The organism is Planktothrix serta PCC 8927, from assembly GCF_900010725.2.
In the GTDB taxonomy this organism is placed as follows: domain Bacteria; phylum Cyanobacteriota; class Cyanobacteriia; order Cyanobacteriales; family Microcoleaceae; genus Planktothrix; species Planktothrix serta.
Map to the genome: position 1 here is coordinate 80,001 of NZ_LR734870.1, position 52,697 is coordinate 132,697.

The 52,697-nt window shown below is 38.6% G+C and carries 45 protein-coding genes and 1 tRNA gene (1 of these 46 only partly in view); 19 read left to right on the forward strand and 27 right to left on the reverse strand.

What is annotated here, in order from left to right; all coding sequences use genetic code 11:
* Positions 1-30, reverse strand: partial view of a nucleoside triphosphate pyrophosphohydrolase family protein gene (locus tag PL8927_RS13035; RefSeq protein WP_083622108.1) — the 5' end (the start) only. Its footprint begins 1,725 nt before the window's first position; 30 of the gene's 1,755 nt are visible here — the first part of the coding sequence; it begins with the start codon at positions 28-30; its stop codon lies beyond the left edge, outside the window.
* Positions 27-1,967: a serine/threonine-protein kinase gene (locus PL8927_RS13040; protein ID WP_083622110.1), complete on the reverse strand. Its 1,941-nt coding sequence runs from the start codon at positions 1,965-1,967 to the stop codon at positions 27-29. Before PL8927_RS13040 ends, PL8927_RS13035 begins: the two co-directional genes overlap by 4 nt.
* A gap of 109 nt (positions 1,968-2,076) precedes the next feature.
* Here PL8927_RS13040 and PL8927_RS13045 point away from each other — a divergent pair, with 109 nt between their 5' ends.
* The 3 genes from PL8927_RS13045 (at position 2,077) to PL8927_RS13055 (ending at position 3,517) form a co-directional block, all read left to right on the forward strand.
* Positions 2,077-2,388 carry a hypothetical protein gene (locus PL8927_RS13045; RefSeq protein ID WP_083622113.1) on the forward strand — a complete coding sequence of 104 codons (312 nt, stop codon included), beginning with the start codon at positions 2,077-2,079 and terminating at the stop codon, positions 2,386-2,388.
* 122 nt (positions 2,389-2,510) lie between these two features.
* Positions 2,511-3,011, forward strand: coding sequence for a 2Fe-2S iron-sulfur cluster-binding protein (locus tag PL8927_RS13050; RefSeq protein ID WP_083622116.1), 501 nt, complete (start codon positions 2,511-2,513; stop codon positions 3,009-3,011).
* A gap of 23 nt (positions 3,012-3,034) precedes the next feature.
* Positions 3,035-3,517 (forward strand): globin family protein, encoded by a 483-nt coding sequence (locus PL8927_RS13055; protein WP_083622119.1) that lies wholly within the window; start codon positions 3,035-3,037, stop codon positions 3,515-3,517.
* 16 nt (positions 3,518-3,533) lie between these two features.
* Here the strand turns inward: PL8927_RS13055 and PL8927_RS13060 are convergent, their stop codons facing one another.
* The 5 genes from PL8927_RS13060 to PL8927_RS13080 all read right to left on the reverse strand — a co-directional run bounded on the left by PL8927_RS13060 (position 3,534) and on the right by PL8927_RS13080 (position 7,073).
* Entirely contained in the window at positions 3,534-4,694 is a 1,161-nt protein-coding gene (locus PL8927_RS13060; RefSeq protein WP_083622122.1) for a pentapeptide repeat-containing protein, read from the reverse strand.
* A 45-nt stretch (positions 4,695-4,739) separates the two neighbouring features.
* Complete coding sequence (locus tag PL8927_RS13065) at positions 4,740-5,402, reverse strand: V4R domain-containing protein (RefSeq protein WP_083622124.1); 663 nt, start codon at positions 5,400-5,402, stop codon at positions 4,740-4,742.
* Positions 5,403-5,502: 100 nt separating this feature from the next.
* Positions 5,503-5,985 carry a globin family protein gene (locus tag PL8927_RS13070; RefSeq protein WP_083622126.1) on the reverse strand — a complete coding sequence of 161 codons (483 nt, stop codon included), beginning with the start codon at positions 5,983-5,985 and terminating at the stop codon, positions 5,503-5,505.
* A gap of 123 nt (positions 5,986-6,108) precedes the next feature.
* Positions 6,109-6,375 carry a hypothetical protein gene (locus tag PL8927_RS13075; protein ID WP_083622129.1) on the reverse strand — a complete coding sequence of 89 codons (267 nt, stop codon included), beginning with the start codon at positions 6,373-6,375 and terminating at the stop codon, positions 6,109-6,111.
* A complete protein-coding gene (locus PL8927_RS13080; RefSeq protein ID WP_083622132.1) occupies positions 6,372-7,073 on the reverse strand; it encodes a V4R domain-containing protein in 702 nt (233 codons plus the stop codon). Before PL8927_RS13080 ends, PL8927_RS13075 begins: the two co-directional genes overlap by 4 nt.
* Before the next feature lie 650 nt (positions 7,074-7,723).
* Here PL8927_RS13080 and PL8927_RS13085 point away from each other — a divergent pair.
* Positions 7,724-9,556, forward strand: coding sequence for a caspase family protein (locus PL8927_RS13085; RefSeq protein ID WP_231506002.1), 1,833 nt, complete (start codon positions 7,724-7,726; stop codon positions 9,554-9,556).
* 133 nt (positions 9,557-9,689) lie between these two features.
* On the opposite strand, the gene msrA is transcribed toward PL8927_RS13085, so the two are convergent.
* A complete protein-coding gene (msrA, locus tag PL8927_RS13090) occupies positions 9,690-10,346 on the reverse strand; it encodes a peptide-methionine (S)-S-oxide reductase MsrA (protein ID WP_083622136.1) in 657 nt (218 codons plus the stop codon).
* Positions 10,347-10,433: 87 nt separating this feature from the next.
* On the reverse strand, positions 10,434-11,990 hold the full coding sequence (locus PL8927_RS13095; RefSeq protein ID WP_083622138.1) for a hypothetical protein: 1,557 nt from the start codon (positions 11,988-11,990) through the stop codon (positions 10,434-10,436).
* A gap of 142 nt (positions 11,991-12,132) precedes the next feature.
* Here PL8927_RS13095 and PL8927_RS13100 point away from each other — a divergent pair, with 142 nt between their 5' ends.
* The 3 genes from PL8927_RS13100 (at position 12,133) to PL8927_RS13110 (ending at position 15,543) form a co-directional block, all read left to right on the forward strand.
* Positions 12,133-13,017, forward strand: a complete 885-nt coding sequence (locus tag PL8927_RS13100; protein ID WP_083622140.1) for a fructosamine kinase family protein — start codon at positions 12,133-12,135, stop codon at positions 13,015-13,017.
* A gap of 154 nt (positions 13,018-13,171) precedes the next feature.
* A complete protein-coding gene (locus PL8927_RS13105; RefSeq protein WP_231506004.1) occupies positions 13,172-13,684 on the forward strand; it encodes a response regulator in 513 nt (170 codons plus the stop codon).
* 56 nt (positions 13,685-13,740) lie between these two features.
* Positions 13,741-15,543 carry a two-component system response regulator gene (locus PL8927_RS13110; RefSeq protein ID WP_083622144.1) on the forward strand — a complete coding sequence of 601 codons (1,803 nt, stop codon included), beginning with the start codon at positions 13,741-13,743 and terminating at the stop codon, positions 15,541-15,543.
* 35 nt (positions 15,544-15,578) lie between these two features.
* On the opposite strand, the gene PL8927_RS13115 is transcribed toward PL8927_RS13110, so the two are convergent.
* A complete protein-coding gene (locus PL8927_RS13115; RefSeq protein WP_083622147.1) occupies positions 15,579-15,812 on the reverse strand; it encodes a hypothetical protein in 234 nt (77 codons plus the stop codon).
* A gap of 345 nt (positions 15,813-16,157) precedes the next feature.
* Between PL8927_RS13115 and fraC the strand changes: the two genes are divergently transcribed.
* From fraC to PL8927_RS13150, 7 genes are all read left to right on the forward strand, one after another.
* Entirely contained in the window at positions 16,158-16,664 is a 507-nt protein-coding gene (gene fraC, locus PL8927_RS13120) for a filament integrity protein FraC (RefSeq protein WP_331281820.1), read from the forward strand.
* Between the two features lie 22 nt (positions 16,665-16,686).
* The gene (locus PL8927_RS13125; RefSeq protein ID WP_083622151.1) at positions 16,687-17,268 is read left to right on the forward strand and encodes a DUF5357 family protein; all 582 of its coding nucleotides are present in this window, start codon (positions 16,687-16,689) and stop codon (positions 17,266-17,268) included.
* A gap of 55 nt (positions 17,269-17,323) precedes the next feature.
* Positions 17,324-18,097, forward strand: a complete 774-nt coding sequence (locus PL8927_RS13130) for an ABC transporter permease (protein WP_083622154.1) — start codon at positions 17,324-17,326, stop codon at positions 18,095-18,097.
* 128 nt (positions 18,098-18,225) lie between these two features.
* Positions 18,226-19,050 (forward strand): ATP-dependent sacrificial sulfur transferase LarE, encoded by an 825-nt coding sequence (larE, locus tag PL8927_RS13135; RefSeq protein ID WP_197047411.1) that lies wholly within the window; start codon positions 18,226-18,228, stop codon positions 19,048-19,050.
* A 191-nt stretch (positions 19,051-19,241) separates the two neighbouring features.
* Positions 19,242-20,015 carry a cysteine hydrolase family protein gene (locus tag PL8927_RS13140; RefSeq protein WP_083622159.1) on the forward strand — a complete coding sequence of 258 codons (774 nt, stop codon included), beginning with the start codon at positions 19,242-19,244 and terminating at the stop codon, positions 20,013-20,015.
* Between the two features lie 82 nt (positions 20,016-20,097).
* Positions 20,098-20,544 carry a cupin domain-containing protein gene (locus PL8927_RS13145; RefSeq protein WP_231506003.1) on the forward strand — a complete coding sequence of 149 codons (447 nt, stop codon included), beginning with the start codon at positions 20,098-20,100 and terminating at the stop codon, positions 20,542-20,544.
* A gap of 136 nt (positions 20,545-20,680) precedes the next feature.
* Positions 20,681-22,336, forward strand: coding sequence for a CocE/NonD family hydrolase (locus PL8927_RS13150; protein WP_083622162.1), 1,656 nt, complete (start codon positions 20,681-20,683; stop codon positions 22,334-22,336).
* 257 nt (positions 22,337-22,593) lie between these two features.
* Here PL8927_RS13150 and PL8927_RS13155 read toward each other — a convergent pair whose 3' ends face one another.
* From PL8927_RS13155 to PL8927_RS13165, 3 genes are all read right to left on the reverse strand, one after another.
* Positions 22,594-24,843, reverse strand: coding sequence for a CHASE2 domain-containing protein (locus PL8927_RS13155; protein ID WP_083622164.1), 2,250 nt, complete (start codon positions 24,841-24,843; stop codon positions 22,594-22,596).
* A 31-nt stretch (positions 24,844-24,874) separates the two neighbouring features.
* The gene (locus tag PL8927_RS13160; protein ID WP_197047404.1) at positions 24,875-25,678 is read right to left on the reverse strand and encodes a DUF928 domain-containing protein; all 804 of its coding nucleotides are present in this window, start codon (positions 25,676-25,678) and stop codon (positions 24,875-24,877) included.
* Positions 25,679-25,851: 173 nt separating this feature from the next.
* A complete protein-coding gene (locus PL8927_RS13165) occupies positions 25,852-28,515 on the reverse strand; it encodes a CHAT domain-containing tetratricopeptide repeat protein (protein WP_197047405.1) in 2,664 nt (887 codons plus the stop codon).
* 207 nt (positions 28,516-28,722) lie between these two features.
* Here PL8927_RS13165 and PL8927_RS13170 point away from each other — a divergent pair, with 207 nt between their 5' ends.
* Complete coding sequence (locus PL8927_RS13170) at positions 28,723-29,496, forward strand: hypothetical protein (protein WP_156093188.1); 774 nt, start codon at positions 28,723-28,725, stop codon at positions 29,494-29,496.
* Here PL8927_RS13170 and PL8927_RS13175 read toward each other — a convergent pair.
* From PL8927_RS13175 to PL8927_RS13210, 8 genes are all read right to left on the reverse strand, one after another.
* Positions 29,493-30,050 carry a Uma2 family endonuclease gene (locus tag PL8927_RS13175; protein WP_083622172.1) on the reverse strand — a complete coding sequence of 186 codons (558 nt, stop codon included), beginning with the start codon at positions 30,048-30,050 and terminating at the stop codon, positions 29,493-29,495. The two genes, PL8927_RS13170 and PL8927_RS13175, sit on opposite strands and share 4 nt — an antisense overlap.
* Positions 30,051-30,132: 82 nt before the next feature.
* The gene (locus PL8927_RS13180) at positions 30,133-32,217 is read right to left on the reverse strand and encodes a M3 family metallopeptidase (protein ID WP_197047406.1); all 2,085 of its coding nucleotides are present in this window, start codon (positions 32,215-32,217) and stop codon (positions 30,133-30,135) included.
* A 142-nt stretch (positions 32,218-32,359) separates the two neighbouring features.
* Complete coding sequence (locus PL8927_RS13185) at positions 32,360-34,321, reverse strand: RNA-binding domain-containing protein (protein ID WP_083622176.1); 1,962 nt, start codon at positions 34,319-34,321, stop codon at positions 32,360-32,362.
* A 48-nt stretch (positions 34,322-34,369) separates the two neighbouring features.
* Positions 34,370-34,771, reverse strand: a complete 402-nt coding sequence (gene vapC / locus PL8927_RS13190) for a type II toxin-antitoxin system tRNA(fMet)-specific endonuclease VapC (RefSeq protein WP_083622179.1) — start codon at positions 34,769-34,771, stop codon at positions 34,370-34,372.
* Positions 34,768-35,022, reverse strand: coding sequence for a hypothetical protein (locus tag PL8927_RS13195; protein ID WP_083622181.1), 255 nt, complete (start codon positions 35,020-35,022; stop codon positions 34,768-34,770). Before PL8927_RS13195 ends, vapC begins: the two co-directional genes overlap by 4 nt.
* A 112-nt stretch (positions 35,023-35,134) precedes the next feature.
* Positions 35,135-35,207 (reverse strand) — tRNA-Ala (locus tag PL8927_RS13200).
* Between the two features lie 55 nt (positions 35,208-35,262).
* Positions 35,263-35,991 (reverse strand): HAD family hydrolase, encoded by a 729-nt coding sequence (locus PL8927_RS13205; protein WP_083622227.1) that lies wholly within the window; start codon positions 35,989-35,991, stop codon positions 35,263-35,265.
* Between the two features lie 184 nt (positions 35,992-36,175).
* A complete protein-coding gene (locus tag PL8927_RS13210) occupies positions 36,176-38,158 on the reverse strand; it encodes an amylo-alpha-1,6-glucosidase (protein WP_083622184.1) in 1,983 nt (660 codons plus the stop codon).
* Between the two features lie 381 nt (positions 38,159-38,539).
* Here PL8927_RS13210 and PL8927_RS13215 point away from each other — a divergent pair, with 381 nt between their 5' ends.
* Positions 38,540-40,027 (forward strand): polysaccharide deacetylase family protein, encoded by a 1,488-nt coding sequence (locus PL8927_RS13215; RefSeq protein WP_083622187.1) that lies wholly within the window; start codon positions 38,540-38,542, stop codon positions 40,025-40,027.
* A gap of 68 nt (positions 40,028-40,095) precedes the next feature.
* Here PL8927_RS13215 and PL8927_RS13220 read toward each other — a convergent pair whose 3' ends face one another.
* The 5 genes from PL8927_RS13220 to PL8927_RS13240 form a co-directional block, all read right to left on the reverse strand.
* Positions 40,096-41,247: a cupin-like domain-containing protein gene (locus PL8927_RS13220; RefSeq protein ID WP_083622189.1), complete on the reverse strand. Its 1,152-nt coding sequence runs from the start codon at positions 41,245-41,247 to the stop codon at positions 40,096-40,098.
* 86 nt (positions 41,248-41,333) lie between these two features.
* Positions 41,334-42,215: a sugar kinase gene (locus tag PL8927_RS13225; protein WP_083622191.1), complete on the reverse strand. Its 882-nt coding sequence runs from the start codon at positions 42,213-42,215 to the stop codon at positions 41,334-41,336.
* Positions 42,208-43,941, reverse strand: coding sequence for a putative bifunctional diguanylate cyclase/phosphodiesterase (locus PL8927_RS13230; protein WP_197047407.1), 1,734 nt, complete (start codon positions 43,939-43,941; stop codon positions 42,208-42,210). The genes PL8927_RS13225 and PL8927_RS13230 overlap by 8 nt, the downstream gene beginning before the upstream one ends.
* 206 nt (positions 43,942-44,147) lie before the next feature.
* Complete coding sequence (locus PL8927_RS13235; protein WP_083622196.1) at positions 44,148-45,329, reverse strand: hybrid sensor histidine kinase/response regulator; 1,182 nt, start codon at positions 45,327-45,329, stop codon at positions 44,148-44,150.
* Positions 45,314-49,633: an AAA family ATPase gene (locus tag PL8927_RS13240; protein ID WP_197047408.1), complete on the reverse strand. Its 4,320-nt coding sequence runs from the start codon at positions 49,631-49,633 to the stop codon at positions 45,314-45,316. Before PL8927_RS13240 ends, PL8927_RS13235 begins: the two co-directional genes overlap by 16 nt.
* A gap of 197 nt (positions 49,634-49,830) precedes the next feature.
* Here PL8927_RS13240 and rsmI point away from each other — a divergent pair, with 197 nt between their 5' ends.
* From rsmI to PL8927_RS13255, 3 genes are all read left to right on the forward strand, one after another.
* A complete protein-coding gene (rsmI, locus tag PL8927_RS13245; protein WP_083622200.1) occupies positions 49,831-50,676 on the forward strand; it encodes a 16S rRNA (cytidine(1402)-2'-O)-methyltransferase in 846 nt (281 codons plus the stop codon).
* Positions 50,677-50,784: 108 nt separating this feature from the next.
* Positions 50,785-52,041, forward strand: coding sequence for a serine hydrolase (locus tag PL8927_RS13250; protein WP_083622202.1), 1,257 nt, complete (start codon positions 50,785-50,787; stop codon positions 52,039-52,041).
* A 45-nt stretch (positions 52,042-52,086) separates the two neighbouring features.
* Complete coding sequence (locus PL8927_RS13255) at positions 52,087-52,275, forward strand: hypothetical protein (RefSeq protein ID WP_197047409.1); 189 nt, start codon at positions 52,087-52,089, stop codon at positions 52,273-52,275.
* Positions 52,276-52,290: 15 nt separating this feature from the next.
* On the opposite strand, the gene PL8927_RS13260 is transcribed toward PL8927_RS13255, so the two are convergent.
* Entirely contained in the window at positions 52,291-52,551 is a 261-nt protein-coding gene (locus PL8927_RS13260) for a type II toxin-antitoxin system ParD family antitoxin (protein ID WP_083622229.1), read from the reverse strand.
* Between the last annotated feature and the right edge of the window lie 146 nt (positions 52,552-52,697).

Genomic DNA, 52,697 nt, shown 5'->3' on the forward strand with positions numbered 1-52,697 from the left:
AATTGATGGGGTTAAGGGATTGTTATTCATAAGTCTTGCTCAAAATTAATAGATTTTACAAAATGTAAATAACCTTGTTGATCGGGATGAGTGACAATGGCTAAACCTGTTTCTCCCCAAGGGGTCATGGCTTGAGGAGAAACAGGGCCAAGATAATTCCCTAAAAAATTCCCTTCTAAATTAAAAAAGGTGTATTTTCCCTGTTGATCCGCTATAACATATCCCCAGGGGGTCGCGCAAGCGAGGGTGGGTGGAGAACTTAAAGGAATCCGAATCACACTGAGAGGTTTTAAACGTAATAGGACAAGCTGGGGTTGATCATCTAGTCCTATACCTAATAAAGTATAGGGTTGGGGAGTCGAAAGCAGTTGTTTTAAAGGAATTGATAATTTAAGATTTCCAATGGGTATTCCTCGGCGAGTATAGACCCTGAGCATATTAAAATTTTGTTGCTTAAAGTTTAACCAAATTACGAGTAAATGTCGGCGATCTAAAAATAGAATTTCTGGAACTTGAGGAACAGAAAATGATAATCTTTTGATCGGTTTGATACAAGTAGAACCAAATTTTTCTGTTAAGGAATAAAATCGTAATTGTCCTGAAAATGCTAAAGCCATATAGCGACTTTCAGGTTCAATTGCTATTCTATACAGTAAATCTTGAGATGATGCTAGTTTTAAAGTCGTTAAATTATTATCTTTTACCTCCGAGTTATCATAGATAATTGATTTTTTATGATTATTTTTTAGAGATTTAATCGTACTCAAGTTTAACAAAAATTTAGGATTTCTTTGAAAAGGAGTGAAGTGATGGATTCGATTTTGAGTCAGAATGCAACAGCCATTTCCCATCGGAAGAATTGCTAGAATCGGTTCAGAAAATTTAATTTCATCTTCAGAAAAAATATCAATTTGCTGAACTGATAGAGAGGAATCTTGGGGAGTAGACCAAATTTCTAAACTTTGACCAAAGGCTGTATAAAGATAAGGAAAATTGGCAATACAACTTAGGGGAAATCTGGAATGCTGAACCGAGGGTAAAGAAATCGTATGATCAAGTAATAAAGGAGCACTAGGAGGATTAGCTTCCGATAATGGGGAAGGATTTTCTGGGGGAGAATCAGGGATTTTCCAAACAATAATAGAGTCAGCAAGACTTTGAATTTGGGGATTAACCCGGACTTGTTTCAATGCTTCTATCATCTCGGTTGCGGTGCTGTAGCGACGAGCCGGGAGTTTTTCTAAAGCTTTTTGAATTACGGTTTGTAAGACTTCTGGAATTTCTGGGGGGATTTGCAACCGTTGATTTAAGTGCGCCCACATCAACTCCCCCGGTAAACCATGAAAGGGGCGATCGCCGACTAAAAGCTCAAATAATACAATCCCAACGGCATAAATATCGGATCGGGGCGAATAAAGACCATAAAACCGTTCTGGAGCCATATAAGCGGGAGATCCCCCGGTAAAGGTGGAGGGTTTACTGTCCGCTTTAAATTTTCCAGCCAGGGGAAGACGGCGAGCAATCCCAAAGTCTGATAATTTTGAATGCCATCCTTGGGATTGTAGGGTAAGTAGGATATTTTCAGGTTTAATGTCACAATGAATAATACCCCGTTGATGAATGTAGTGTAAACCTTCTAAAACCCCAATAATCAGGTTTAACGCTTCTTGTAACCGCAGAGAATCCTGTTGGTCGAGAAGATGACGAACTGTTCCCCCTTCACAATAGTCCATCACCAAATAGCGTCCTGTCTGGATATGTTCAAGACCTAGACAGGCGGCAATGTGGGGATGTTGCAGACTAATAATAAACCAAAGTTCCTGTAAAAACTGGTGAGTGGGTGCGCGTTGATGACTCAGTTCCTTCAAAGCCACCAGTTGTCCCGTGCGACGATCACTGGCACAGTAAACTTTACCAAACTGGCCTTGTCCTACTAACCCCAAAATTCGGTATCGAGAAGCCTGCATGGTGTATTTTAGACCACCTCATTAACGGTATTTCCGATAGTATTAAAGTATACCTAAAATCTAGGCATTACTGACAAATCATTAAGTTACCCAGCGATGACGAGCGCTTATGTTTTCTTCTGTTGAATCGGAATCCACCAAACTACAGCAGGGGCCAGCCCCTACTAAAATCATACAGTCTCAAAACCAGTATCGAACCTGTCGGATCAAAGTGCCGGACTTAGAGAAACCTGTTCCTGCACTTTGTGTTGATCAGGAATACTACAGCTTTTTTAAGGCGGTAGAAGCTGCTGATAAAACCTTAGAAATTGTAGCTAAACTGGGAAATGGGGGGGACGGCACCGCCATTACAAAAACCTCAAAAGGCTATGCAATTTGGGTCAAAGAACCTGATGCTGAACTGTATCGTTCTAAAGCCTAAATTCGGGATTATGATTGAATTTGGAGGAGTTAACGCCCCTGTTATACTGAATTGAGTGGTTTAGTTGTGCAATCTACATTATTTCTGCGACCTGACTTATCTAATTTAATTTTCACGCTCTAATGGCTAAAATACTTCGACTAGAACCAATTGCCGAAGAAATGGCAGTTAAGACTAATTCTAATTTGCTTTCGGCATTAATGACTAAGGAACTTCACGTTCTGAAAGAATGTGGGGGGCGGGGAATGTGTGCAACCTGCCATGTTTTTATTAAAGAGGGCATGGATGGTTTATCTAAAGTTAGCCGTCGTGAACAAAGAACTCTGGAAGTAATCACAACAGCCAAACCCAATTCCCGTTTAGCTTGTCAAGCTCACGTGATTGGGGAAGGAATTGTTGTTGAATTACCTTCTGGGATGTATATTGATGCCATCGAAGATATAGAATCGTTAGTTGGGCGACGAGCAGAACAGGAACTTCTGCATCCGATTACAGGGGAAGTTGTGGTTGAAGCTGGAAAATTGATTACTCGATCAATTCTGACTCAGTTGAAAGAAACTCGTTTACAAGTGGGCGAATATCTAGCTCGAACTCGTAACGCTAAAGATGACGGGAATCAGTAATCAGTTAGACCCTAGTAATGCTTATGTTGACTCAGTTACAACGTTTGAGTGTTGAAGTCGATGGCCGTTATGCAACACCAGAAGAATTAGACTTTTTAAGGTCTTATTTGGAAACGTTTAAATATCGCGTCAGCGCCTATCAAAAAATCAAAAAGAATGAATCTGTTATTATTGATCAAATTCAAGACAAACTCCTACAACAGAACCCGGAAATTTTCATTCAGGGTTCTGTTGATTTCACCTCAAAATGGCGTTTAGATACCATCCGAGTTTTACGATATTCAGCCCTGGCTTTATTAATAGATGATCCTGATTACTTACGAGAACGCTTGTTAGTTTGGTTTGCGACTATTTTACAAGCGTTTAAAGTCCAAAATTTAACTCAATTAACTTACCAAGGGATGTCTGATGTTATAGAAAGCTATTTAACGCCAGAAGAAAATGATTTATTTTTACCTCTAATTAAACTGGATTTAGCCATTTTGTGTAAAAAAAGATTTTCCTAAACTTCCCCTGATCTAATCATGTATAAACTTTTCCATTGGGTAAGATAGCACCCTGTAACTGTGCACCCTTAATTTCAGCATTCGCTAAAATAGCCCCTTTTAAATTAGCACCTCTTAAATCAGCCTTGCTCAAATTAGCTCCCATTAAATTCGCTTCGCTTAAATTTACATTACCCAGATGAGTATTTCTTAAATCAGCATTAATCAGACAAGCTTTGCTTAAGTTAGCAGAACTTAAGTTACTAGAACTTAAGTTCGCATCCATGAGTAATGCTCCCGCTAAATTAGCTTCGCTTAAATAAGCCCCAGCTAAATTAATTCCCGTTAATAATTTTTGTCTTAAATCAATTCCACCTAAGTCAGCACCACTTAAATTAATCCCACTTAAATGAGCACCATTTAAACACACATTCCTAAGATAGGTTTTGCTCAAATTAGCTTTACTGAGATTGGCGCGGCTCAAGTTCGCCTCATTCAGATCCGCTTCTAATAAACTAGCGGAATTGAGAAAAGCATCTGTTAAATCAGCGTGTCTTAAATTCGCTTTTAACATTTGAGCTTTACTCAAATCAGCACCTATCAAATTAGCACCACTTAAATTAGCGCGGACAATTGTAGCTTGACTCAAATCTGCTCCTGATAAGTCTACATCTTTCAAATTCGCTTGAGTTAAATCCGCGTTTTTTAAGATGGCTTGACGGAGATTCGCTTTAATTAAATAAGCTTTGATCAAACAGGCTTGAGTCAAAACAGCTTCTAGGAGAATTGCAGAACTAAAATCAGCACTTTTGAGATTACCATGATTAAGATCAGCCTCTTGCAAATTTGCCCAATTTAGGTGAGCCCCTTCCAGATTAACCCGACTCAGATTAGCCCCAGTTAAAATTGTGCCACTCAGACTGGCTCCACTCAGATTAGCCCCGGTTAAATTGGCTCCGGTTAAATTGGCTTTACTTAGATTAACGACACTGAGATGGGCTTCGCTTAAGTCAGCATTACTTAAATCTGCACCAATGAGATGAGGTCGATTTTGAGGTTCTCGAATATTAGCTAAACCCAGAGTTGGTACCGTATTGGGTCGATAAGAATTGGTACTCAGAATAATGCCTCGTAGACTGACGCCTTTAAAATCCCGTTCTCCGTCTGCATATCGACTCAGTAGTTCAATAGCGTCCATGGGTTTAACCTAAAATAACTCGCTTACCAACGGGAAACTTTTCAATCACGCTGTTTCACAGAGTTCCTTCAGAATAGTTTCATGATCTTTTCCTTGATCAACTAAAGCTTCCACCGATTGTAAACGATTACTCAAACCGAGAATAAATTGATTACAATCTGCACCCATCGATTCACAGGTAGTTTGAACACAATGGAGTTCTCGCCCTGTTAATCGACTAAAGAAAGAACTAAAAACACCCGCTTCCAAAAAACAAACAGGTCGGTTCCAGGGAGGAGCCACACTGGCAAAGGGGGAATTTTTTGTAATTATAATTAGGAATCCAGCGTTAACATACTGGGCATCAAAATCAAATGTTCCCCAACCATGAGTTTTCCAACATTGCTGTAAACACTGGATGAATTCGATCATTTCCATCTGAGCGACAGCTTTGTCATAATATTCACTGATTTCTTCACAAAAACGGATATAAAAATTCTTTCCCCACCAACGACCGCAATTGAATAAGACTAAGCGGCTGGCTTGACCCGTTTCTTGTTCTAACCCCGCATAAATTGCCTGAAGCAGGGTTGAGGGAAGACCCAGTAGACGCCCACCCAGGCGATTTTCTAGCAAACCTAATTCTAGATCCCCCTTCACATAAGCATTATAGGCGAAATAGTTGCCTGGAAGTTGGGGTTTAGTGAGTAAATTGGTAATTTCAATCATAATTTTAGACAGGTTGTATTGACGGTTGATAGTGAACCGTTAATGGTTGATGAACAGACAGGTAAGTTTTAAACAAGGGCTGCGTAAAAAGCACTAATTATTACCGTGTACTCTTCTGTGTTCCAGGTTCTAGTAAATGAGTTTTGACCTGTTCCAAGAAGGGTTGTAAGAAAATCAATGCTTTGGGCGAGAGTAATTCGTTTAAACGAGTATTGAGCAATTGATAAACTTGAGTATCAATTGCTTGGCTATTGTGGGCTTGAACTAAACCCAATAACCAATCAATGACTCGTTCTTGAAGGTATTTGGAATCATTCAATAACATCGCCATCGCACTATGGCGAAAAATCAGAATCCATTGTTGTAGAATTTGTTCTAAGCGTTCTTGTTTTTCTTGAGGAAATTGGGTTTGGATTTGATCGGCAATCGGTTGAAATATAACAACTTCCCGATCCCGAAGAAATTCATAAATTTTCAATCGTTGGGCTAAAGTTTCTGCATAGCTTTTAAAACCCAGCAATTCTTCCGTTTGAAGATAACGATTTTCCGCTTGAACTAATAATTCATTTAATTCGGCTTGCATAGAAATTCAAGATGTGCATGAAACAGTAATCAGTAATCAGTAATCGGTAATCAGTAATCAGTAATCAGTAATCAGATTACTGGTAGAGACACGCTATAGCAAGTCTTTACACTGATTACTGATTTAAAATAAACCCATTAAATCATCGATAGTGACATCGAGTTCATTCGAGTCGTCAGACGCAGAAGAATCAGAAATAACAGGCATAACTCCGACTTGGGGAACTCCTTCCCAATCAATCCTTTGAAAAAAATCGGCGACGGATAGAGTTAAATTCATCTTTGATGGAGCCGGATCACCACTTTGCACCCGTGAGGGTGTACCCAACCAATTAAGGTTACTAAAAAAGTCTTGAACAGACTCATTCAGCCAAGCTTTTTGATTGTTCATCGCAACACAACTCCATCTTGTAATTTCCGTTGAATATCTCTGGCTGTTGCACCTTCATTTAACCAGAAACCCGCAGCATCAATCCGATCAGGGTTTCCTAATAGAAATTTACAATAGGTTTCTCCCATCGAATAACATTGCAGTTCAATACAACTTAGACTTTTCTTGACCAAATTGCTAAAAAATCCGGCAAATAATCCCGCATAAATATGACAAACGGGTTTTCCTACATCTCCGAGACTTCGAGCAACAGCCGAGTCAAATAAGTTAATAAAGATACAACCGTGTTTGCGATCGCTCATGTCTACTTCCCAACGTCCCCAACCTTGGGAGGTAAACGGCCACCACCAGGTTTCTAATAAAAACATCAGGTTAGACTGTCGAATACTTTGACCAAACTCGGCTTCATACCACTGTTGGAAAAATGCGGCATCCTTAACGCCCCATTCTTTGCCAATGGTGTACATAATCACAGATGAGGCATTGCCAACTTCTTCTTCTAATCCCTCAACTAAACCAATAATAAAATCTTCACTGGTAAAGATATTACGCATTTGATTCCAGTCTGTCACCGTACCCATTGATGAGTCAAAGCTGAAAAAATCTTGAAATCGATAATGATTATGGGCTTTAGGATTGGTTCGTTTTAGTTTAGATTGATGCTGAATAAGATCTGGGGTGGCGGTGGTTAAGACCATCTGCTGCATACTCCTTTGTAATCAACAAGGTTTAAAATCGACTTCAAATTTCTAAGGAAGGACTGACATTAAGTATGTTTCAGACCTATAGATGTTCACCGGGAATTGAATCTGCCTGTTTGGTTCAGTCCACCCAGGTTGTCGGCAAGTGTAACGGATGCACCTCTGTATCTAATTTAACTCGATTTTTTGCGGTGGAACATCAGATTTTTTTTATAGCTTCGGGATAGGGGATGAAAACAGGTTTGGCGTTTAGGGTGAAGTGGGTCAGGGGATAAAAAAAATATGGGGAAATAATTAGGTATCAACGGACTTCTAGCCCACCCGGAGTTCCAAACTCAAGGGCATTGGAGTCAGGGGAAGTCCCTAACGCAATAATAGATGGGTTTTATCAGGTTTTGAGCGCGATCGCTCTTCTATCAAGGGATTTTTACCAGAGTAAGAATATGTTATCGTTTTTACAGGTTTATCGAAAATGGGAGCCAGAAGACCCGCACCATAAGGAACGTTGGTGTCGGGAGGATGTCAAGGGGCATAAGTGTTCACCAACCCCGCCAGCAAGAGCTAGGAAGTGGATTGAGTCTGGAAAAGCAGTTAAACTTGTGTCCCAGATGGTGGGCAATTTTATGTTCAACTAACAGTTGAGCCGAGTGAATACACAACCCAAAATGATGAAACATCACGTTTGTATTGCCGTTGGCATTAATCAATATCAATATCTGCAACCCTTAAACTATGCCCAAAAGGATGCAGAAGCTATCTATAAATTTTGGGTAGATGATGCTGGATTTCCTCAAGACAAGAGTTTATTGATCACCGATAACTCACCCCAGGTGTCGAGGATGTCCACCTATCCCAGCCAAGAAAATATTTTAGATTGGGTTGAATCCTTCTGCAAAGAGCAATTGAGCCATGAGGATGTCCTCTGGTTTTTCTTTAGTGGCTATGGGTTTAGTAAAGAGGGACAGGACTACTTACTGCCCATTGATGGTAACCCAGCGCAGTTAGAAACAACGGGGATTCCCATTCAAAAGTTGTTTGATAATCTTAAGGCTGCTCCAACGGATAAAATTTTAGTATTGTTGGATATTAACCGAAGTCAAGGATCGCACGCTGGGGAAAGTGTGGGAACTCAAACGGTCGAACTCGCCCGCCAGTTGCAAATTCCGACGATTTTATCTTGTCAGCCCGATGAGTTATCACGCGAAACGTCGGCTCTGCGGCAAGGATTCTTTACCTCGGCGTTATTGGAAGGGTTAAAGGCTGGAGAAACTTCAACCTTAGACCAATTAATCCAGTTTTTAGAGGTACGTTTACCGGAATTAACCGAACAACATATCAGACCCAAACAAAATCCAGTATGCGCTGTGTATCCAGCCAATAAACGACTACAGGCACTTTTACCTGAAAATCGTCAGGTAGCAAGTGTTAGTTCTTCTAATGGTATGAGGGAAATGAATATGGCGACTGTAGAACCCTACCAGAATGGTAATGTTCCTGTATCTGAAGATCCTCTGAAAGTGTCTACATCCTTAAATCGAGGGAATGGAGATCTGGGAACGCAGACGAATGAACCTGCTCCGAAAGAGGATTTGTCTTCAAATTCTGCAACTTCTGTACCGCAGACGAACCCCGAATCTCCTGCACATTCAACAGAGGATACTATGACAGATAGTTCATTTTTACAACGGTTAATTCTTTGGAGTGGAGCAACGGCTCTGGTGCTCCTATTGGGTGTTTTTCTGACCAATAAACCTATATTTATCGGTCAAAAAACGGCTAAGTCTTCTATAGAAACTGCAACGGTTGTTCCGGCTTCAAAACCGACATCAGCACCCGTCACGACAGAAACAGCACCCCCACCTCAAACTCCTCCTACTGCTGATCAGTTATTAATTCAATCAAAACTACTTTTAAAAGATACTTCGGCTTCGGGTTTTAGTAGAGCGATTTTTGTAGCCCGACAAATTCCTGATGGTGATCAGAAGTTTAAGGAAGCCCAAGCTGATATCGAACAATGGAGTCAAACGATTCTGGATATAGCCGAAGGACGTGCTCAAAGTCAAAATTTACAAGGCGCGGTTGATGCTCTTAAGTTGCTCCCTGATGCTAATCCGGCGATTTATAAACAGGGGCAACAACAGCTTGAACAGTGGAATGCTCAGTTAGATCTACTGAACAATAATCAAGGAATTCTAAGCCAAGCTAAAGCTTTAATTAAGCCCGATCAAGCTTCCTCTTATAGTAATGCGATCGCCCAAGCTGAACAAATTCCTGCGGATCAACCGGGATATTCAGAAGCTCAAAAATTAATTAATCAATGGGGAAATGAAATCTGGGAAATTGCTCAATCTCGTGCTCAGAAAAAACAATATACTAATGCCATTGAAGCGGCTGAATTAGTACCCCAAAATGCCTCTGCTTACCCCGCAGCCCAAAAAGCGATTCCAGACTGGAAAACAAAAGCCAAACAGAAGAAATAATCAGTAGGGAATAGGGAATAGGGAATGCAGTAAATCACCATTACCTATTACCTATTTCCTCAACAGTCAACCGTCGTAGGGGCGGGGTTCTCCCGCCCGTAGCCGTCAACAGTTAACAGTCAACCGTCAACCGTCAACAGCCAACACTCGATTCTGGAAGTTTTACCTGAGTTCCACCTAAACCACAATAACCATTAGGATTTTTGGCTAAATATTGTTGATGGTAACTTTCAGCGTAATAAAATTCGGGTGCTTCCAGAATTTCTGTTGTGATTGTGCCAAGACCTGCTTGTTTAAGGGCAGTTTCATAGGCATCCCGTGAGGCTTCAGCTAATTCACGTTGTTTATCGGTATAAGTATAAATTCCTGAACGGTATTGTGTCCCCACATCGTTACCCTGACGCATTCCCTGAGTCGGGTTATGGCTTTCCCAAAAAACTTTAAGCAATTGTTCATAACTGATGATTTTGGGATCATAGACGACTCGCACCACTTCGTTATGTCCCGTTAACCCGCTACAAACTTCTTCATAGGTGGGGTTAGGGGTAATTCCGGCTGCATAACCAACGGCGGTACTAAAGACCCCTTCCTGTTGCCAAAACCGACGTTCTGCACCCCAAAAACAACCCATACCCAATATCACCATTTCTAAGCCTGCGGGAAAGGGCGGTTTGAGGGGATTGCCGTTAACATAATGTTTATCGGGTACAGGCATCGCTTCCGTCCGTCCAGGTAAGGCATCGGAGGGGGAAGGCATTTTCAGCTTTTTACCGAGTCCAAAGATGTACATGATTGAATAGATTTGTGAAGGATAGCTTTACACTCCTTAATATTAACGTTTTTATCGGGAGGGTTGCTAACCGAGAAACCGGATTTTTCAAGATTGATGATTAATTTTTTGATGAATCGCGTTAATAATTTGTTCTTCCTCCGGGGTGATAACTTTATCTAAATCAGCAATTTTCTGATATTTAGCTAAAAGTGCCAGGGCAAAATCTGGATTAATTTGTTCGAGTAAACTGTTTAAATCCGGTGGAGAATTAAGGTTTTTAGAAATGACTTCTAAAGAATTTAAACTCAGAGGAGCATTTTGTAATTGGGGGAGAATTTTTTCTAAAGTTTGATCAGGATTTCGAGCTAAAATAATATGAATTAAAATTTGATCCATAATCGCTTCTTGAGCGATCGCAGTTTCTAAATATTTTTCACTTTCAAACTGGACTGTTTCTAAACTTACACCCTTTTTATCTTGATATAAATTGGATTCATAAAAGCGACAAGCTGCATATCCCAAAGCATAAAGTATTGCAGCATTGGTACTGACACTAATGATAGTCCCAGCGAAAGGCACATCTTCTAATAAACTTAATCCTAATTTTATGGCTGAATTACTCCCTAATGCTAAACTAAAAATCGCTAAAGCTTCATCTTTTCTGATCGGTTCATAAAGATCTAGATCATAAGCATAAGCAATTTGATAAATCATTTCAAATTCTAAGGTTGTATTGTTAGAAAAATCGGCTCCCATTAGAGTAGCGAGTCTTTCAGATACAAGTTTTGACGCTATTTCAGAACTTCCCAAAGCCAGAACTTTTGAAACCATAATTCGATGGCTAATTTGGCTAGAAGATTCATGAGGATATTGAGCTTTTAGCTGTTTAACTTCTGTTTCTACTTTCTCTAAATCAATTTTTTCAATAATTTCTAATATTTTATCTACATTTAGAGTTTTAATTAAGGATTTAAGCAAAGGATTATTACTCATAAAATCCAAAATACCCGGTGTAGGGGTAGTTTTTGAAGTTGGATTTTTTACTGATTTTTTAAGATTAAAAATATTCTCAACATTAAAAATATTTTTAACGGCAACTTTCCCCCCTTGCATAACGGTATTGCTAATATTTTCAACACTACCCTTAATATTAACCGCAGTTTCAATCACAGATTGTCCGGCGTGAGTCGTGGTATTACTAACGGTTTCAGTTACAGTATTTTTAACTTGTTCCGTAGCGTCTGAAATAGAATTAAATAATAGCTCAAAACCCATAAATTTTGAGGTTATAGATTCGGTTGAATTCTGAGATTTTGAAGAATTAGGGTTATTTTCTGATAACTGATGAATGGAATTTAGATCGATTTCTTCTTGCCAATCTGGAAAATCATCACCGATTCTTTTATTATAAATAATAACTTGTGTAATAGAATCTGAAATAATGTGATTTAGAAGAGAAGTACAGAGCCATTCTACTAAAACTGTTTGAGGAATAATTTTTTCTGCTTCAAACATTAATTTGAGACAGTTTTTACTTAATGTAGCTTTAACAGTAATCCTTTTGGGTTCTAAATGACGATTGAGTAAAATAGCGATCGCTTTGGGATTTCCCTGTTTAGCGAGTTCTAGTAAATTGGGTTTGCTGGTTTCTGTTTCCGTCATGGTGATGTTAATACTAAGGGATAGAAAAAACAATTTTAAGTTTAAGTTAACAGTTTATAATTTTAAAATCCACCGTATATTTACGGATTTTTTTAAAGTTTGATACAATAAGTTAGAAAAATATTAAAGTGTTTAAAGCATGATGTGGGATCAAATTGCGGAACAGATTAGTCAAGCCACAGGAGAACGGTTTCAAATTAGCGATCGCCGTTCCGTTAGCGGCGGCTGTATTAATCAAGGATATCAGATTAGTAATGGTTCACGCCATTATTTTATTAAACTTAATCAAGCTTCTGAATTTGCCATGTTTGAAGCCGAAGCTTTAGGGGTTGAACAAATGTGGGAAACCCAAACTATTCGAGTTCCTAAACCGATTTGTTGGGGAACTGTTGGCAATTCCGCTTATTTAGTATTAGAATGGCTAGAGTTAGGAGGAAAAAATCATCCTTCAGCCTGGGAAGAAATGGGACAAAAATTAGCGTTACTGCATCAGTGGACACCTGCGCCAAATTACCCTGGTTATCAGAAATTTGGATGGGAAATTAATAATACAATTGGCTCTACCCTTCAAATTAATACTTGGAAAAATAGTTGGGCTGAATTTTGGCAAGAACATCGAATTGGCTATCAATTAAAACTGGCTCAACGGCGGGGAGGCAATTTTGAACAAGGAGAAAAATTATTGAATAAAATTCCCGATATTTTAGGAGATTATCATCCCAAACCTTCTCTTGTTCATGGAGATTTATGGGGAGGAAATGCTTCCGTTACGTCTGAGGGAAAACCTGTTATTTTTGATCCAGCTACTTATTTTGGAGATCGAGAAGTTGATCTCGCAATGACTGAATTATTTGGCGGTTTTCCAGCCGCCTTTTATCAAGGTTATGATCAAATTTTTCCGTTAGAGTCAGGTTATGAACGGCGGAAAATATTATACAATCTCTACCATATTTTAAATCATTTTAACCTCTTTGGAGGGGGTTATGGAACCCAAGCGAATCAGATGATTCGGGAGATTTTACGCTAAACTGTGGGTATACAATCTGTTCAACAAAAACAAAGCCCCTATATCCAGTTAATTCAATGATTTAAACAGGATTTTCTCAAGGAAAATTTTATGGGAAGTTAAACAATATCAACAGCAATTAAAACAATGGGCAAATTTTGAACTACGGGAGGCAATTCAGGGTCAAGAAGCTCTTGAAGTTTGGCAAGCTTGGGAACTGCACCTGATTGGGATGGGTATGCGAATACCTGTGATTAATGGTTATGAAGCTACAAAACAGATTAAATCGACTACAAAAGGTCAAGCAACTGTGATTATTGCTTTAACAGCTAGTACCTTAGAAGAGGAACGAGCCGTTGCTTTATCATCAGGATGTGATGATTTTGTGCGAAAACCGTTTCGTGAGCAAATCATTTTAGAAAAGATTGCTCAACATCTGGGAGTAAGCTATGTGTATGAACCCGAAGTGCTAACTGCTTCTACCGTATCAGAAGCCGTCCTAACGGAACTGAACTCTACGGTTTTAGCACAACTGTCTTTAGAATGGTTAACTCAAGTGCATCATGCTGCTAAAGCCGTAAATGCCAAGCAACTCTTGAAATTGATTGACCAACTCCCCCCAATCAAACCCCTATTGTCAATGCTTTGCGAACTAAAATCAATCGATTTGCATTTGAAGAAATTGTAGAAATGACCGCAAAAGCATTAACTCATGATACTGATTACTGATTTCTGTATTGTCTAATGAATGACGTTCAATTTGATAGCCCAATTGCTAATATTTTGATTGTTGATGATACACCTGATAATTTATATCTGTTGTCAGCGATGTTAACAGAACAGGGGTATGATGTCCGATGCGTAATTAATGGTTCTTCGGCTATTATGGGAGCAATTGCTGACCCACCGGATTTAATTTTGTTAGATATTCGGATGCCACAAATGAGTGGATATGATGTTTGTACACAGTTGAAAGCCTCAGAACGTACCCGTGATATTCCTGTCATTTTTTTAAGTGCCTTAAATGAAGTTTTTGATAAAATTCAAGCTTTTGAAGTCGGAGGCGTAGACTATATTACCAAACCCTTTGAAATTCGAGAAGTTCTAGCCCGAATTAAAAATCAACTGAATTTAAAAGCTGCAAAATCTGAAATTCAAAAGCTAAATACAGAATTAGAAGAACGAGTTCAAGAACGCACAAAAGAACTAGGTCGAGCCAATTTGAGATTGCTACACATGGCTTCCCATGATGCACTCACAGGTTTACCGAATCGAGTGTTTTTTATGGAACGATTGATGGCAGTTTTGGCTTATACTCATACCCATCCTAAGTCTCAGTTTGGGGTCTTATTTCTCGATTGTGATGACTTTAAAATAGTCAATGATTCTTTGGGTCATTTAGCCGGAGACCAATTATTAAAGGCTGTGGCGCGACGATTATCCGCTTGTATTCATCCAAATTATACGTTAGCTCGATTTGAAGGAGATGAGTTTACCGTCCTATTAGAACAGATTGAATCGATTGATGAAGCCACGTTATTAGCTCAAGCGATTCAACACGCTTTAAGTCAGCCATTTTTACTCTATCAACATGAAGTTTTTATTAATACCAGTATAGGCATTGTTTTAGGAACCGTAGAATATCAACAGCCCGAACATTTACTGCGAGATGCAGATACAGCCATGTATCAAGCTAAAGCATCAGGAAAAGCCCGTTATGAAGTCTTTAATCGGGAAATGCACACTCGCGCTTTAACTCGTTTAAAGTTAGAAAATGACCTAAGACGTGCGATTGACCGTCAAGAATTTATTGTTTATTATCAACCTATTATTTGCTTGTCAACGGGTCAAATTAGCAGTTTAGAAGCTTTAGTTCGTTGGAAACATCCCCAACAGGGTTTAGTTCGACCCGATCATTTTATTCCCGTTGCTGAAGCAACAGGTTTAATTATTCCCCTGGGATTATGGGTTTTAGAAAAGTCCTGCAATCAACTGAAGTTTTGGCAACAACAAGCGATACAACGAGGAGAAATATTTGACATCACAATCAGCGTTAATTTATCCGTTAAACAATTTTCTCAACCTGGTTTAATTGAACAAATTGATCGGGTTCTCGAAAGTTTAGAATTGGATAGTAAAAATTTAAAATTAGAAATTACAGAAAGTGCGATTATGGATAATCCCGATTTAGCATCGGAGATATTTCAACAACTTAAAGCCCGTAAAATTCAGTTAAGCTTAGATGACTTTGGTACTGGATATTCTTCCTTAAGTTATTTACACCGCTTTCCTTTAGATATCCTGAAAATTGATCGATCTTTTATTAGCAATTTGGATTCTATGGAAAAAAATTTAGAAGTTGTTCAAGCCATTCTCAACCTCGCCCATCATTTAGGCATGAGTGTGGTAGCTGAAGGCATTGAAACCCAGGAACAATTATCCTTACTGCGGCTTTTAGGCTGTGAATTGGGTCAAGGTTACTTATTCGCTCAACCTTTAGACCCACAAGCTACAGAAACGCTGTTTTTATCTCATCCCCAATGGTAATCCTAAAGAAAAAAATTTTCCTCTCAAATTTTTTATTAAGGTAAAAATTGCCAAGCTTGGGTGACTAATTCACTCAACCAAAGCCGTTGTTCTCCATTGAGAACACTATCATCAGCCAAAACCTCAGCTTTGAGATCTTCTAAAGATTGTTGACGCGATCGCGCAATTTTAATTACACCTGCGAGAGCCGTCGCTACTAACTCATCGCTAACAGGTTGCTGCCGCAGGGCAATCATTTCTTGAGGACTGGAGGGAATTGGATAGTTCATGGTGTGAGGGGGAGGGTTAAACAAAGGACACAGAGCAGAGTTAAAGTCAGAAGTAGATTCTACAGGTTGGGAAGTGCCAATTAAAACAAAAATAACAAGTTTCTACAAATTATAAACTTTTTGAAAAAATTTTTAGCATAAACAGGGGGGAGACTGCGCCCTGATCCGATCAGGGATCAGCTACGTTACACTAATTAATCAATAGATTTAATCTAAATTTATGCAACCTCCTGTCAGTTCAGGTTTTCAATGGGAATTTTCTATTGTTGAGGAAAGGGAACCTGCTTCAGAGACTTTATCTCATTCTCTCCCTGTTCCCTATTACCTGTTCCCTCCTATAACAGTATGCCAATTATAATCGCCTTGAGAGTCATTTTATTAAGAATCCTACGGCTTTTATTCTCAATCATGATTGAAGCCTGGATTTTCAAGAAAAGCTTTAATATCTCCCCAAAATTGAGCGTACAATATGCGATGGCTCTCAATTTATTGGCGAATTCCTGTGAATGGATTGTCTTTTTAAATGCGGAAACTGTGTTTCCAGCAGAAGCCCGAAAAGAATTAATTTATTATTTGCTAGTAGAACAAATTCAGGAAACCTCCCCTTCGATTTTTTTATTAACGGCTTTTAATTTTACTTTATTACTCTTTATTAAATGGATGGGATTTGAAACCTTAAAAATTTTATTAAGTAAAGATATCCCTAAAATTACCCAAGTCTTTCAAGGTATTCCCGAAGGTAATCTTCAAATGACTAAAAAATATAAAGATTTTAGAGTTATCTTAATTGCCCACACCTTAAGTTATTCCCTGTTTTTAGGATTAGTATTTACCTTATTAATATTAGAATAATTTCCTAAATCTATATTTTATTATGAATAAACTCATTAATATTCTCAATGTTTTTAAACCTTCTAAACCCCTGGATTGGAGAACCTTTCTCCTCATCAGTCTGACAATTTGGATCGCCTCTATTTTCGGAACGACTGATGAAAATGTCAGAAATGATTTAGCTATTCTAAGCTGGTTAGCGTTAACGATTGGGGTGGGGTTGAGAACCAGTCAACCCCCTTTTATTTTTGGGGGGATTCCTTTAAGTCCTTGGACAACTTCATTGTTACTGTGTTTGATGATTTATCAAAAAACAGAAATCACTAGACCTTATTTTGCCTTAAAATCCTGGCCCCTATTAGCAGTTTGTTTACTCTTTATTTTGGAATTTATTCGGGATAAATTTAAAATCCAGTCTCCCCCGCCTTTAGTCCGTATGGAGTTTATCATTATTTTACTAATACACATTAATATTTACTGTTTTATAGAATTTGCTGTCCGCGTAGAGAATTGGTTAGAAAGAGTTCCCGAAGTTATTCCCAGACGCGAGATTTTTAAACCGGATTCTGCTAAAATTGATCAGGAGTTTCAATCCTATTTCGTTAGAGGAATTGATCGAGGATGAGACTATTTATTATCTTTATTCCCTATTCCCTCCTATCAAACTGTGGAGATAAAAGATGAATTTAAAGCGCATTGTTGCGATCGCCAGTAACGTTTTTTTAGAAGTTGTCCGCGATCGCATTCTTTATATTATTGGGGTTTTTGCTCTGCTTTTGGTGGCTTCCGTCCGTTTACTTCCCGAAATATCAGCCGGGTTAGAAAATAAAATTATTCTCGATTTTGGCATGGCGATGATCAGTTTTCTTAGCTTACTAATTACCGTTTTTGTTAGTGCCAATCTCGTCAATAAAGAAATTGAAAAACGCACCGTTTATCAGTTAGTTTCTAAACCCGTAAGTCGATCTGAACTGATTATTGGTAAACATTTGGGAATCTCAGCGTTTATTGCCGTTTTAGTCCTAGTGATGGCACTATTGTATTTTGGAATCCTCAGTTTTAACAAAATTTCCTACCCCTTTACCAGTCTAAGTGTCGCTGTTTTATTTCTATGGCTACAATTATCTTTAATTGCGGCGGTGGGGATTTTATTAGGAGTATTTACCAGTTCGCTTCTCGCCAGTTTATTAACCTTTGGTGTTTATGTGATGGGAAGTTTAAGCCGTGACTTATTAGCATTAGGAAAATATAGCGAAAACCCCGCCATAGAACAATTTATGAGAGGGTTATATGTAATTTTACCCGATTTAGCCCGACTAGATTTAAAAAATGAAGCCATTTATGGTTACTTACCCGCTCCCCCCTTATTAATCATGAACGTGGCTTATGCTATCCTTTATATGATTCTCTTATTGTCCCTATCCATTACAATTTTTTGGCGACGAGAATTTTAGTTATAGGGGGGAACAGGGAACAGGGAATAGGGAAAAAGTACCTTTTTAAGGGTTTGAGGTTTTGTTGATATCCTAACCTATCCTTCAATTACTATCAGGAATAAAAAATAGCGTTGATGTACACCATGATAATTACAGAAAAATTACCACAACTCCAAGCCCTATTTCAACAAATGGATCGGGCATTAATTGCTTATTCGGGAGGAGTAGATAGCACTCTTGTTGCTAAAATTGCTTATGATATTTTGGGCGATCGCGCTTTAGCAATAACAGCCGTTTCTCCTTCCTTATTACTCGAAGATTTAGCAGAAGCTCGAATTCAAGCCGCAGAAATTGGCATTCAACATCGAGAAATTGAAACTCAAGAAATGGAGAATCCGAATTATACATCAAACCCAGTTAATCGCTGCTATTTTTGTAAAAGTGAACTCCATGACACCTTAAAACCCTTAGCTCAAAAATGGGGTTATTCTTATATTGTCGATGGGGTAAATGCCGATGATTTACGAGATTATCGCCCCGGAATTCAAGCCGCCAAAGAACGAGGTGTCCGTTCCCCCTTAGCCGAAGTAGGTGTTAGCAAAACTGAAGTCCGAGAACTTTCTAAATATTTAGGGTTAATGGCCTGGGATAAACCCGCTCAACCCTGCTTAAGTTCGCGCTTTCCCTATACTGAAGAAATTACCATTGCTAAATTACAACGGGTGGGTAGAGCCGAAGTTTATTTAAGAAAATTAGGCTGGAAAAATTTACGAGTTCGCTCAGAAGCAGATACCGCCCGCATCGAATTACCCCCCGAACAAATCAAAGAATTTGTATCTCAAACAGAACTTTCCCAATTAGTTCAAGCTTTTCAACAATTTGGGTTTGTTTATGTTACTTTAGATTTAGAGGGATATCGAAGCGGAAAATTAAATCAAGTCCTACCTTCGGAATTATTAGTCCGTCCCTAAACCTAAAAAATATCCCTACCATTAACTATGGCAGGGGCGAGGACAGTCAGACGCTATTGGTTTTTATTGTGTAGGAATTTAAGCTAACTGTAGCTTAGGGTTGTGACAATTTTCCGAGTGTCCATCCTCAAAAAATAGGATAATAATCTGCGATCGCTTAAAATCGGGTTAAAGTTTAATCGAAGCGAACAATGAATTTTTCCTCCTGGCATCCTTTGGGTGTGGCCCCGAATGCGTGGAATGTGAATCAAACCGACGCCGATATTACCCGCCCACCCCTGGAACCTCGGCCCATTACGATAACCACCGAGACAAAAACCCTGCGTTTGGACTTAGCAAAAACCGCTATTATTGTTATCGATCTGCAAAATGATTTTTGTCATCCCGACGGTTGGTTAGCTCATATTGGCGTGGATATCACCCCGGCGCAACAACCGATTTCCCCTTTAAATAGATTACTGCCTCGGTTGCGTTCAGTGCAGGTTCCTGTGATTTGGTTGAACTGGGGAAACCGTCCCGACTTACTCAATATTAGTGCGGGTTTGCGTCACGTTTACAACCCCACGGGAGAAGATATTGGGTTAGGCGACCCTTTACCTAAAAATGGTTCCTCTGTTTTAATGGCAGGAAGTTGGGGGGCGGCAATTGTGGATGAATTAGACCAACAACCCCAAGATATTTATATTAATAAATATCGGATGAGTGGGTTTTGGGATACTCCTTTAGATAGTATTTTAAGAAACTTAGGAAAAACCACTTTATTATTTGCTGGAGTTAATGCCGACCAATGTGTAATGGCGACTCTACAGGATGCCAATTTTCTAGGCTATGATTGTATTTTAGTTAAAGATTGTACGGCAACCACATCCCCAGATTATTGCTGGTTAGCAACGGTTTACAATGTTAAACAATGCTTTGGGTTTGTTTGTGATTCTCAAGCTATTTTAGAGGGCATTCATTCATAACTATTCCCTATTCCCTATTCCCTGTTCCCTGTTCCCTTTTGCTTAAGAATTTTGAACACAACTCAAATAGGATTGATATATTATGATTGAGCGCTGTATGATTCCAGTCGTCAAATCTCCTAGAGATTATCAAGCTTATCGTATTAGCCCTCAAGATACAAATCGATTAGCCATTATTTTCGATCCCGATGCCGCTAATACCTCTTTAACGGTTTGTGTAGAAATTTTTGAAGTTGGGGGAAAAACTCCTCCCAACCGTCATCAATTAGCGGTAGAAATGTTTTTTGTGATTAAAGGGGAAGGAGTGGCAATTTGTGATGGAAAAACGGTTGAAATTAAGGCTGGATATAGTATTTTAGTTCCGCCAACAGGAACTCATATTATTAAAAATACAGGTTCAACTCGCTTATATGCTTTATGTATTATGGTTCCTAATGAAAATTTTGTAGAATTAATTCGCAGTGGTACCCCGGTAGAATTGGATGAAGAAGACTTAAACGTCTTAAGTCGGAGGGATGTGTTTGTTTAGGGTTAAATCATTTTGACTTCTGATGATTTTTTAAGATTAGTTAAGATAGGGTTACTGATGGAAACAAAAAAAGTACATTATACTCAAGGGATTATTTGTTAATAGCAACTTTTAACCGATTAAGCTTGATTTTCTAATGATTATTAAAGAAACAGCCTCTCTAATTACCCGTGATGGAATTCGACTTGATGCGGATATTTATCGACCCCAGACCGAGGAAAAATTACCCGTTTTATTAATGCGACAACCTTATGGGAGAGCGATCGCCTCTACCGTTGTTTACGCTCATCCTAAATGGTATGCTCAACAGGGGTATATTGTAGTAATTCAAGATGTTAGGGGACGAGGAACTTCAGAAGGAGAATTCCAACTTTTTATTCATGAAATAGAAGATGGGTTAGATACAATTAATTGGGTTGCTAATCTTCCTTATAGTAATGGTCAGGTGGGAATGTATGGCTTTTCCTATCAAGGAATGACCCAAATTTATGCGGCTTCTACCCGTCCAAAGGCATTAAAAACCGTATGTCCGGCGATGATGAGTCATGATTTATATCGAGATTGGGCCTATGAAGGGGGAGCTTTTTGTTTATATGCTAACTTAGGATGGGCGATACAAATTTCAGCAGAAACAGCCCGATTAAAAGAAGATGAAACCGCTTATAATTCTCTTTATCAAGCCTCTCGAAACTTACCCTTTTTTGATCCCATTCCTGCTAGTCCAGAAGTATTAAAAAAACACGATCCAGATTCATTTTATCACGAATGGTTAGCCCAGGATCAACCCGATGAATATTGGCAAAATCTATCTCCAAAATTAGATAATTTAGATTTACCTATGCTGCATATTGGGGGATGGTTTGATATTTATTTAAAAGGAACAATTCATTTCTATCAAGAAATGGTAAACCGCAGTCAACACCCCCAACATTTAATTATTGGCCCTTGGGCACATCTTCCCTGGGGTAGAAAAGTCGGGACACTCAATTATGGGTTAACCGCATCAACGTTTATTGATACCTTGCAAATTCAATGGTTTGATACCTTTTTAAAAGGTAAAGAAAATCCCATTTTTAATCAAAACCGGGTTGATTTATTTGAAATGGGAAGCCAAAACTGGCGAGAATTTAAACAATGGCCGTCATCCTCATCCCAGGTTTATTATTTATCAACCAATGGACTCGCTAATTTACGAGAAGATGCCGGAATATTAACCCCAAATTGTCCTAATAATTCTCAAGAAGATGTCTTTGTTCATGACCCTTGGCGTCCGGTTCCAGCACTCGGAGGTCATGCCATGTATCCAACGGGTTCTTTTGACCGTTCTACCTTAGACTGTCGCAGTGATATTGTTACCTATACCTCTGAAACGTTGAGTCAAGATTTGCATTTAGCAGGAGATTTAACCGTAGAACTTTATTGTACAGCAGACACACCCAGTTTTGATTTATGTGCGGTTTTATCGGAAGTTAAACCCGATGGCAGTGTCTATAATTTTAGTCAAGGCTACCAACGAATTAATTTAACTAAATCTAACATAAATCCTATTTTAAGTCAAGAAGAAAATATAAATTGCTATCAAATTAAAATGCAACCCACTTGTATTAAAATTCTTCAAGGGCATTGTTTACGTTTAAGCATAAGTGCGGCTTGTTTTCCTGCTTATCCAGTTAACCCCGGACTCGAAAAACCTATTAATCAAACCCGTTTAATGGATCATCAAATTATCACATTAAATATTAACTCTGGGGGTGATTTCCCCTCAAAAGTTATATTATCAACTCCAGATTAACTGTAGGGTGTGTAAGCTCCGCGCACGCACCAACTGTCAACTATCAACTGTCAACTATCAACTGTCAACTATCAACTGTCAACTATCAACTATAGCAATCCTAAATGATTTGTGAAAAAGTTTTGTAGGGGTTTGGTTTCCAAACCCAGGCGCAAAGAGGGTTTGGAAACCAAACCCCTACGATAAAATATTACAACCTATTTAGGAATGCTATATCAACTATCAACTATCAACTATCAACTATCAACTATCAACTATCAACTGTCAACTGTCAACACCTTAATATTTTGATAAAGTTGATTCAGATATTGCTCAACCTCTGGAGGTTTAGCTGTAAAGCTAATATAAAAGGTTCCAGATTCAGCCGTTTTTTCTAGGACTTTTGCATAAATATCATCACTCCATTGTTCTGATTCTAATTTCATATTAATCTTTAAATTTGCTAACACCCCAGGAATAATATCATTATTGGCTTCTGTAACAATTAAACCACTTTTTTCTGATAATTCCACTAAACCCCCTATCAATAGACTTCCATCAATATGTTTACCTTCTAAAATCGAATATTGTAAAACGATGGGTGTTGAAAGCGGATAAAAATGTTCTTCTTCCTTAGAAATAAATAAATTATATTGTCCTGCAATTCCCCCGACTTCATAAATTGTAATCGGTTTTTTCACTCCTTTGGGTTGAACTAATTTGTGATTTTCAATTTTAATTAAATCCTGACCTGCTTCCTTTAAAGTCATTTCAGAAATTAAAATTTGTCCTCCCGTTGTATAAGATTCAACCCGATAAGCTAAATTCACTTGATTACCCACAACACCGTATTTTGTACGCTTTTCTGACCCAATATTTCCAACGACAACTTCCCCAGTATTAATCCCAATTCCCATATCTAAAGGAGACAAATCCCACTGTTGTAATTTTTCATTCACCTTCTGCATCGCTAATTGCATCGCCACCGCACAAGCAATTGCTCGTTGAGCATCATCTTCTCGTAAAGTTGGAGCACCAAATAATACTAAAATCCCATCTCCCATAAACTCATCAATGGTTCCTTGATAGTTAGTAATAACATCAGCCATTGAGGATAAATAGAAGTTTAAAATTTTGACCACTTCTTCAGGTTGTAAACGTTCAGAGAGAGCCGTAAATCCGCGTAAATCCGACGTTAAAATCGTGATTTTTCGCCGTTCTCCGCCGAGTTTTAACCCTTCGGGTTTTTCGAGTAAATTAGAAACAATTTCAGCACTTAAATAACGCCCAAAAATATTGCGAATATCCGCCGCCGAACGGGCAATATAAGCGGTAATTGCGATCGCTGAACCTGCTAAGGCTAAAAAAGGAGGAACAACAGGAATCCACCATCCTTGAATAAACAAAAGATAGGTACTTCCGAGTAAAACTCCCGTTGCTAAAAGCGAAATTAAAACCTGTCGGACAATTAATAATTTAACTTTAGCAGTCCCTCTAAATTTCCAAGTTAAAATTGCCCCAGTTCCCGACCATAGAAATATCCAAATCCATTCTAAGGGATCAGAAATAGTTTGAATTAAAGGACGATGATCTAAGGCTGTACTAATAATTTGACTGGCTATATTGGCATGAATTTCTACCCCAGACATTCTTTCGTTGGCTGATAATGTGTAAGGCGTTGAGATTAAATCTTTGAAGCTTTCCCCGACAGAGCCGATTAAAATAATTCGATTTTTTGCCCAATCTTTAGGAAGTTTATCAGTTAAAATATCCTCAAAAGAAACCGTTTCAAAACTTTGATTAGACCCTCGATAATTTAAAAAAACTTGATACCCTCCGGCATCTGCCCGAATATAACCGCCATCATTTTTAGCCAAGGGTTTAAATACAATATTGTTAAATTTCCACCAATTATTTGTTCCGGGTACTATTTCGGGTGCAATTCCTTGAGAATCTAAATAAAACATCGCCAAGAATAACCCTAAACTGTAAACAGGTTGTTCTTGATCATTTTTAACCACTAACAATGCTCGCCGAATAATATTATCTTCATCTAAAATCAAATCATTAGCTGCGACTCGATTTTTTTCTTTTAAAATTGGAGGAGCCGCCACAGATTCTAAGGCTTCATCTCCAACCACTTTTTCAATTCCAATTAAATTAGGGGTATCTGCAAACAGTTTAAGCAACTGAGCATGACCGGGCTCAAAGGGTAAATCTCGATAAATATCTAACCCAATGGCTATCGGTTTCATTGCTATCAATTTCTCGATTAATTTTGCATAAATTTCATCGGGAACATAACCCTGACCAATATATTTCATATCGGCTTCATCTAACCCGATAATCGCAATCCGTTGATCACGGGGATCAAGGGGACGTAAGCGCATATATTGGTCATAAACTGACCATTCCCAAGATTGTAAAAGACCAGAAAAACGCAGCAGGATTACAAGACCCGCCATCACTGGGGTTGTAATCCAAATGCCACGCCACTCCCATACTAATTGTTTAATTTGTGCTCTCATAGAGCCTATTTTAGCGTGTATATTTTTGGGTTTATTGAGCAGATTGTTCGTCAGAATTACTTACTGTTGGTTCGGGTGCAAATGGAGCTTCTATAATTGATTCTTCAATTTTAATAGAATTGAGTAAACTTTTCCATTCTTCTTGCTGGGAATCTCGCAACTGAGCCATGATCATTAATGTATCTTGCCAGAGGTTTTCACGGACATAAATTTCTGCTTTTTTTAACGGATCTTGAGTTTTTTCTAGTTCCCTTTCTAGGGTAGGGGTCAATTTATTTCGCTGAATATAAACTTCTAAAGACGCAACATTTGGAAGAGATTCAAGATTATTAGAATCTGTAGAATTAGGATTGCTACTTTGACACTTCATTGAAAATAGCCACTTATATTGTTTTCCAACTTCTAAAGCTACCGTTTTAGGCAAAGCAATCTGCACAATACTCCCGTCTAAAGGCAGTTGAATTGTTGTTAGATAAACATCTTTTCCCCTGTTATTCACTAGAACAAACTCACCGAGTGCGACCCCAGATTGAGGAAAAGTGATTTCGGGAATATAAACAAAAAATGTTGGGTTAGCAGAAACCGTTGAGGTATTCTTACTTGGTACTAAAGCAGTCATGGGTATATCACTGATTTTGCACTCAGGTGACCGTGTTCCTCCTCCGGCGGTACTTACTGGCCCCTCACCCTTGGGTGCCGGGGGAAATTCTAAACTGATTTGCATTGGGGAATTGACCCGGTTTTTAACGGGAGAAGGAACACTCGCTAGACTCGCTGTAATAGGCAAAACCATGCCTAAAATCAAACTCAAACAACTCACAGATTTGATAACCATAAGATTATGCCTCTTTATGCTTGTAAAGATGATCATAAGATGCACCATCCAGATTAGAAAACCTGCATCTGATCAAGATTTGCTTTATCAGAAAATTAGCAGATTACGGGGACTTATGCCTCTGAGACTGTCTTAGGGGTTGAGAAGTTGCCAAAGGACTAAAATCTTCTATTCTAATTCAAAATTCCTTGCCATTCTCCTTGTAATGTAAACCCCGACCAATAATAAGGAGGTATCCATTCTGAGGTTTCATTTTGTTGCATTTCAATTTGAGCTTGCCGTAAAGCCGCGACTGGAGATAATCGTTGTTCTAACATTTTTTGATAAAATTTAACCATTAATTGGGAGGTTGCTTGATCATCAACTTTCCATAAACTGACCATGACTCGACTCGCACCCGCATACATAAATCCCCTCGTTAATCCTACTAATCCTTCCCCTTTGATTTCCTGTCCTAATCCCGTTTCACAGGCACTTAATACGACTAATTCTACAGGTAATTTTAAATTAAAAATATCATAGAGTCGTAAAAATCCATTTTGAGATTGTCCGCTTTGATCGACTAAAGAAAATACTAAACCCGATAATTGAGGATTTTCACTATTGAGTAAACCATGAGTTGCAAAATGAATAAAACGATATTGGCTCAATTGAGGATTTGTTGCTGTTTCTCGATTGGCATTAAAGCCGATTTCTTGTAAACTTTCCTGCTCAGGAAATAAGGCTAAAATCTGTTTTGCTTCTTCTTGGGTAAAGGGTAAACGATCAAATAAAACACCGGATTCTCTGGCAGAACGTTCTAAGTCGGGAGGCAGGGATTTAATAGCCCTAGAAACCACAGCTTTTAATCGTTCATCTGTTGAACTAAATACTGGATCAGCTAATATTGCTAACAGTTTTTCGGCAGGTTTTCGAGTTTGGGTTTCTTGTCGTAAAATTCCTAAAACTGAAGCAGAGGGTAACGTCACTAATTCATGATTGCTAATTAATGGTATTGAATCCTCCTCGCTGTTGTTTTCGGATAGAGGAAGGGCGGCAAAGGGAACATATTGTAAGGCTCCATCAGCCACAATGAGTAATCTTTTATTTTCTAAGTTAGGGATGAAGGGAAACACTATTTTTGTTAAGGCTTTTCCCGTTTCTTCATAGAGCGATCGCCGAATTCTTTTACTGGGTAAAATTAAATTTTCTCGAAAGGTTTTAACGCTGGTTTTAATGGCTTCTTCTCCAGGTAATTCATGACTTTGGATAGAATTAGGGCTAACAACCCATAAATAACTCCGGTCTTTTCCTAGAGAATATTCTAATAAAATAGTATCATTATCTAATAATTTTTGAATTTCTGATAAATTTAAAGGTTGAGGTTGAGTTAAGGCGGCATAATGGGGATTATTCTCCCGAATTTTATCTAAAACTTGATTATACTGTTGGAGCAATGTTTCAATTTCTTGGTTAATTTCCTGTTTTTGAATAATCGTATGGGACTGGCTTAACAGTTTAATGCGTTGTTCTTCTAAAGCCGATAATTTTTGTTTTAAGGTTTGTTTTTGCTCTAAGAGTTGAGGATCAATACCAGAAGTGATCTCTCCTTGAGCTTCTGCTAAAATATCTAATAAGGATCGGGCTTTGGCTCGTTCACTAATTTGTAAGGCTTTTCCATCCCATCCTTGCTTGGGTTGTTGTTGATTCAGTTGCATTAACAAATCAATATAAAATTGATAATAATCCTGTTTAGAGGCTAAAAAAGCAGATCTTAAATCTTGATTTGCAATTTGGGTTCGTAAATCTTCAATAATGGTTAAAGCCGTTTCAATTTGAGCGATCGCTTCCTCAAAATTCTCTTGTTTTCGTTTAACGGTTGCGACTCGATATCGAGATAAGGCTTCTTTAGGGCGATCGCCTACTTCCTGACGAATTTGTAAGGCTTTGTTATAGAATTCTAAGGATTGTTCTAACTTTCCTTGTTGAAAATAAACAAATCCAATATTATTTAAGGTACTGGCTTCTCCGGTGCGATCGCCAATTTTTTGCCACAGGGTTAAGGCTTGATTATAGGTTGTTAAAGCTAAATCAAATTGATTCAAATTAGCATAAACAAACCCAATATTATTTAACGTTGCTCCTTTCCCTCTTTGAACCTGAATTGCCGTCTGATCACCAAACTTTTGAATCACTTCTTCCCCTAAACTTAAAGCCTGTTTATAGTGATCAAGAGCCTGTTCAAATTGACCCAATTCCGATTTAACTTGACCAATATTATTTAAAATAGCTGCCACATTAGCGGGATTTCCTAAAGGTTTTACTACTGCTAAGGCTTGATTATAATAATTTAGAGCTTGTTGAAATTCTCCTAAATTAAAATAAACAATAGCCATTTCATTCAAAGCCGCCAACTCCCCTGTTTTAAAATTGAGAGTTTGCCATAAAGGAAAGGTTTGATTGAGAGTATCTAAGGCTTTTTGATATTCTCCTAATTGAGCATAAATTTTGGCAAGGGAAACTAAAGTTGTGGCTTGAGTTTGTTGATCTTCAAGGGTTTGAGTTAAAATCAGTAATTGATTATAACAATTAATCGCCTTGGGATATTCCCCTAAATTACTATAAACAGAACATAAAAAATTGCGAGTAATTGATTCTTGAAGAGAATTATTTGCTTCTCGCCACAGACGTAACGCTTCTTCCCACTGCTGAATAGCATCCCGAAACCCCGCTACTGTTCCTTCTCGATACCGTTTCATCCCTTGATTAAAACTATTTTCTGGGCTATAAGTAGAATTAAGAATTTGTGCGGATCGCCATTCTTGGGCGATCGCAGGTAAAACTATTGTTGAAGCCAAAAAAGATCCCAGAATCAGGATGCAAAACCAAACTCTGGACAATTGATTTTTACTTCTCCGCCCATGTATCATGACTTAATTCCCAAATTCAATTCCAGCGTTTAGGATGAGGTGATCAAAGTGTCCTAGACAGTTTTACTGGTCATTTTAACCTAATAGTGTCAGGATTTAGAAATAGTTTTAAGTTTCTCATTCTCCTCTTAACTTATGTTAACGTTTTCCCTTTTTTCTGGATTTTCTGGCTGGTTTCAATCTCCTCGTTACTGGAGACGAATTCTAACGGGTTTAATTATCGGATTTTGTCTGGTTTTTAGTACCGGACTGTTCCAACAGTCTACCGTTGCTCAAATTAATCTTGCTATCATTCAAGAAATTTTAGATGGAGATCAAGTCTTTATTCAAGATAATCAAGCAAAAGTAGAGGATCAAGCAGAATTTGGGCAAATTGTGCTTACGAAAAAATCTCGCGCTGGAGTGATATTTAATAATGGAGCAGCCGGACGCATGGATGCTAATTCTGTTGTTACGGTCGGTCAATGCGTCGAAATAAAACAGGGACAAATCTTAGTTAGTGGCCCTATTAATGGATGTATTGCGGGGTTTACTGTTGGGGTTCAAGGAACAATTTATATCCTAGAAACCACCGATAATAATACAGGGAATGTTAAAGTTTTGGAAGGAACTGTACAGGTGAGTTCCTCCGATGGAACTGGAGAACCTGTAGAAGTTAAAGAAGGTGAAAAAGTATCGGTTTTACAAGGAATTTTAAGTCAGGTCATTCCTATGACTCCTGAAGAGATTGTGTCTATTTTATCGGGTCGATTATTCTCAGGATTTACGATTCCTGTAACACCAGAAGGAGCATTATATTCCCTGTGTTCTCGTCTTTTACCTGGGTTTAGTTGTTCAACTAGCGGAATTCCGACTCCTTCAATTCCAACCCCTCCTGTTCCCGTTCCTATTCCGCGTTTACCCTTCTAAATTAAGGAGTTTAACGCGATTGTAAATCCTGGGACAATATCTTCTCCCGTTAACGTTGCGGTTGCGGGATATTGAGTAATTGAACTATCAGCATGATATACCCAAGCTTGTTGATTTTGACGGTCAATTAACCACCCCAACCGCACCCCATTTTCAATATATTCAGTCATTTTTTCTTTACACTTTTTTAAACTATCGGTTTTAGACCGAATTTCTATCACAAAATCTGGGACTAAATTTAAAAATTCATCTTCTCCTTCATCCCATCCTTGAGGTAAACGTTCTTGAGCAACAAACGCCACATCAGGAGAACGAATGGCTCCATTAGGCAGTTTAAATCCGGTACTAGAACCAAATACTTCACCTAAGTTTTGGCTTTCTACCCAAACCAATAAACGAGAGCCAAACTTTAATTCTCGATTTCCTGAAATTCCACCTGTAGGAGCCATAGTTACTAACGTTCCATCTGCATTTCGTTCAAAGCGTAAATCAGAATTTTGAGAACTGATTTGCATCAATTCAGCATCCGTTATTGTATATAAAGATAATACCATTAGTTTAAATTACCTCAACTATTAACCATTAACTGATAACTGGTAGAGACGTTGCATGCAACCTCTCTACACTGATGACTGATTAAGCTGCTACTAAACCACTATGAATTAATAGAGGTTTTGTACTCGGTTCCCGCCCTCGGAAAGCTTTAAATACTTCCATCGGATGCAAACTTCCTCCTAATGCTAACACCGTATCGCGGAAGCGTTTCCCGGTTTCAGAGATAGCATTTTCATTTTCTAATCCTGCTTCTTCAAAGGCAGCAAAAGCATCAGCACTCAAAACTTCTGCCCATTTATAACTGTAATATCCTGCTGCATAACCGCCCGCAAAAATATGACCAAAAGCACATAAAAAGGCATCTTCTGGCAGAGGTTTTAAAATCATGCTTTTCTCGGCAATGCGGTTGCGAACAGCGCTAATCGTTTCACTTCCTCCGAGTTGATAACGGTGATGTAACTCAATATCAACAAAAGCAAAATGGAGTTGTCGCAGCATTCCAGTTCCGCTCATATAGGTTTTAGCCGCTAACAACTTTTGATAATAATGTTCGGGTAAGGTTTCTCCGGTTTGATAATGTTTTGCCATGCCAAATAATGTGGATCGATCATAACACCAATTTTCCATAAATTGGCTCGGTAATTCCACAGCATCCCATTCCACATTATTAATTCCGGCCGCCCCTGCATAGTCAACCGTTGTTAACATATGTTGTAACCCATGACCAAATTCATGGAATAACGTTTCCACTTCTGCAAACGTCATTAAACTAGGTTTATCATCTACCGGAGGCGTTTGATTACACTGTAAATAAGCCACAGGTAATCGCACTTTTGTTTCTCCCTGTTCCACAAATTTAGCGCGAGTAATACACTCATCCATCCAGGCCCCTCCTCGTTTTTCTGCGGGGCGACTATAGGCATCTAAATAGAAGTAGGCAATGGGGTTTCCGTTTTCATGGGTAACTTCAAAATAACGGACATCTGGATGCCAAACGGGTGCTTGACCATCCGCCGGAGTAATCATAATCCCAAAAATGCGATGAACTAACCCAAATAACCCCTCTAAAACTTGGGGTAAGGCAAAATAGGGCCGTAATTCTTCATCTGTAAAAGCAAATTTTTCCTCTCGTTGGCGCTCTGACCAAAAGGCAATATCCCAATGTTGTAAATTCTCGGTTTCTTCTGCGCCTTTTGAAGCAGCAAAGGCTTTTAAATCTTCAAATTCCTGTTGAGCCGCATCATAACTGACAATGCGTAATTCTTCTAATAATGCCTCCACAGCTTCCACATGGGGAGCCATTTTACTCGCTAAACTCAGTTCTGCATAGCTATTAAAACCCAAAATACTTGCTTTTTGTTTCCTGAGTTCTAAAATCCGTTCAATTAAGGGAAAATTATCGAATTCTCCACTAGAAGCCCGACTAATATAACCTCGATAGACTTGTTCGCGTAAATCCCTTCTCTGACTATATTTTAAGAAGGGGCCAAAACTAGGAAAATCCAAGGTAATTCGCCAGGGGCCGTTTTCTGGGGTGGCGTTTTCTTCCCCGGCTGACCGAGCAGCTTGAGCGGCTAAACTGAGTAAACTCGGAGGTAAACCTGCAATTTCTTCGGGTGTTGTTAGAGTTAAACTAAATGCTTTTGTCGCATCTAAAACATGATTAGAAAATCGAGTTGAAAGTTCGGCTAATTCTAATTCAATGCCATTAAAATGATCGCGTTCTTCTCCTTCTAATCCCACCCCGGATAATTCTGCATCTCGCAGAGCCATATTCACAATACGTTGTTGCGCTGAATCTAATTGCTCCCATTCCAGGCTATTTCTTAACTGTTTAAAAGCTTGATAAATTATTTTACTTTGGTTAAGTTCATTGATAAACTGTACAATATTAGGCTGAACTGTTTCATGGGCTGTTCTCAATTCGGGGCTATTTTTTACCCCCATTAAATGCCCCACAATTCCCCAACTCCACGTTAACCGTTCTTGTAATTTTTGCAAAGGTTCAACTAAATCCGTCCAGGTCGGTTTAAGATATGTTTCTAAGGTCGCAAGATCCTGTTCCAGTTCCATTAACAGTTGCGTAATTCCAGGAACAACATCATCCGGTGTCATCATTTCAAAGGGTGGTAATCCCTGACCAATCAGTAGGGGGTTTTCTGTCATTGTTGTAGTCGTCGTTATACTGTTTTCAGTTTAGGAGCCAAACACCTTCTATTGTAATATAATGTTGTTATTGGGGTGTTCCAACGCGGGGCGAGGTTAAAGATTCCGGCGTTGTGGGTGGATTGCTGGTGTCAGCAGTGTTTTATGGAGTTTGGGAAGATGATCGAGTATCAGAAACCTTGCTAATTCCTTGAGACAATAAGGTTCTGTATGCTTGCTGCGGATGAGTTGGCTCGTCAGGGTATTTGAGTTCAAGCAATTTTTCTGACCACATCGGATTAATGTAATGAGTTCTAATTGTTTCAGAACTGCGATTCAATAGTTCAGCTAATCTTTTTACAGTTAAATATCTTTCCGAACACAGTTTCAGAATAGTATCTCTCATCAACTCAGGACTTACCCGATTCTTCTCTCGAACGGGAGCAGCTATTTCTAGTAATAATAAATTTTCATCTTTATGCACGGAGCTTGTCTGATTATGCACGGAGCTAGACTCGTTATGCACGGAGCTTGGCTCGTTATGCACGGAGCTTGGCTCGTTATGTTCGGAGCTAGACTCGTTATGTTCGGAGCTTGGTTCATAATATTCGGAGCTTGGAAGCAGTGAAAGCAAATCCGGTTGACCTTTATTTGGTAGAGCATACTGGGTTCCACGTCCACGTCCTGATTGTGCCAACCAGCCGTTATTGACCAAGTGCTTTAGGCACTCTCCTATATCTCTAGGGTGTTCCTGTCTGTAACACTGAATGTCACTATTACTAATTTCTCCAAACTGATGCGCTAGTACCAAAATAATTCGATCTAATTCTGTTAGTTCGCAGTAGTTATCTCCCACTATTTCTTTTAGTTCTTGCTCGACATTTTCAGGAATTAAACTAAGCATCGGCAGAGCAACAGATGTCATCTCTAAATCGAATTTTTCTGACACTAATGGCCTAAACCATTGTTGTTCTTTCCAGGCTCGTAGAATCTTTTTAAAACCCGATCCGGCTTTTTCACCTAAACCAAGCATTTGAAACATTGTTTGCAGTTTAGGATTGCGCGGATCGCTGATACCTCCATCATAAAGTTGCAGAATAGAAATCCTTAGCCGACCTGGATTATTGAATAAAAAACCATTAGGAAACTTAGTTACTATAATAGGACGAGAAGATAAATGATCGGCATGAATTAAAGTATTTACTAGAGCCTCCCTAACCGCTTCATGGACATGAGTTTCTCCCCGCCTCACAGCATCTTTATCTAGTTTAAACGGAACATCTAAATCATTAACTAAACGACTATAGACGCGATAATAAAAATTGAAGAGATTAGGCTCCCATTTACCATCAAGTGTCAGTCTATATGTCCAACGAACATCTGGATCGTTAGACAGCCGTTCTTGATAGTCAAGTTGATAGCGAGGAAGTGCCTCTGAAATACTATTTCCCCTCCCGAACATTAGTAAACCAGCGAGAGTTAACCCTTCTTTATCAGTGTTTCTATTGCGCCTCCATCCGCCTAACTGAATCAATAAATTGCGCTCGTCTAATGCTAACCAAGGATGATCTGGTTCCCTGGAGCTAAAGCGTTGACGAAAAGATTTTAAAGTTTCTGGATCGAGGTCTCGCAGGTCAAATTTATCTAAAATTTGGATATCTTGAGGGTCATTACTGGCATCGCGTAACATTTGGCGAACTTCATCATCCGTGCAAGGATAATCGCCGTCATGGTTGCGTTTATAGGTTCCCGTTATGGGATTTTTATTAATATAAACAGGTCGTTGCGTTCTAGTTGCTCTAGGAACTTTAATAATAACTAAATTATGACTTTCTATCTTCAAAGTTTGCACGTCAGAATTATCGCAAATTGAGAAGCTTAGTTTTTGCTGATTATTATGATTATTCCAAAACTCTTTAAGTAAAACATTAGGATTGCGAACACCTGTAATCTCGAATCTATTTCGATTTTCAGTGACACCTAGAACAATATAACCGCCATCTGTATTGGCAAAAGCTGATACAGTTTTCCAAACTTCATTGGGAAAACCGCCGTCAGCAGACTTAAATTCAATGTCTTGGTCTTCTCCAAGATTTATTCGCTCAAGTAATGTTTCTAAATCCATTTAATTTTCCTCTTTCTTTGGCTTGGGTTTTCGCTGAACATCTCACCCCTATAATTCCCAGTCTTCTATGCGTAAACCTTGCACTCGTCCAAACTCACTAATATTATGAGTCACCAAAACTAAATTATTAGCTAAAGCGATCGCCGCAATTTGCAGATCGTAGGGGCCGATAGGCGTTCCTAAAGCTGCCAATTCAGCGCGAATTCTGCCAAAAATACTAGCTGCTGCATCATCAAAAGGTAACGAAACAAATTGAATTAAAAATGCTTCCTGTAGCGCCAGTGTCCGAGTTGGGTTTGAGCTTCTCATCGCCCCATAAAACAATTCAGCCTTGACCACAGAACAAACAGCAACATCACTCGGCGATAACCGTTCTAAATGTTGCTGTACTCCTGAATTGCGACGGTTCAGGTAAATAATACAGACATTGGTATCCAGTAAATAAATCACTCGATTTTCTCCCTAACCTCATATTCACCTTGGGGATACCTCACCAATGGCTCATCAGCTAAACAGCCTGCTGTTTGTTCAAAAAAACCTGATATCCAGCCTAATTTTTCAGGGGTTTGAGTTGAAGTTTCGGGAGAAACAAGCTGATAGACGATGGCAATCTCTAACTCTTGATTCGCTAAATCTTGAGGAACTTGTAAAATAACTTTTCCCTCAGCATCAACGCGAGTTTTAACCTTAATCACTTGCATAAGTTAGTTCTCCTTATTAATTTGTTAATCAATCTTTTAAACCGCAATAAAGTGTGAAAAACGACATTAATTTGTGAATGACGACAAATAATGTGATAATCGACAACGAAAATGGAGAATAGGGGATTCGAACCCCTGACCTCTGCGGTGCGATCGCAGCACTCTACCAACTGAGCTAATTCCCCGAATTATTGGAGCCATTTATCGGTGAGGAATGACATCTGACTCCGATTTAATATATTAACACAAGGGAACGGTAGATTGTAAAGGTTCTTGTAAAAATTTTTTTTGAATTCTCTCTAATTCCAGATCCGAGAACCGATCCACCGCCCAATTTGCCCAGCGTTGCAGAAAATGTAAGGGGTAGGTATGGGCGATACCGACCACTTGTATTCCGGCCCGTTGGGCTGCGATAATCCCCACAAAGGTATCCTCGATGGCGAGACAGTCTGAGGGCTGTAAGTTTAATTGGGGGTAAACCTGGTTTAAGCGTTCTACCGCTAACAAATAGCCTTCGGGTTCGGGTTTGCTGAGGGTAATATCATCCCCTGTCACAATAATCGGAAAATTATTCCTCAGTCCACTGCGATTTAAGATTAGTTCCACTTCCTCCCCCATCGCACCTGTCACCAAAGCTAATTTTAGATCGGCGGCTTGCAACTGTTGGAGTAAGGTTTCAAGACCGGGATAGAGGGGAAGGGGTTCTAACTGTTGTAAGCGATTTTGGTAGGCGATGGATTTACGTTCAATTAATTGATCTAAATAGGCATTACTAACAGCCCGACCTCGATAAGTTAACAGGTCTGTTAAACAAGCGCGATCGCTCCGTCCTAAACAAAATTTGCGAATTTCTTCCCGTTTAGAACGTAGGTTTTCTGTCAGCAATAGTTCTTCTATGAGTTGCTCATGGATGGGTTCATCATTAATAATGACTCCATTAAAATCAAATAGAACCGCCTTTAAACTCATTATCGCAAACCTATGAACAGGGAACAGGGAACAGGGAACATCGGATCTGGGAACAGGAGAAATAATAGACACTCCTTCGGTGAAACCTGACATCTCACTTAACAGGCAAGATGCCTGTTCCACAGAGTCAACAGTCAACAGTCAACAGTCAACAGTCAACAGTTAACAGTTAACAGTCAACAAATTACCGTTCTGTAGCAGACCAGGCTCGGAGAATTTCTCCCACTGACCAAGCTTGGGCAATACAGCCCTGGGGGTACATGGGGGCATTACCATCAAAAATTTCGCTAATATTCCCCAGTCCGGCGGTCGTGAGATGGTTGGCAATGGGGTCTAAAAAACTACGAGCAACCTGGGGATTTTGGAATACCCGTAAATGGGCGATCACATAAGGCCCCAGAAGCCAAGCCCAAACGGTACCTTGATGATAACCACTATCTCGCTGTATGGGATTTCCCCCATAATAGCCTCGGTAGTGGAGATGATTAGGGGAAAGCGATCGCAATCCTGATGATGTTAGCAAAAACCGTCCACAGGTTTCAACGACAGCCCGTTGTTGTTCGGGAGAGAGGGCACTGTGAGGCAGAGAAACGGCAAAAATTTGATTCGGACGCAGGGTGGCATCATTCCCATAAATCCCATCCAACACATCATAACAATAGCCTAATTCAGGATGCCAGAACCGTTCAAATCGAGCTAAAGCCCGATCCGCTAAGGCATCATATTCTTGATAGGGTCTGCCAATTTGACGGGCAAATTTCCCCATAATTCGCAAAGCGTTATACCAAAGGGCATTAATTTCAACGGGTTTACCGATGCGAGGCGTCACAACCCAATCTCCAATTTTGGCATCCATCCAGGTTAACTGTGTTCCTATCTCTCCGGCATAGAGTAAACCATCGGCTGGATCAAGGTGAATATTGTAGCGAGTTCCGCGACAGTGATATTGAATTATATCCGCGAGCACTGGAAACAAATTTTCAATTACATCAATATCTTCAGTGACTTCATAATATTGACGAACGGCTTCAAAATACCACAAGGTAGCATCAACGGTATTATATTCGGGGGTTTCTCCGGCATCGGGGAAACGGTTGGGTAACATCCCTTGATCAACATATTTAGCGTAAGTATAGAGGATGGCACGGGCAATTTGTAGACGACCTGTAGTGATGGCAATGCCCGGTAAACTAATCATTGTGTCCCGTCCCCAATCCCCAAACCAGGGATATCCGGCAATAATGGTTTTACCGACTGGATTTTCAGGAATGGAACGATTGACCACAAATTGATCGGCCGCAAATACCAATTGTTTCACCCATTCAGGAATTTCTCTACTATTAACGGGACAGCTATCTTGCCAAAATCCTAATAATTTGCGTTCGTGGGTGCGACGGACTTCTAGGGCGGCTTCTGCATTTAAACTGGGGTTAGGGTCGGTTGTCGCCACAAAACATAAGGATTCTCCGGGGTTCAACGTGGCGGTGAAGGTGGCCGCATGAAGATGATCTTCGTGATCCATTAACCCCCGTTCTCGTTCCCGTGCTAAATCAAAGTGATAGTACCATTCATGGGCTGGTGTTACGGTAGCGCGATCTGTTAATAAATAAAAGGGAACCGCCTCGGAAAATGCAGTCACACAAACCCCGTTTTCAACGGGTTCTACCTGCATTTGCCAGTTCCAAGTCTGGGTATCGCTATGATAATCTCGATAGTTAACTAAGGCTTTGAGGGTGAGCGTCATCGGCCCCGTAGCACGAGTTAAACTATAACGAACATAAGTTATATTGGCTTCTGGCTGCATCCAAATCCGTTTTTCTAGGAGGGCGTCAGCACAGGCAAATTTCCAGGTGGGAACGGTACGATCTAAGTGAAACCGTTCAATGTGGTGATGTCCATAACCATCGACGGCACCTCCGGCCCAACGATTGGTATAAAGGGGATAAACTTGTCCCTGGTATTCGACTAAATCATCTATTTTCGTCACCAGCAAGGTACGTCCTAATGGAGGTTTTAAAGCCGCCACTAATAAACCCTGATAACGTCTGGTTAGTAAGCCTGCTATTGTGCCTGAAGCATAGCCCCCGATGCCATTGGTCACTAACCATTCTCGTGCTTCTGCACTGGGCAAATCACAGCACGTTTCTCGTCCAAAATTAATACTCATACTGTCTTAAACACTCAAAATTTTGCATCAACAATAAAATTTAAGATTTAGACATCTTTCACTGTCTCAATTCAAAAATTAAACACCTACAACGGATGAATGATCATTTGTCCAATTTTAAGGCTAGAATATCAGCAATAACTGTTCATAAGCAGAAAGGTTGTCTTCGTTACCTCACTGTAAAGTCCCAGCGTTACTAACTATAACGTTTTATCGTCCAAATCAAAACCCCCATGCTCTGAAATTGAACACAAATTAAACAATTTTCTCAAATTTGACGAAATATTGCGGATCATCAACAGCTATTTTTTGTTCTCTGTGTTCTAAAGTGTGACTGAATTTGTATTTTTCTCCCGTTCCCATTGATCAAGATTTAATTTTATGACAAAGCCTGACTTATTGACCCCTTTACCTGTTTTAGAAGACTTGCGTTCCGGTCTGCCCAATTTGTGTGGGTGGGAAGTTGAAATCGAGAGCATTGTTAATCACAATCAGCCGATTTTCTTACCCCATACTGATTTAAAGTTGGATCAAATTCAAGCCGGATTTGCTTGTGCTTTACATTTTCATCAACCTACAATTCCAGCAGGTGTGAATGGGGAATTAATTAGCAATCTTCAATATATGTTTGAACATCCCCAAGAAGGGGATAACCATAATGCTGAACCCTTTGCGGGGTGCTATCGTCGCATGGGAGAGTTTATTCCTCAATTAATAGCAGAAGGATGTAACCCTCGAATTATGTTAGATTATTCGGGGAATTTATTATGGGGATTACGCCAAATGGGGCGGGATGATATTCTAAATTCTCTGAAAACAATTACTTGTAATTCTGCCTATCAACCTTATGTGGAATGGTTAGGAACAATGTGGAGTCATGCGGTGATTCCTTCGACTCCAATTCCTGATATTTTATTACAAATTCGAGCTTGGCAACATCATTTTGCCTCTATTTTTGGGATAGAAGCGTTGAAGCGAGTTAAGGGTTTTTCTCCCCCAGAAATGCACTTACCGAATCATCCTGATACGTTATATGAATATATTAAAGCGTTGAAAGCTTGTGGTTATCGGTGGTTATTAGTGCAGGAACATTCGGTGGAAACCTTGGAGGGTTTAGGATTACCCCAAGACCAAAAATATATTCCGAATCGCTTAATTGCTAAGAATTCTCAGGGAGAAGTAGTTAGTATAATTGCTTTAATTAAAACCCAAGGTTCTGATACTAAATTAGTGGCTCAAATGCAACCTTATTTTGAAGCTAAAACCAAGGAAAAACAATCGATTAGTGGGGTTAAAGTTCCGCCTTTAGTGTCACAAATTGCGGATGGGGAAAATGGCGGTGTGATGATGAATGAATATCCCCGTGATTTCTTCCGAATTTTTCAGGAATTGCGGGATCAAAATTCTGGGGTTGTGGCGATGAATGGAACAGAATATTTAGAACTTTTAGAAGCGTCCGGGGTGAAGCCGGAAGATTACCCAATTTGTCAAGCTGTTCATCAGCATAAAATTTGGCAACAAATTGATCCCAATTCAGTGACACCGGAAGCTGTGGAAGCCGCGATCGCTATTTTAAAACAAACCGATCATCAATTTCAAATGGAGGGCGCATCTTGGACAAATCATTTAAGTTGGGTTCAAGGATATGAAAATGTTTTAGAACCGATGAAACAATTAAGTATTGCTTTTCATCAAAAGTATGATTCTTTAGTTCAAGATAATCCGAATATTACCCAAGAATTCAACTATCAACAAGCGTTATTGTACAACTTGTTACTACAAACCAGTTGTTTTCGCTATTGGGGACAGGGAACTTGGACAGATTATGCTAAAGAACTTTATCGCCGAGGAATGGAAGTATTGAATTAATTTGACTTGTTTTCCTAACCTCTTTTTTGTGTAGGTGCGTGCGCTTTGCTTACGCACCCTACGAATGCTTAATAATGACCGAAGGAGGGATTTTTCCAATCATAATCATTGGGGAATTTAAAATTAATAAAAGAAACCGAAATACTGATTTCTAAAGCTTTAACATAATGCCACCATCCCACCGGAAGAAAAATCACTTCTCCAGGGTGTAAAATTACATCAATGGAACGAACATTCCGATATAAAGGATAACGATTATAATCAGGATTAGCCGGATCAATGGGACTGAAAACCCCAATATTATTATAGATAAATGGGGTTTGTTCCGGGGGGATCATTTTAATTAATTTTCGCCCCGAAACTTGAGCTAAAAAGATATTAATGGTATCATGATGTAAAGGGGTAACAGTTCCGGCTGAACCAAACCAAAAAAAGGTTTTTCCTAATTTCTGGGCTGAGTCTAAATATTCGGGAAAGATTTCCATATCGTCGAAGAGTCCCCGCATTTCTTCCCGATTCAGAGTATTATTATTGGCAACCATATAGTAATCATTGGTTTCCCCAGCCCGGACGACCCAATCAATATAATCTTCAAATAACATCGTTTTTCGATGTTGTTCTATATTAATTTCATAATTCGGGTCAGCGTTACGATTTCCTTGAACTTGAATACTAACCTGACCATATTTTTCTTTAAAATATTCGGGAGTCCATCGCTCCATTGCCTGCCAATTTTTCATGATATCCGTTAAGATAACGGGTTTATTTTGTGAATAATATTGATCTAAAAATTCAGCTTGGGATAAAAAGGGAATTCGCGGAATACTATTAGACTGGGAGGATAAACCAGCCAGTTGATGTTGAATTTGTAAAAGAGATTCTAGTTTTTGCAGCTTTTGCAAAATCTCTTGTCCGGCTTGAAAATAAGGTTGATTAGCAATACCTGTAACTTCTTCAACGGCTAACTTAACATCAATCCCATTTTTGACCATACATTCAATTAAGGTATCATCGGATTGATTGATAAATTTATTAGCAGCAATCCATTTTTTCCAGCCATCAGGAAGTTGAGGCGGTTGAGGATGTTGAGGATGCTGAGAAGTTTGAGAGGACTCATTCAGAGGAGATGGAGGGAGCCATTGCAAACTCACTTGCTGTCCATTATCCAAGGTGATTTGTAACGGAGGAAGGGTAATTTTTAAGGGTTGAATATCAGTCATGTTAACAATAAGATATCTTAATAAAAATCGAAACAGGGAAAACCGGAAGAATCTATTTTAATTATAGCCGAATTGTTCCCAATTGTCTACAATCCGGGGTGATTGTTTAAGAATTGAATCCATTGCCGCGTCCCAAAATGCAAGCAAGACTGACTGGCAATTTGGGCAGCTTGGGCTAAGGCAGTGGGAAAGTTTTGAGATAAGATAAAGTGGCAAAATGCCCCATGAAAAATATCTCCTGCACCTAAAGTATCAACGGCTTGAATGGGGAGGACGGGGATACTTCCGTTACCTTGTTTGAGGGTAATATATTGAATAGGTTTTTCTCCTTGGGTAATCGCAATATTAGGAATATTCATGGCTTGGAGATAAGCAAAAACATCTTCGGAAGTTTGACAGTGGGGAGGATAAAAGTTATCGGAACAAATGGCATAGTTAATATTGGGTAAAATCGTTTCTAACCCCGGTTTCCAACTGCCTCCATCTAAAACAATGGGAATTTGTTTGATTTTTGCCTGTTGAATTAAGGTTTGACTGATCGCAAGTTGATGACCATCAATTAAAATAATATCAATATTGTCTAAATCTTGAGGTAAATTTGAGAAGTTTGAGATTTGGGATTTTGTGGCATTAATAGAAACAACTGTGCGATCGCCTGTGGTGGGAGTTACAACAATAGAAGAAACCGGAGGAGCTTCTAAACGAGTTGGATCTAAGTCTATAATATTAATAGCATATTGTTGTAAATCCGTCCGAATTAGTTGGGTGAGGGCATGGATTCCTAATACACCGCATAGGGTAGATTGATTTCCTAAAACATTAAAAGTAACGGCGGCATTGGTCGCTGGCCCTCCGGCAGCAACGGTATAATTAGAAGCGACAATTTTTTGATTTTTATGGGGATATTCATTAACCGAATAGATTAGATCAAGTGTAATTAATCCTACAAATAAACCCTGTTTAGCCATAAGAGTTTTTCTGAAATAATTGGGTGACAGTGTTAGCATCAATGGGCGGTGAAAAACAATATCCTTGTCCATATTCACAGCCTAAATCCTTTAAAATAGCAACTTGTTCTTCAGTTTCTACCCCTTCTGCAACTACATCTAAGTTTAAACTATGAGCTAACGTAATCAGAGTTTTAATAATATCTAAGCTTTTAGGATTAGAGCTAATATTAATAACAAATGATCGATCAATTTTTAAAGTATCTAAAGGTAAGGATTGTAGGTAAGATAAACAAGAATAGCCCGTCCCAAAGTCATCAATAGCTAATTGAATTTTTCTCAGTTTAAACTGACTCATATATTGGGTTACAATCTCAGGGTTTTCCATTAAAATACTTTCTGTGATTTCTAGTTTTAAATTAAATCCTTCCAAGGGGTTAGATTGAATAATATTATCAATTAAGCCACTAAAATCTGAGTTTAAGATTTGGAGTCCTGATAAATTAACACTTAGAGATAAGGGAAATTGATCGGGAAATTCATTTTGCCATTGACTAAATTGGCGACAGGATTCTCGAAGTACCCATTCTCCTAAAGGAATAATGAGTCCAGTTTCCTCTGTGAGAGGAATAAATTCAGAAGGCGGAATTAACCCTCGACTTGGATGTTGCCAACGAACTAAGGCTTCAAAACCTGCTAAATATCGATTTTGTAAACTGTAAATGGGTTGATAATAGATTTGAAATTCTTGATTCTCCAACCCCAATTCTAAATCGGATTCTAATTGTAATCGATTTAAAACAGCAACTTGCATTTCTGGATTAAAAAAGACAGTGCAATTGGTTTGATTCTGCATTCTGGCATAGTGCATGGCGGTATCTGCTGCTCTTAAAAAATCTTCCGCTTGTTCATAGCATAAACTTGATAGAGCAATACCAATACTGGTATTACCCGATGCACTAATTCGACGTTCTGGCGGGGATAACTTAAAGGTTTTATGAAGTTTATTTGCTGTTTCTAAGGCAACAGTTTCTGATTGAATGCCAGGTAGAAATAACACAAATTCATCTTTCCAAATTCTAGCTAAAACATCAGTAGCTTGAAGACAAGCTTTGATGCGTTCAACTTCTTGAATTAAAAACTCTTCTGCCAAGGTTTTTCCATAGCCATATCGAATAACTTTAAATCGATCCAAGGCTAAATAAAAAACAGCAAAGTCTAATTGATGAAAAATCGCAGATCGAATACATTCTAAAACATGATTTTGATTGGGAAGTCCGGTCAATTTATCATAGAGTGCTAAATATTGTAAGTTTTCAACGGCATCTTTAAGTTGTTGCTTTTGGAGGCGACTTTTAGTAACAATATCAATGGTTTTTCGGATGGTTAAAATTAAATCTTGAAAGTTAATCGGTTTTGTGAGAAAATCAAATGCACCCCGGTTCATTGCCGTTCTAATATTTTGAATATCGCCATAAGCTGAGACAACAACAGCTTTGAGTAGGGGATCAATTGTAGGAATTTGTTCCAGTAATGCCCAGCCATCCATTCCCGGCATATTTAAGTCAGTTAAAACAACAGAAATATGGGGAGTTGACCGCAAAAGATCTAAGGCATCAATGCCACAGGTCGTAAATAGAAACTTGAATTCTCCGATTTCAATTTGATGTTTTAAGCATCTTTCTATCAATCGTTGTAATTCTGGTTCATCATCAACAACTAAAATATAAGCTGGGGTTTGAGACATAGTAAGAGAATGAGAAGAGAAGGGAAATCGTGAATGGGAAGATAAAGATTGCGGGTAAGAATAAGACATAGTGCTTTAAATTGGTAGCCCCATCAAAACTATTATAAAAAAAATCGGGTACACTGGCGATATTTTTTATAATTTTGAGAATTGACTGTTAAATACAATTAGATGATCTCTATCTTTTCTGAAAAAATACGGTTTGATCAATTCCGTTGCTGATTTTTAGGCAATGTTAGGGTAAACTCAGTATATTGTTTCCATTGGCTGTCAACTTGAATCGTTCCTCCATGCTGTAAAACAATAATATCGTGAGTTAAAGATAAACCAAGTCCCGTACCTTGTCCTGGCGGTTTGGTTGTAAAAAATGGAGTAAAAACATCGGAAATTAGTTCGGGTTTAATTCCCATTCCATTATCATAAATTTTGATTTCAATGTTAGATCCTTGATTTTTTGTAATTAAGGATAAGGTTGGACTAAAATTTTCTGCTGGATTTCTATCCTCCTGGGTTTTTAAATAAAGGGCATAACAGCTATTATCAATAATATTAATAAAAGCTCGATGTAAATCAGAGACAATCACTTCTATTACCTCTAAATCAGGATCAAATTTGGTGTTAATTGTAATCATAAAATCTCGATGTTTGACTCGAAAACTATGATAGGCGAGTTTAATTGCTTGATCTAAAATAGCATTGAGATTAATACATTGATATTCTCCTGGTTCAGAACGAGCCAACTGCATCATACTTTCAATAATCCGACAAGCTCGTTCTCCATGTTCATAAATAGCTTGAGAATCTGTGATTACATCCTGCAATTGAGTGAGAATTTCTTGGGTTTCTAGCTGAGAATTTTTATGGATATTTAAAAACAATTCATTTAAGCTATCTATCGAAGATTGGGCATAATTAATCACGAAATTTAAAGGATTACGAAGCTCATGGGCAACCCCGGCGGTAATCGTTCCTAAAGAAGCCAGTTTTTCCTGAGCAATAATTTGTTTTTGTGCAGTTCTTAAGCGTAAATGTACCCGAACTCTTGCCAAAACATCTTGTTCATCAAAAGGCTTAGTAATATAATCTACCGCCCCCAAAGAAAGACCTTTAACTTTATCAATAGTTTCCGATAAAGCCGTCATGAAAATAACTGGAATATCCTGAGTTTTAGGATTAGCTTTTAGGCGACAACAAGTTTCAAAACCATCAATTTTAGGCATTTTAACGTCCAGTAAAATTAGTTCCGGTAATTCTTCCATAACTTCCTCTAATGCCTCTTCTCCATTGGTCGCTACAGCTAATTGAAATCCGGCACTGGTTAGGGTTTGTGACAGAATTTTTAAGTTTGTCGGATTATCATCAACAATTAAAATCAGTTGGTCGTGCATTGATTGAGAAACTCCTTAATTTGTGTTAATTTAAACTCTTGAGTCAGGGACTTAATTCGCTCGGCAAAAAAACTCAAACGAGGATCAGATTCTTTGATTTTTATGACTTCCTCTTCTAGTTCTAAAACCCTTCCTCGCTTGGCTAATTTAATTAAATTTCCTAGAATTTCAGGACTAGGAATGATTAAATCAACAGGATTTTCTGGAAGAGGTTGAATCCAAATATTATCGGCATAATTATATTCCCATTCTAACTTTAACCAAGTCTTTAGTTTACTGAATAATTCTTCTACTTGTAAGGGTTTAGGCAGAAAATCATTACATCCTGCCTCTTGACTTTGTTGTCGATCCCATTGATAAACCGATGCGGAAGTTGCAATCACAGGGATATCTTTGAGTTTGGGTAAAGAACGAATACGTCTCGTCATTTCAAAACCATCCATAATCGGCATCACTAAATCAGCAATGACTAACTCCGCTTGGGTTGTTACCAGTTGATATAACCCTTCTTGACCATTACTCGCTTCTACAATTTCAAACCCCAAAGGTTGCAATAAATCCACCACCACTAACCGATTTTCTGGCTTATCATCCACAACTAAAATCTTGCGTTTGTCTCCTCTAAATCCGACAATAGAATATAAGAGATTAGGATCGGAAATGGATGGCAATTCTGTTGAAATTGGTAAATTCAATTCAAACCAAAAATTGCTGCCTTTTCCTGGGGTACTTTCGACATATAAATCTCCTTTTAGGTGTTGAATTAATCGTTGAGTAATTGCTAATCCTAATCCAGTTCCCTCTGAACGGTAAGACATTTCAGCAACTTGTTCAAAGGGTAAGAAAATTCGTTCTAATTGTTCAGGATTCATCCCAATTCCCGTATCTTCTATTTTAAACTGAATTGTTTGATTCCGGCTGTGATTGGCGGATAAAACTGAATTGAAGTGCTGATCTTCCATGACTTTAACACTAAAAGTAACGCCACCATAATCGGTAAATTTAACCGCATTTCCTAAGAGATTAATTAAAATTTGTCTCAAGCGTTTTTCATCTACTTCTACCGCCATCGGGGGTTTAAACAGGGGTTTATAAATAAAGGCTAAACCTTTTTGTTTGGCTTTAATCGCACAGATTTCGACAACGCCTTGTAAAAAATTGTCTAAATTAACAACTTTGGCAGAAAGTTCTAATTTTCCTGCTTCAATTTTTGATAAATCTAAAATATCATTAATTAAAGTTAAAAGATGGGTTCCACATTGATGAATAATTTGGATTCCCGCTTGATCTTTTTCAGATACCGTTATTGACCGTTTTAAAATTTGAGTATATCCTAAAATTCCATTCAACGGGGTTCTTAATTCATGGCTCATATTTGCTAAAAATTCACTCTTAGCGCGACTCGCGGCTTCTGCATCTTCTTTCGCTAGTTTCAACGCTTCTTCAACTTTTTTCTGTTCCGTAATATCAATATTAATCCCTACAATGCGATTGATTTTACCCGGACGTTCCGGTAAACCCATTCCTCGGCTTAAAATCCAAATATAATGACCCTGTTTATGTCGCATTCTTAGAATAATTTCATAATGAGAAGATTGGCGATGAATATATTTATAAACTTGGTTCAAAGCAGATTCTAGATCTTCTGGATGAATTCGCTTAATGAATTCATTAATATTGGGATTAAATTCTTGTTCTGTGTATCCTAACATTTCTTGATATCGAGGTGAATAATATGCCGCATCTGTGAGAATATTCCAATCCCATAAGCCATCATTTGCTCCTCGCATTGCTAACTCAAACCGTTCTTGACTTTCTCGCAATGCTTGTTCAATGCGTTTGCGTTCTAAAATCTCTTGTTGTAAGGCTTGAGTGCGTTCGGTAACTTTTTCTTCTAAGGTCTTATAAAGCAGAGCATTTTCAATGGAAATAGCAGCTTGAGAAGATAATAAGTTTAAAATTTCTAATCGTTCTGATGTAAAGGCTCCTGTAATTAAATTGTTTTCTAAATAAAGAATTCCCATCAGTTTTCCTTGGTTCAAAAGCGGAACACATAAAATAGATTTAGGTTGGTTGATTAGGATATAATCATCACTCACAAATTTATTCTCTTCCGTCGCCTGATGAATCACTAAACTCTCTTGGGTGTGAATTACATAATTAACAATTGAGTTGCAAACTTCCGGGGTATTAGTTTGGCAATTAATTCGTTCAATAGGAATAGCTTGTAAGACTCGAACCCCATCAGGAACGGTGGTTACAGAGGCTTGAATTAACCATTGTTCATCGGATTCTAAAATCAAATATCCTCGCTCTGCTCCCGCATTTTCTACCACAATTTTCATAATTTTTGTGAGTAAATGTTCGATAGAAATTTCACGGGAAAGAGCTTGAGAAGCTTTAAAAATACTGGCAATATCTAGGGAAGTAGATGAACGAATAGGATGAGATTCTTCTAATAATTTAGGATAATTTTCTCGATAATCTGTTATATTTTTAGCCTGAATTTTTTCAAGATTCCATGTCCAGTTGCCTTTATAGCTGCCTTGCGTCCACGATAATTGAGTGGGATATTGAAATTGTAATAATCCTTCTGTATAAAGGGATTTCAAAAATTCTCTAGTAAAAAAAGGATTTCCTTGAGTTTTTTGATAAACTAAATTGGCTAAGGATTGACTCCCTTGAGGAGAACAATTTAATCCTTCAGCAATTAAATGATTAACATCGGATAAACTTAAATTTTCGAGAATAATTTCAAATCCTTGGTCTGGGCTTCCCTTAATGGTTTCTAGGGTTGATTTTAACAGGGGATTGAGATTTAATTCGTGATGGCGATAGGCTCCAATAATCATTAAATATTGAAGATTTTCATCTTGGCTTAAGGTTTTAATCAGGTTTAAGGAAGCCCAATCTGCCCATTGTAAATCATCTAAAAAAATCACCAAAGGATGTTGGGGTTGAATTAAAGCTTGAATTAATTTTTTAAAAGCCCATAAAAAACAGTTGGGAGTTGCTTGTAAATCCAGAAATTTTGGTGCGGAAGTTTTGCCGATGACTCGTTCTAATTGCGGAATAGCATCAATTAAAAGGTGTCCTTTATTTCCGACAAAATCTAAAATTTTTTGCTTCCATTGTTCTAATATTTCTTTTCGTTCTCTTAAAATTTGATGACAAAATTCATTCAAAGCTTGAGAAATAGCAAAATAGGGAATATTACATTTATATTGATCGAATTTTCCTGAAATAAAAATCCCTCGTTTAGCCGTAATGGGTCTATGAATTTCTCGAACTAAGGAGGATTTTCCTACTCCCGAATAGCCCGAAATCCAAATTAATTCTCGGTTTCCTTGACTCACTCGTTCAAAGACATTTAATAAGGTTTGAAAATGTTGTTCTCGACCATATAATTTTTCTGGAATTTGTAATTTATCCGATAAATCTTGGCTTCCCAGTTGAAAGGTATCAATATAGCCTTGAGTTTTAATTTGTTCTAAACAGCGTTCTAAATCGCTTTTAATTCCATAGGCAGATTGATATCGATCTTCGGCATTTTTTGCCATTAATTTTAAAATAATACGCGATAAAGTTTCGGGTAAAATAAAAGCCGTATAGTGATGGGGAGAAATCGGAGTTTTGGCAATATGACTATGGACTAATTCTAAAGGATCTTGGCTTTCAAAGGGTAATTGACCCGTTAGTAATTCATAAAAACTTACCCCTAACGCATAAAAATCGCTCCGATAATCAATGGTTCGATTCATGCGTCCCGTCTGTTCAGGGGAGAGATAGGCTAAGGTTCCTTCTAAGGTATTTGGAGAAATAAAGGTAAGTTTTTCTTGAGATAAAACACTGGCAATTCCAAAATCAACTAGCTTAACAATTCCCGTCTGACGATTTAATATAATATTACTGGGATTAATATCTTTATGAATAATATTAAATCCATGAATTTGACCTAAAATTTTAGTAATGGCGATCGCTAATTGCAAAAACTCAATTAAACTCAATTGACCCGCCAATCTTAACTGGGTTAGAGATTCTCCCCCAAAATCTTCTAAAATCATCATGGGTTGATGGTCATGGCGTTCTAAGCCATAAACCTTCACAACTCCCGGCAAATTTAAAGACTGAATCAGTTCATATTCGCGTTGAAACCGAGTTAACTGTTTAGGACTATGCCCCTGTTCCCGCAGGACTTTCAAGACCACAGGCTGTTGATGGGCAAGCCAATAGCCCCGATACACTAAACTGGTGGGGCTGCTATAAAGTAAAGTAGTGGTGCGAAACCCTGATAGCGTTAGCATTTTAGTTGAATTCATATATCGAGTGGTTTGGATCAACAAACTTCAATCTCCAGGTCGAAAATGATTTATTCTGGGCTATAAATCGCTTCCTTCGTGAACGGTCGATGTTCCATCCACTTCTCTAAGATACCTAATATTATCCTGGAGATAGTGTGCGTTATATCACATTTATATTTGCGTAAGGCCTTTAATTAAACATGACGATTCAAGCTGGAACCCTTTATATTGTTGGTACTCCCATTGGGAACCTTGAAGATATAACATTACGGGCGATAAAAATTTTACAAAGTGTCGATGGGATTGCCGCCGAAGATACTCGTCATACGGCCAAGTTATTACACCATTTTGACATCAAAACTCCGCAACAGAGTTATTATGAACATAATCAACATCGCCGGATTCCCAGTTTGCTTGAATCTCTGCGTCAGGGAAAGGCGATCGCTTTAGTTACCGATGCTGGAATGCCAGGAATTTCTGACCCCGGATATGAATTGGTTAAGGCTTGTATTGAAGCGAATATTCCAGTTATTCCTATTCCTGGTGTTAGTGCTAGTTTAACAGCTTTGAGTGCGGCGGGACTGCCAACGGATCGATTTATTTTTGAAGGCTTTTTACCCACGAAAAATAAAGAGCGCCAACAGCGTTTAACGGTATTAAAAACGGAATCTCGGACAATCATATTATATGAAGCACCCCATCGTCTTCTGGAAACCTTAGAAGATTTAGATCAAAATTTAGAATCAAAACGGCCGATTGTAATCGCACGGGAATTAACAAAACGGTATGAAGAATTTTGGCGAGGAACGTTAGCAGAAGCCGTACAATATTATCAAAATCACAACCCTAAAGGAGAACTAACTTTAGTGATTGCGGGTGTTGAGGAAACTACAACTCCTCTCACCGAAGATCAAATTAAAGCCGAACTCCAACGTCTCATTCAGCAGGGGATATCCCGCTCTGAAGCCAGTCGTCAACTCGCCGAGGCTACCTCCGTTCCCCGTCGCCAAATCTACCAATTGGCTTTAACTTTACTTGACAGTTGACAGTTGACGGTTGACGGTTGAAGATTAGGGGTTAAGCGTTAAGCTTGTAGAGACGTTGTATACAACGTCTCTACACAGCCAACAGTCAACAGCCAACAAACAACCAATATGGCTTATATCACCCAGCGCCGTCGGTCTGTGCGACCTTCTTCTGTTCGAGGCTATTCTTTAAGGCGATCGCCTGTTAAAGTTCGGACTAGACCTCCCCATCCCTTAGCACGGTTAAAATACTCTCGGATTCTATTTTTAATTGCCCTATTATTAACCGTTAACTGGACAATGGGAGCGATTTTAAAACTATTATTTCCCCCCGCAAAACCCCAACCCCAAACTCACAATATTGCGATTTCTGCTCCGGTTTCCGAGAGCGATAAAACCGTTGTTTATAATATTAAAACTCCCCCTAATTTAATCCCCAGTAAAGACTTACAAATTATGGTTGATGGGGCCGTTGATATTGCCAAAATTCAAGGATTACCCACCGAATCTTTATCAATTACCTTAATTGATGTTAGTAAAGCTGCCAGCCATACTATTGCCGGATATAATAATACTAAGCTGAGATTTCCGGCTAGTGTTGCTAAATTATTTTGGATGGTTGCCTTTTTTGGTTATGCAGAAAAAGGATATATTGCCAAAGAATCACCCTTTTATACTGACCTATCCCAGATGTTGCGGATTTCCGATAATGATTCAGCCAGTCGCGTTGTCGATGCGATTACCCAAACTGAATCAGGAGAAAATTTAGACAAAACTGAATTAGAAAAATGGGTAGAAAAACGCAGTCAAGTCAATCAATTTTTTGAAAAATCGGGTTATAGTGGAATTAATTTAACGACTAAAAATTATCCCATTACAGGGATAGGAGAAGAACCCACAGGTCGAGATTTGCAACTCCGAGAAAATCCCCCCTATTCCAAAGGAAATCTCGTCACTACTGACCAAACTGCACGATTAATGTATGAAATTTATACCAAACAAGCTATTTCTCCCTTAGCGAGTACAAAAATGGCTTATTTATTAACCCGTGATTTAAACCCCAAAGCCTGGAAAAATATTGATTCTAACTCCGTTGAAGGATTTTTAGGAGAATCCTTACCTCCTGATATTTACTATGGGTCTAAAGTCGGTTATACCAGTCGTTCTCGCCAAGAAATTGCCTTTGTTAGAACCTTAAATGATAAAGCCATTTATATTCTAGCGGTATTTGGAGATGATCCCGCCTATGCTAAAAATGAAGAAGTTTTCCCTAAAATTTCCCGTTATATTTTTGACCGTTTAAATCAAACTCCCTTAAAATCCACCCCCGAAAAAGTCTCTCAACTCAATTCCCTATCTTTCCCAATGGTAGGACTAAATCATTAAATCGTAGTAAGCCCTTCAGGGCTTAATTCCCCTCTATTTTTATCAATGAAAAATATGATTCCGCCTCAATCTTGCCCCCATTGTGAAGGAAAAGGCTATATAGAAATTCGAGATTGTTCAGGAGAAATTCAACGGGAAGAAACTTGTTTATTCTGTGAAGGAACGGGAGAATTAATCGACGAAAATGATATAACATGGAACAGGGAACAGGGAAGAAAAGAATTCACCGTCTAACTTTGCTGCATCACTTTAATTACTGTTAAAATCGCGTAGATTCCTCTGCATTGTTACGGCATCTCCCTGCCAATTTAATCGCCCCACCAAGTCAGAGAAATCATAGTTGGGTTTTTGCTTCCTCACTGACGAAACCGGATTTAAAACCCCTAAAATTTCCTGCTCTTTTAGCAATTGTAACGCCGCTACTATGACTTCAGAAGCCGATGAGTATTTCCCATTTTTGACTGTTGACAGAACAAACTGCTCAAGTTCAGGAGTTAGGGATATATTCATAATATTGAGCCACCTAATCAAAGTTAACTACTCCCCCGATAATAACAAGAATTATCAAATAACTTGGTTCTATTCCCTGTTCCCTGTTCCCTGTTCCCTGTTCCCTGTTCCCTGTTCCCTGTTCCCTGTTCCCTGTTCCCTGTTCC

Coding starts and splice junctions, on each gene's coding strand:
- PL8927_RS13080 (WP_083622132.1), bottom strand. CDS start 7,073: ATGGTCTTAACCACCGCCACCCCAGATCTTATTCAGCATCAATCTAAA.
- PL8927_RS13230 (WP_197047407.1), bottom strand. CDS start 43,941: ATGTCTCAAACCCCAGCTTATATTTTAGTTGTTGATGATGAACCAGAA.
- PL8927_RS13205 (WP_083622227.1), bottom strand. CDS start 35,991: ATGAGTTTAAAGGCGGTTCTATTTGATTTTAATGGAGTCATTATTAAT.
- PL8927_RS13260 (WP_083622229.1), bottom strand. CDS start 52,551: ATGAATATATCCCTAACTCCTGAACTTGAGCAGTTTGTTCTGTCAACA.
- PL8927_RS13180 (WP_197047406.1), bottom strand. CDS start 32,217: ATGACAGAAAACCCCCTACTGATTGGTCAGGGATTACCACCCTTTGAA.
- PL8927_RS13110 (WP_083622144.1), top strand. CDS start 13,741: ATGAATGACGTTCAATTTGATAGCCCAATTGCTAATATTTTGATTGTT.
- PL8927_RS13040 (WP_083622110.1), bottom strand. CDS start 1,967: ATGCAGGCTTCTCGATACCGAATTTTGGGGTTAGTAGGACAAGGCCAG.
- PL8927_RS13140 (WP_083622159.1), top strand. CDS start 19,242: ATGAATTTTTCCTCCTGGCATCCTTTGGGTGTGGCCCCGAATGCGTGG.
- PL8927_RS13060 (WP_083622122.1), bottom strand. CDS start 4,694: ATGGACGCTATTGAACTACTGAGTCGATATGCAGACGGAGAACGGGAT.
- PL8927_RS13215 (WP_083622187.1), top strand. CDS start 38,540: ATGACAAAGCCTGACTTATTGACCCCTTTACCTGTTTTAGAAGACTTG.
- PL8927_RS13075 (WP_083622129.1), bottom strand. CDS start 6,375: ATGAACAATCAAAAAGCTTGGCTGAATGAGTCTGTTCAAGACTTTTTT.
- PL8927_RS13170 (WP_156093188.1), top strand. CDS start 28,723: ATGTTAACGTTTTCCCTTTTTTCTGGATTTTCTGGCTGGTTTCAATCT.
- PL8927_RS13210 (WP_083622184.1), bottom strand. CDS start 38,158: ATGAGTATTAATTTTGGACGAGAAACGTGCTGTGATTTGCCCAGTGCA.
- PL8927_RS13175 (WP_083622172.1), bottom strand. CDS start 30,050: ATGGTATTATCTTTATATACAATAACGGATGCTGAATTGATGCAAATC.
- PL8927_RS13065 (WP_083622124.1), bottom strand. CDS start 5,402: ATGATTGAAATTACCAATTTACTCACTAAACCCCAACTTCCAGGCAAC.
- PL8927_RS13240 (WP_197047408.1), bottom strand. CDS start 49,633: ATGCTAACGCTATCAGGGTTTCGCACCACTACTTTACTTTATAGCAGC.
- PL8927_RS13155 (WP_083622164.1), bottom strand. CDS start 24,843: ATGAGAGCACAAATTAAACAATTAGTATGGGAGTGGCGTGGCATTTGG.
- PL8927_RS13095 (WP_083622138.1), bottom strand. CDS start 11,990: ATGACGGAAACAGAAACCAGCAAACCCAATTTACTAGAACTCGCTAAA.
- PL8927_RS13160 (WP_197047404.1), bottom strand. CDS start 25,678: ATGGTTATCAAATCTGTGAGTTGTTTGAGTTTGATTTTAGGCATGGTT.
- PL8927_RS13145 (WP_231506003.1), top strand. CDS start 20,098: ATGATTGAGCGCTGTATGATTCCAGTCGTCAAATCTCCTAGAGATTAT.
- PL8927_RS13250 (WP_083622202.1), top strand. CDS start 50,785: ATGGCTTATATCACCCAGCGCCGTCGGTCTGTGCGACCTTCTTCTGTT.
- fraC (WP_331281820.1), top strand. CDS start 16,158: ATGCCAATTATAATCGCCTTGAGAGTCATTTTATTAAGAATCCTACGG.
- PL8927_RS13235 (WP_083622196.1), bottom strand. CDS start 45,329: ATGCACGACCAACTGATTTTAATTGTTGATGATAATCCGACAAACTTA.
- PL8927_RS13115 (WP_083622147.1), bottom strand. CDS start 15,812: ATGAACTATCCAATTCCCTCCAGTCCTCAAGAAATGATTGCCCTGCGG.
- PL8927_RS13220 (WP_083622189.1), bottom strand. CDS start 41,247: ATGACTGATATTCAACCCTTAAAAATTACCCTTCCTCCGTTACAAATC.
- PL8927_RS13225 (WP_083622191.1), bottom strand. CDS start 42,215: ATGGCTAAACAGGGTTTATTTGTAGGATTAATTACACTTGATCTAATC.
- PL8927_RS13055 (WP_083622119.1), top strand. CDS start 3,035: ATGTTGACTCAGTTACAACGTTTGAGTGTTGAAGTCGATGGCCGTTAT.
- PL8927_RS13150 (WP_083622162.1), top strand. CDS start 20,681: ATGATTATTAAAGAAACAGCCTCTCTAATTACCCGTGATGGAATTCGA.
- PL8927_RS13130 (WP_083622154.1), top strand. CDS start 17,324: ATGAATTTAAAGCGCATTGTTGCGATCGCCAGTAACGTTTTTTTAGAA.
- PL8927_RS13185 (WP_083622176.1), bottom strand. CDS start 34,321: ATGGATTTAGAAACATTACTTGAGCGAATAAATCTTGGAGAAGACCAA.
- PL8927_RS13050 (WP_083622116.1), top strand. CDS start 2,511: ATGGCTAAAATACTTCGACTAGAACCAATTGCCGAAGAAATGGCAGTT.
- PL8927_RS13070 (WP_083622126.1), bottom strand. CDS start 5,985: ATGCAAGCCGAATTAAATGAATTATTAGTTCAAGCGGAAAATCGTTAT.
- PL8927_RS13195 (WP_083622181.1), bottom strand. CDS start 35,022: ATGCAAGTGATTAAGGTTAAAACTCGCGTTGATGCTGAGGGAAAAGTT.
- PL8927_RS13100 (WP_083622140.1), top strand. CDS start 12,133: ATGTGGGATCAAATTGCGGAACAGATTAGTCAAGCCACAGGAGAACGG.
- PL8927_RS13045 (WP_083622113.1), top strand. CDS start 2,077: ATGTTTTCTTCTGTTGAATCGGAATCCACCAAACTACAGCAGGGGCCA.
- PL8927_RS13255 (WP_197047409.1), top strand. CDS start 52,087: ATGAAAAATATGATTCCGCCTCAATCTTGCCCCCATTGTGAAGGAAAA.
- PL8927_RS13125 (WP_083622151.1), top strand. CDS start 16,687: ATGAATAAACTCATTAATATTCTCAATGTTTTTAAACCTTCTAAACCC.
- rsmI (WP_083622200.1), top strand. CDS start 49,831: ATGACGATTCAAGCTGGAACCCTTTATATTGTTGGTACTCCCATTGGG.
- msrA (WP_083622136.1), bottom strand. CDS start 10,346: ATGTACATCTTTGGACTCGGTAAAAAGCTGAAAATGCCTTCCCCCTCC.